The sequence below is a fragment of the Streptomyces sp. NPDC101776 genome, assembly GCF_044766845.1.
Classification (GTDB): Bacteria; Actinomycetota; Actinomycetes; order Streptomycetales; family Streptomycetaceae; genus Streptomyces.
In genome coordinates this window covers 575,765-631,806 of record NZ_JBIWMV010000001.1, presented here as the reverse complement: position 1 = coordinate 631,806, position 56,042 = coordinate 575,765, and the positions used below count along the sequence as shown (strand labels likewise).

At 71.3% G+C, this 56,042-nt stretch carries 49 protein-coding genes and 3 tRNA genes (1 of these 52 cut by a window edge); 27 read left to right on the top strand and 25 right to left on the bottom strand.

Annotation, left to right across the window (positions count from 1 at the left end; genetic code table 11):
* The first annotated feature begins 164 nt into the window (after positions 1 to 164).
* The 3 genes from ACIRRY_RS02735 (at position 165) to ACIRRY_RS02725 (ending at position 4,318) form a co-directional block, all read left to right on the top strand.
* Positions 165 to 908 carry an enoyl-CoA hydratase/isomerase family protein gene (locus ACIRRY_RS02735; RefSeq protein ID WP_403967145.1) on the top strand — a complete coding sequence of 248 codons (744 nt, stop codon included), beginning with the start codon at positions 165 to 167 and terminating at the stop codon, positions 906 to 908.
* Positions 909 to 961: 53 nt separating this feature from the next.
* Positions 962 to 1,831 carry a hypothetical protein gene (locus ACIRRY_RS02730; protein WP_403967141.1) on the top strand — a complete coding sequence of 290 codons (870 nt, stop codon included), beginning with the start codon at positions 962 to 964 and terminating at the stop codon, positions 1,829 to 1,831.
* Between the two features lie 93 nt (positions 1,832 to 1,924).
* Positions 1,925 to 4,318, top strand: a complete 2,394-nt coding sequence (locus tag ACIRRY_RS02725) for a Tex family protein (protein ID WP_403967138.1) — start codon at positions 1,925 to 1,927, stop codon at positions 4,316 to 4,318.
* A gap of 204 nt (positions 4,319 to 4,522) precedes the next feature.
* Here ACIRRY_RS02725 and ACIRRY_RS02720 read toward each other — a convergent pair whose 3' ends face one another.
* Positions 4,523 to 6,166 carry an ABC-F family ATP-binding cassette domain-containing protein gene (locus ACIRRY_RS02720; protein ID WP_403967135.1) on the bottom strand — a complete coding sequence of 548 codons (1,644 nt, stop codon included), beginning with the start codon at positions 6,164 to 6,166 and terminating at the stop codon, positions 4,523 to 4,525.
* A gap of 48 nt (positions 6,167 to 6,214) precedes the next feature.
* A complete protein-coding gene (locus ACIRRY_RS02715; RefSeq protein ID WP_403968322.1) occupies positions 6,215 to 7,240 on the bottom strand; it encodes an oxidoreductase in 1,026 nt (341 codons plus the stop codon).
* Positions 7,241 to 7,324: 84 nt separating this feature from the next.
* On the opposite strand from ACIRRY_RS02715, the gene ACIRRY_RS02710 reads away from it, so the two are divergent.
* Positions 7,325 to 8,284 carry an FAD-dependent oxidoreductase gene (locus ACIRRY_RS02710; RefSeq protein WP_403967132.1) on the top strand — a complete coding sequence of 320 codons (960 nt, stop codon included), beginning with the start codon at positions 7,325 to 7,327 and terminating at the stop codon, positions 8,282 to 8,284.
* A 248-nt stretch (positions 8,285 to 8,532) separates the two neighbouring features.
* Here the strand turns inward: ACIRRY_RS02710 and ACIRRY_RS02705 are convergent, their stop codons facing one another.
* On the bottom strand, positions 8,533 to 10,488 hold the full coding sequence (locus ACIRRY_RS02705; RefSeq protein WP_403967129.1) for a Xaa-Pro dipeptidyl-peptidase: 1,956 nt from the start codon (positions 10,486 to 10,488) through the stop codon (positions 8,533 to 8,535).
* A gap of 280 nt (positions 10,489 to 10,768) precedes the next feature.
* Between ACIRRY_RS02705 and ACIRRY_RS02700 the strand changes: the two genes are divergently transcribed.
* A complete protein-coding gene (locus ACIRRY_RS02700) occupies positions 10,769 to 12,238 on the top strand; it encodes a M1 family metallopeptidase (RefSeq protein ID WP_403967126.1) in 1,470 nt (489 codons plus the stop codon).
* Positions 12,239 to 12,333: 95 nt separating this feature from the next.
* Here the strand turns inward: ACIRRY_RS02700 and ACIRRY_RS02695 are convergent, their stop codons facing one another.
* Positions 12,334 to 13,245, bottom strand: coding sequence for a PfkB family carbohydrate kinase (locus ACIRRY_RS02695; protein ID WP_403967123.1), 912 nt, complete (start codon positions 13,243 to 13,245; stop codon positions 12,334 to 12,336).
* A 371-nt stretch (positions 13,246 to 13,616) separates the two neighbouring features.
* Here ACIRRY_RS02695 and ACIRRY_RS02690 point away from each other — a divergent pair, with 371 nt between their 5' ends.
* Entirely contained in the window at positions 13,617 to 14,330 is a 714-nt protein-coding gene (locus ACIRRY_RS02690; protein ID WP_403967121.1) for a MerR family transcriptional regulator, read from the top strand.
* Here ACIRRY_RS02690 and ACIRRY_RS02685 read toward each other — a convergent pair.
* Complete coding sequence (locus tag ACIRRY_RS02685; RefSeq protein ID WP_403967118.1) at positions 14,307 to 15,032, bottom strand: SDR family NAD(P)-dependent oxidoreductase; 726 nt, start codon at positions 15,030 to 15,032, stop codon at positions 14,307 to 14,309. The two genes, ACIRRY_RS02690 and ACIRRY_RS02685, sit on opposite strands and share 24 nt — an antisense overlap.
* 135 nt (positions 15,033 to 15,167) lie before the next feature.
* Between ACIRRY_RS02685 and ACIRRY_RS02680 the strand changes: the two genes are divergently transcribed.
* From ACIRRY_RS02680 to ACIRRY_RS02670, 3 genes are all read left to right on the top strand, one after another.
* On the top strand, positions 15,168 to 16,205 hold the full coding sequence (locus ACIRRY_RS02680) for an ABC transporter permease (protein WP_403967115.1): 1,038 nt from the start codon (positions 15,168 to 15,170) through the stop codon (positions 16,203 to 16,205).
* Positions 16,206 to 16,337: 132 nt separating this feature from the next.
* On the top strand, positions 16,338 to 17,405 hold the full coding sequence (locus tag ACIRRY_RS02675; protein ID WP_403967112.1) for a sugar ABC transporter substrate-binding protein: 1,068 nt from the start codon (positions 16,338 to 16,340) through the stop codon (positions 17,403 to 17,405).
* Position 17,406: 1 nt separating this feature from the next.
* Positions 17,407 to 18,903, top strand: a complete 1,497-nt coding sequence (locus ACIRRY_RS02670) for a sugar ABC transporter ATP-binding protein (protein ID WP_403967109.1) — start codon at positions 17,407 to 17,409, stop codon at positions 18,901 to 18,903.
* Here the strand turns inward: ACIRRY_RS02670 and ACIRRY_RS02665 are convergent.
* The 6 genes from ACIRRY_RS02665 to ACIRRY_RS02640 all read right to left on the bottom strand — a co-directional run bounded on the left by ACIRRY_RS02665 (position 18,895) and on the right by ACIRRY_RS02640 (position 26,592).
* On the bottom strand, positions 18,895 to 19,635 hold the full coding sequence (locus ACIRRY_RS02665) for an IclR family transcriptional regulator (RefSeq protein ID WP_403967106.1): 741 nt from the start codon (positions 19,633 to 19,635) through the stop codon (positions 18,895 to 18,897). The genes ACIRRY_RS02670 and ACIRRY_RS02665 overlap by 9 nt on opposite strands.
* Before the next feature lie 80 nt (positions 19,636 to 19,715).
* The gene (locus ACIRRY_RS02660; protein ID WP_403967103.1) at positions 19,716 to 21,347 is read right to left on the bottom strand and encodes a thiamine pyrophosphate-binding protein; all 1,632 of its coding nucleotides are present in this window, start codon (positions 21,345 to 21,347) and stop codon (positions 19,716 to 19,718) included.
* 98 nt (positions 21,348 to 21,445) lie between these two features.
* Entirely contained in the window at positions 21,446 to 23,638 is a 2,193-nt protein-coding gene (locus ACIRRY_RS02655; RefSeq protein ID WP_403967100.1) for a 3-hydroxyacyl-CoA dehydrogenase NAD-binding domain-containing protein, read from the bottom strand.
* A gap of 40 nt (positions 23,639 to 23,678) precedes the next feature.
* The gene (locus ACIRRY_RS02650; protein WP_403967098.1) at positions 23,679 to 24,893 is read right to left on the bottom strand and encodes an acetyl-CoA C-acetyltransferase; all 1,215 of its coding nucleotides are present in this window, start codon (positions 24,891 to 24,893) and stop codon (positions 23,679 to 23,681) included.
* Between the two features lie 24 nt (positions 24,894 to 24,917).
* The gene (locus tag ACIRRY_RS02645; RefSeq protein ID WP_403967095.1) at positions 24,918 to 26,087 is read right to left on the bottom strand and encodes a CaiB/BaiF CoA transferase family protein; all 1,170 of its coding nucleotides are present in this window, start codon (positions 26,085 to 26,087) and stop codon (positions 24,918 to 24,920) included.
* Positions 26,088 to 26,202: 115 nt separating this feature from the next.
* Positions 26,203 to 26,592, bottom strand: a complete 390-nt coding sequence (locus tag ACIRRY_RS02640) for an MmcQ/YjbR family DNA-binding protein (RefSeq protein WP_403967092.1) — start codon at positions 26,590 to 26,592, stop codon at positions 26,203 to 26,205.
* 91 nt (positions 26,593 to 26,683) lie between these two features.
* On the opposite strand from ACIRRY_RS02640, the gene ACIRRY_RS02635 reads away from it, so the two are divergent.
* Complete coding sequence (locus tag ACIRRY_RS02635; protein ID WP_403967089.1) at positions 26,684 to 27,862, top strand: saccharopine dehydrogenase family protein; 1,179 nt, start codon at positions 26,684 to 26,686, stop codon at positions 27,860 to 27,862.
* A gap of 219 nt (positions 27,863 to 28,081) precedes the next feature.
* On the opposite strand, the gene mmpA is transcribed toward ACIRRY_RS02635, so the two are convergent.
* The 3 genes from mmpA to ACIRRY_RS02620 form a co-directional block, all read right to left on the bottom strand.
* Complete coding sequence (gene mmpA / locus ACIRRY_RS02630; RefSeq protein ID WP_200690033.1) at positions 28,082 to 28,219, bottom strand: morphogenic membrane protein MmpA; 138 nt, start codon at positions 28,217 to 28,219, stop codon at positions 28,082 to 28,084.
* Between the two features lie 87 nt (positions 28,220 to 28,306).
* Positions 28,307 to 28,996, bottom strand: a complete 690-nt coding sequence (locus ACIRRY_RS02625; protein WP_403967085.1) for an endonuclease V — start codon at positions 28,994 to 28,996, stop codon at positions 28,307 to 28,309.
* A 113-nt stretch (positions 28,997 to 29,109) separates the two neighbouring features.
* Positions 29,110 to 30,204 (bottom strand): WD40/YVTN/BNR-like repeat-containing protein, encoded by a 1,095-nt coding sequence (locus ACIRRY_RS02620; RefSeq protein ID WP_403967082.1) that lies wholly within the window; start codon positions 30,202 to 30,204, stop codon positions 29,110 to 29,112.
* A 240-nt stretch (positions 30,205 to 30,444) separates the two neighbouring features.
* Here ACIRRY_RS02620 and ACIRRY_RS02615 point away from each other — a divergent pair, with 240 nt between their 5' ends.
* Positions 30,445 to 30,861 carry an SsgA family sporulation/cell division regulator gene (locus ACIRRY_RS02615; RefSeq protein ID WP_403967079.1) on the top strand — a complete coding sequence of 139 codons (417 nt, stop codon included), beginning with the start codon at positions 30,445 to 30,447 and terminating at the stop codon, positions 30,859 to 30,861.
* 1 nt (position 30,862) lies between these two features.
* Here ACIRRY_RS02615 and ACIRRY_RS02610 read toward each other — a convergent pair whose 3' ends face one another.
* Positions 30,863 to 31,696, bottom strand: coding sequence for an isocitrate lyase/phosphoenolpyruvate mutase family protein (locus ACIRRY_RS02610; protein ID WP_403967076.1), 834 nt, complete (start codon positions 31,694 to 31,696; stop codon positions 30,863 to 30,865).
* Between the two features lie 336 nt (positions 31,697 to 32,032).
* Between ACIRRY_RS02610 and ACIRRY_RS02605 the strand changes: the two genes are divergently transcribed.
* The 4 genes from ACIRRY_RS02605 (at position 32,033) to ACIRRY_RS02590 (ending at position 36,683) form a co-directional block, all read left to right on the top strand.
* Entirely contained in the window at positions 32,033 to 33,655 is a 1,623-nt protein-coding gene (locus ACIRRY_RS02605) for an ABC-F family ATP-binding cassette domain-containing protein (protein WP_403967073.1), read from the top strand.
* Positions 33,656 to 33,790: 135 nt separating this feature from the next.
* The gene (gene ddaH, locus ACIRRY_RS02600; RefSeq protein ID WP_403967070.1) at positions 33,791 to 34,567 is read left to right on the top strand and encodes a dimethylargininase; all 777 of its coding nucleotides are present in this window, start codon (positions 33,791 to 33,793) and stop codon (positions 34,565 to 34,567) included.
* A 215-nt stretch (positions 34,568 to 34,782) separates the two neighbouring features.
* Positions 34,783 to 35,757 (top strand): acyl-ACP desaturase, encoded by a 975-nt coding sequence (locus ACIRRY_RS02595; RefSeq protein WP_403967067.1) that lies wholly within the window; start codon positions 34,783 to 34,785, stop codon positions 35,755 to 35,757.
* 74 nt (positions 35,758 to 35,831) lie between these two features.
* Positions 35,832 to 36,683 (top strand): hypothetical protein, encoded by an 852-nt coding sequence (locus ACIRRY_RS02590; RefSeq protein ID WP_403967064.1) that lies wholly within the window; start codon positions 35,832 to 35,834, stop codon positions 36,681 to 36,683.
* 24 nt (positions 36,684 to 36,707) lie between these two features.
* On the opposite strand, the gene ACIRRY_RS02585 is transcribed toward ACIRRY_RS02590, so the two are convergent.
* Positions 36,708 to 36,783: transfer RNA gene (locus tag ACIRRY_RS02585), tRNA-Trp, on the bottom strand.
* A gap of 91 nt (positions 36,784 to 36,874) precedes the next feature.
* Here ACIRRY_RS02585 and ACIRRY_RS02580 point away from each other — a divergent pair.
* Both ACIRRY_RS02580 and ACIRRY_RS02575 read left to right on the top strand, forming a co-directional pair.
* Positions 36,875 to 38,278, top strand: coding sequence for a hypothetical protein (locus tag ACIRRY_RS02580; protein ID WP_403967061.1), 1,404 nt, complete (start codon positions 36,875 to 36,877; stop codon positions 38,276 to 38,278).
* A complete protein-coding gene (locus tag ACIRRY_RS02575) occupies positions 38,279 to 40,099 on the top strand; it encodes an AAA family ATPase (protein WP_403967058.1) in 1,821 nt (606 codons plus the stop codon).
* Here ACIRRY_RS02575 and ACIRRY_RS02570 read toward each other — a convergent pair.
* From ACIRRY_RS02570 to ACIRRY_RS02550, 5 genes are all read right to left on the bottom strand, one after another.
* A complete protein-coding gene (locus tag ACIRRY_RS02570) occupies positions 40,077 to 41,300 on the bottom strand; it encodes a ribonuclease inhibitor (RefSeq protein WP_403967056.1) in 1,224 nt (407 codons plus the stop codon). The genes ACIRRY_RS02575 and ACIRRY_RS02570 overlap by 23 nt on opposite strands.
* A gap of 59 nt (positions 41,301 to 41,359) precedes the next feature.
* Positions 41,360 to 42,712, bottom strand: coding sequence for an SDR family NAD(P)-dependent oxidoreductase (locus ACIRRY_RS02565; protein WP_403967053.1), 1,353 nt, complete (start codon positions 42,710 to 42,712; stop codon positions 41,360 to 41,362).
* A 30-nt stretch (positions 42,713 to 42,742) separates the two neighbouring features.
* Positions 42,743 to 42,814 (bottom strand) — tRNA-Asp (locus ACIRRY_RS02560).
* A 10-nt stretch (positions 42,815 to 42,824) separates the two neighbouring features.
* Positions 42,825 to 42,897, bottom strand: a tRNA-Val gene (locus tag ACIRRY_RS02555).
* Between the two features lie 85 nt (positions 42,898 to 42,982).
* On the bottom strand, positions 42,983 to 43,228 hold the full coding sequence (locus tag ACIRRY_RS02550) for a WhiB family transcriptional regulator (RefSeq protein ID WP_403967050.1): 246 nt from the start codon (positions 43,226 to 43,228) through the stop codon (positions 42,983 to 42,985).
* 272 nt (positions 43,229 to 43,500) lie between these two features.
* On the opposite strand from ACIRRY_RS02550, the gene ACIRRY_RS02545 reads away from it, so the two are divergent.
* Entirely contained in the window at positions 43,501 to 44,292 is a 792-nt protein-coding gene (locus ACIRRY_RS02545; protein WP_403967047.1) for a VOC family protein, read from the top strand.
* Positions 44,293 to 44,521: 229 nt separating this feature from the next.
* Here ACIRRY_RS02545 and ACIRRY_RS02540 read toward each other — a convergent pair whose 3' ends face one another.
* The 3 genes from ACIRRY_RS02540 to ligD form a co-directional block, all read right to left on the bottom strand.
* Positions 44,522 to 45,568, bottom strand: a complete 1,047-nt coding sequence (locus tag ACIRRY_RS02540) for a LacI family DNA-binding transcriptional regulator (RefSeq protein WP_403967044.1) — start codon at positions 45,566 to 45,568, stop codon at positions 44,522 to 44,524.
* An 87-nt stretch (positions 45,569 to 45,655) separates the two neighbouring features.
* Entirely contained in the window at positions 45,656 to 46,573 is a 918-nt protein-coding gene (locus ACIRRY_RS02535; protein WP_403967041.1) for an ornithine cyclodeaminase family protein, read from the bottom strand.
* A 4-nt stretch (positions 46,574 to 46,577) separates the two neighbouring features.
* On the bottom strand, positions 46,578 to 47,600 hold the full coding sequence (gene ligD, locus ACIRRY_RS02530; RefSeq protein ID WP_403967038.1) for a non-homologous end-joining DNA ligase: 1,023 nt from the start codon (positions 47,598 to 47,600) through the stop codon (positions 46,578 to 46,580).
* A gap of 75 nt (positions 47,601 to 47,675) precedes the next feature.
* Here ligD and ACIRRY_RS02525 point away from each other — a divergent pair, with 75 nt between their 5' ends.
* The 3 genes from ACIRRY_RS02525 (at position 47,676) to ACIRRY_RS02515 (ending at position 50,815) form a co-directional block, all read left to right on the top strand.
* Positions 47,676 to 48,755, top strand: coding sequence for an ATP-dependent DNA ligase (locus tag ACIRRY_RS02525; protein WP_403967035.1), 1,080 nt, complete (start codon positions 47,676 to 47,678; stop codon positions 48,753 to 48,755).
* 126 nt (positions 48,756 to 48,881) lie between these two features.
* Positions 48,882 to 49,886: a DUF3048 domain-containing protein gene (locus ACIRRY_RS02520; RefSeq protein WP_403967032.1), complete on the top strand. Its 1,005-nt coding sequence runs from the start codon at positions 48,882 to 48,884 to the stop codon at positions 49,884 to 49,886.
* An 80-nt stretch (positions 49,887 to 49,966) separates the two neighbouring features.
* Entirely contained in the window at positions 49,967 to 50,815 is an 849-nt protein-coding gene (locus tag ACIRRY_RS02515) for a tetratricopeptide repeat protein (protein WP_403967029.1), read from the top strand.
* 31 nt (positions 50,816 to 50,846) lie between these two features.
* Here the strand turns inward: ACIRRY_RS02515 and ACIRRY_RS02510 are convergent, their stop codons facing one another.
* The gene (locus ACIRRY_RS02510; RefSeq protein WP_403967026.1) at positions 50,847 to 51,311 is read right to left on the bottom strand and encodes a MarR family winged helix-turn-helix transcriptional regulator; all 465 of its coding nucleotides are present in this window, start codon (positions 51,309 to 51,311) and stop codon (positions 50,847 to 50,849) included.
* A 221-nt stretch (positions 51,312 to 51,532) separates the two neighbouring features.
* Here ACIRRY_RS02510 and ACIRRY_RS02505 point away from each other — a divergent pair, with 221 nt between their 5' ends.
* The 6 genes in view from ACIRRY_RS02505 to pcaB are tightly spaced (at most 9 nt apart) and all read left to right on the top strand, a layout consistent with a single transcriptional unit that may run on beyond the window.
* The gene (locus ACIRRY_RS02505; RefSeq protein ID WP_403967023.1) at positions 51,533 to 52,294 is read left to right on the top strand and encodes a CoA transferase subunit A; all 762 of its coding nucleotides are present in this window, start codon (positions 51,533 to 51,535) and stop codon (positions 52,292 to 52,294) included.
* Positions 52,294 to 52,938, top strand: a complete 645-nt coding sequence (locus tag ACIRRY_RS02500; RefSeq protein WP_403967020.1) for a CoA transferase subunit B — start codon at positions 52,294 to 52,296, stop codon at positions 52,936 to 52,938. The genes ACIRRY_RS02505 and ACIRRY_RS02500 overlap by 1 nt, the downstream gene beginning before the upstream one ends.
* Positions 52,935 to 54,137, top strand: a complete 1,203-nt coding sequence (locus tag ACIRRY_RS02495) for a thiolase family protein (protein ID WP_403967017.1) — start codon at positions 52,935 to 52,937, stop codon at positions 54,135 to 54,137. Before ACIRRY_RS02500 ends, ACIRRY_RS02495 begins: the two co-directional genes overlap by 4 nt.
* 9 nt (positions 54,138 to 54,146) lie before the next feature.
* Positions 54,147 to 54,920, top strand: coding sequence for a protocatechuate 3,4-dioxygenase subunit beta (gene pcaH / locus ACIRRY_RS02490; RefSeq protein WP_403967015.1), 774 nt, complete (start codon positions 54,147 to 54,149; stop codon positions 54,918 to 54,920).
* Positions 54,921 to 54,926: 6 nt separating this feature from the next.
* Positions 54,927 to 55,532, top strand: coding sequence for a protocatechuate 3,4-dioxygenase subunit alpha (pcaG, locus tag ACIRRY_RS02485; protein WP_403967012.1), 606 nt, complete (start codon positions 54,927 to 54,929; stop codon positions 55,530 to 55,532).
* Positions 55,529 to 56,042, top strand: the 5' portion of a protein-coding gene (pcaB, locus tag ACIRRY_RS02480) for a 3-carboxy-cis,cis-muconate cycloisomerase (RefSeq protein WP_403967009.1). The gene runs 821 nt beyond the window's last position; only the first 514 of its 1,335 coding nucleotides appear in the window; the start codon lies at positions 55,529 to 55,531; its stop codon lies off the right edge, out of view. Before pcaG ends, pcaB begins: the two co-directional genes overlap by 4 nt.

Sequence of the window (56,042 nt, the reverse complement as noted above, 5' to 3'; positions counted from 1 at the left end):
CGAGTGTTGGCAACGACCCGCTCCGCCCCCTAGGACTGAACAGAAGTCAGCAGTTATCGGGTGTATTACGACCGCTTCCGCCCGCCCCGGTCGCGTGTCGGACCGCTCGTGATCCGATCGTGCCGACTTCGCGAACTCTTCGGCTTGTACGTAGCATCCGGCGCATGGAGCCCCGCCTGCTGCACGACGTCACCGACTCGGTGGCCACCGTCGTCGTCCACCATCCCGGCAAACGCAACGCGATGACCACGGAGATGTGGCGGTCGCTGCCGCCGCTGCTCGACTCCCTGGCCGGCGATCCGGCCGTACGGGCGCTCGTGCTCACCGGTGAGGGCGGGACGTTCTGCGCCGGGGCCGACATCTCGACGCTGCGGGGGTCGGCCGGTGAGGCGCAGGGGCTCGCAGTGCTCGCGGAGGAGGCCCTGGCCGCGTTCCCGAAGCCGACGCTGGCCGCGATCCGGGGTCATTGTGTGGGCGGCGGGGCGCAGTTGGCGGGGGCCTGCGATCTGCGGTTCGCGGAGCAGGGGGCGCTGTTCGGGGTGACTCCGGCGAAGCTCGGGATCGTGTATCCGGCGTCCTCCACACGGCGGTTGGTGTCGCTGGTGGGTCCGGGGGCCGCCAAGTACCTGTTGTTCTCGGGCGAGTTGATCGACGCGGAGCGGGCGCTGCGCACCGGCTTCGTCGACGAGCTGCTGCCCGAGGGCGAACTGGCCAAGCGGGTCGCGGAGTTCACCCGGGTGCTGGTCTCCCGTTCGCGGTTGACGCAGGCCGCGGCCAAGGAGTTCGCCGACGGCCGTACGGACCGGGACGCCCACTGGGCGGAGCAGGCGCGCGGCAGCGGCGACACCGCGGAGGGCGTCGCCGCGTTCCTGGAGCGCCGCGAGCCGCGCTTCACCTGGACCGCGTGAGGACGGGTGTCCCACCTATCGCGTCGTACCGACCAGTCGGTAACGTGCGGGGCATGACTACTGCCGCCGCCGATCCCCGTGCCGGACGCCGCTGCCACAACGCGCTCAACTCCCTGCACGCCACGCTCTACTTCTCGCCCGACCTGGGGCGGGAGATGACGGCCCTCGGGGTCAAGGACTCGCAGGCCGTCAACTTCGCCGTACGGGCGGCGGCGATGGGGGCGGTCGGGCCGGGCACGGTGACGGCGACCTTCTACAACTACAAGTACGACCTCGTGGCCCGGCACGTGCCCGCCGTATGGGAGATCGTCTCCCCGGAGCAGGCCCTGCACGCACGCGCGCGTGCCGTCGACGCGACCCTGCGCCGGCTGCTGGACGACGACGTGGTGGAGTCGCAGGAGATGGCGGAGGCGGCACGGCTGGCCCTGCGGGCGGCCGAGGCGTGCACGCGCCCCGCCCGGCCCCTGTACGCCGCCCACGCGGATCTGCCGGTCCCCGAAGAGCCGCACCTGGCGTACTTCCACGCCGCCACACTGCTGCGCGAACACCGCGGCGACGGTCACCTCACCGCCCTGCTGTCCGCCGGACTCGACGGTCTGGAGGCCCTGGTCACCCACACCGCGACCGGCCGGGGCATGACCCCGAAGTGGGTGTTCGGCACACGCGGCTGGAACCAGGAGGAGTGGGACGCCGCCTCGGTACGGCTGCGCGAGCGCGGACTGCTCGACGCGGACGGCGAGTTGACCGAGGCGGGCACCGCCCTGCGTGCCGAGATCGAGACGGAGACGGACCGGCTGGACCGGGCGCCGTACGAGCACCTGGGCGCCGAGGGTGTCGTACGTCTGACCGAACTGGCGACCGGGTTCGCGCGGCGCGCGCTCGCGGCCGGGGCGTTTCCGCGGGATCTGACCGGCAAGCGCTAGGCATCGGACCCGCAGGAAAGCGCCCTGATCCCCGGTTGTCGGTGTCACCTGCCACAATTGCCGCGCAACCTCAGTGGAGAAGGCGGTACGGGCGTGACGACACCCCTCGTAGGGTCCATCGAAGGCAGGATCGCCGAGGAGCTCGGCGTACGGGAGCGGCAGGTGAGGGCTGCCGTCGAGCTGCTCGACGGCGGTTCGACGGTGCCCTTCATCGCCCGCTACCGCAAGGAAGCGACCGAGATGCTCGACGACGCGCAGTTGCGCACGCTCGAGGAGCGGCTGCGCTATCTGCGGGAGCTGGAGGAGCGGCGGACCGCGATCCTCGAATCGGTGCGCGAGCAGGGCAAGCTCACCGAGGAGCTGGAGGCGCAGATCCGCGCGGCGGACACGAAGGCGCGCCTGGAGGACATCTACCTCCCCTACAAGCCCAAGCGGCGCACCAAGGCGCAGATCGCGCGCGAGGCGGGCCTTGAGCCGCTCGCGGAGGGCCTGTTGGGCGACCCGTCCGTGGAACCGCTGGCCGCGGCCGCCGCGTTCGTCGACGCCGACAAGGGTGTCGCCGATCCGCAGGCCGCCCTGGACGGCGCCCGGGCGATCCTCACCGAGCGGTTCTCGGAGGACGCCGACCTGATCGGCGACCTGCGCGAGCGCATGTGGGGCCGCGGGCGCCTCGCCGCGAAGGTGCGGGACGGCAAGGAGGAGGCGGGCGCCAAGTTCGCCGACTACTTCGACTTCTCGGAGCCGTTCACCGCGCTGCCCTCGCACCGCATCCTCGCGATGCTGCGCGGCGAGAAGGAGGACGTCCTCGATCTCGTCCTGGAGCCCGAGGAGGCCACCGAGGGGCCTTCTTCCTACGAGGGGATGGTCGCCCACCGCTTCCAGGTCCTCGACCGGGGCCGTCCCGGCGACAAGTGGCTTCAGGACACGGTCCGTTGGGCCTGGCGCACCCGCATTCTCGTGCACCTCGGCATCGATCTGCGGCTGCGGCTGCGCACGGCTGCCGAGGACGAGGCGGTCAACGTCTTCGCCTCGAACCTGCGGGACCTGCTGCTCGCGGCCCCGGCCGGCACCCGCTCGACGCTCGGCCTGGACCCCGGTTTCCGTACGGGCGTGAAGGTGGCCGTCGTCGACGCGACCGGCAAGGTCGTGGCCACGGACGTGATCTACCCGCACGTCCCGGCCAACAAGTGGGACGACGCCCTCGCCAAGCTGGCCCGCCTCTCCGCGCAGCACTCGGTCGAGCTGATCGCGATCGGCAACGGCACGGCGTCCCGCGAGACCGACAAGCTCGCCGGTGAACTCATCACCAAGCACCCGGAGTTGAACGTCACCAAGGTGATGGTGTCCGAGGCCGGCGCGTCCGTGTACTCGGCGTCCGCGTTCGCCTCGCAGGAACTGCCCGACATGGACGTGTCGTTGCGCGGCGCCGTCTCCATCGCGCGCCGACTCCAGGACCCGCTCGCCGAGTTGGTGAAGATCGACCCCAAGTCGATCGGGGTCGGCCAGTACCAGCACGACCTGTCCGAGGTGAAGCTGTCGCGTTCGCTGGACGCGGTGGTCGAGGACTGTGTGAACGGCGTCGGCGTGGACGTCAACACGGCCTCCGCGCGGCTGCTTTCGCGCGTCTCCGGCATCACCTCCGGCCTCGCCGAGAACATCGTGTCGCACCGCGACGCCAACGGCCCCTTCAAGTCGCGCACCCAGCTGAAGAACGTGGCACGGCTCGGCCCGAAGGCGTACGAGCAGTGCGCGGGCTTCCTGCGCATCCAGGGCGGCGACGACCCGCTCGACTCGTCCAGCGTGCACCCCGAGGCGTATCCGGTGGTGCGGCGGATGGTGAAGACGGCGGGCAGCGAGGTCGCCTCGCTGATCGGCAACACGTCGGTGCTGCGCTCGCTGAAGCCGACCGAGTTCGTGGACGAGACGTTCGGTCTGCCGACGGTGACCGACATCCTCAAGGAGCTGGAGAAGCCGGGGCGCGACCCGCGGCCCGCGTTCAAGACGGCCACGTTCAAGGACGGCGTCGAGAAGATCTCCGACCTGGCGCCCGGGATGGTCCTGGAGGGGGTCGTCACCAACGTCGCAGCGTTCGGGGCGTTCATCGACGTCGGCGTCCATCAGGACGGTCTCGCCCATGTCTCCGCCCTGTCCAAGACGTTCGTCAAGGACCCGCGGGACGTGGTGAAGCCGGGTGACATCGTCAAGGTGAAGGTCCTCGACGTGGACATCCCGCGCAAGCGGATCTCGTTGACGCTGCGGCTGGACGACGAGGCGGATGCCTCCGGCGGTGAGCGGCGACAGCAGGGTGGCGGTGGCGAGCGTCGGCAGCAGGGCGGTGGGCGTCCGCCGCAGCAACGTCAGCAGCAGCGGCAGGGTGGCCAGGGCGGTGGATCGCGACAGGCGGCTCCGCCTCCGGGCAACAGCGCCATGGCCGATGCTCTGCGGAAGGCGGGGTTGCTCGACCCCGGAAAGAAGGGCAAGCGCTGACGGCCTCGCCGGTCAGATTGTGGGGAGCTGCGGGCCGGTGGGGGCTGGTCGCGCAGTTCCCGGCGCCCCTGGGGTGTGGACGCCGGTCGGCGAAAAGTGGTGGACGTCGATTCGACGGGCCGAAGAAGCCGAGCGTCCCTCAAGGCGCGCGGGGAACTGCGCGACCAGCCACGACGAGCCTGCGGTCAACAAAACCACAGGACCTCACCGCTGCTCAGTCACCTTCCCGTCCGCCACCACCAACCGCCGGGTCACCTGAACCGCATCCAACATCCGGCGATCATGAGTGACCAACAACAGCGTGCCCTCATAGGCGTCCAGGGCCGATTCCAGTTGCTCGATGGCCGGCAGATCGAGGTGGTTGGTCGGTTCGTCCAGGACCAGGAGGTTCACGCCCCGACCCTGGAGAAGCGCGAGCGCGGACCGGGTCCGCTCACCCGGTGACAGGGTCCCCGCCGGACGCATCACGTGATGCGCCTTGAGCCCGAACTTGGCCAGCAGCGTGCGGACTTCGGCGGGCTCCGTGTCCGGCACCGCAGCGCAGAACGCGTCGAGCAGGGACTCCGTACCGTGGAACAACTGCCGCGCCTGGTCGACCTCGCCCACCAGAAGACCCGACCCGAGCGAAGCCTGTCCCGAGTCCAGCGGAATACGGCCGAGCAGGGCGCCGAGCAGCGTCGACTTGCCCGCGCCGTTCGCACCGGTCACCGCGACCCGGTCCGCCCAGTCGATCTGGAGGGACACCGGCCCGAAGCTGAAGTCCCCGCGCCGTACCTCCGCGTCCCGCAAGGTCGCGACGACCGAGCCGGAGCGGGGCGCGGACGCGATCTCCATGCGCAGCTCCCACTCCTTGCGGGGCTCGTCGACGACATCGAGGCGTTCGATCATGCGCTGGGTCTGCCGGGCCTTCGCCGCCTGCTTCTCGCTCGCCTCGCTGCGGAACTTGCGGCCGATCTTGTCGTTGTCGTTGTTCGCCTTGCGCCGGGCGTTCTTGACGCCCTTGTCCATCCAGCCGCGCTGCATCTGCGCCCGGTCCTGGAGCGCGGAGCGCTTGTCGGCGTACTCCTCGAAGTCGTCGCGGGCGTGCCGGCGGGCCACGTCCCGCTCCTCCAGGTAGGCCTCGTAGCCGCCGCCGTAGAGGTTGATCTGGTTCTGGGCCAGGTCGAGTTCGAGGACCTTGGTGACCGTGCGGGTGAGGAACTCGCGGTCGTGCGACACGACGACCGTGCCGGCGCGCAGGCCGGAGACGAAGCGTTCGAGGCGCTCCAGGCCGTCGAGGTCCAGGTCGTTGGTGGGCTCGTCGAGGAGGAAGACGTCGTAGCGGGAGAGAAGGAGGGAGGCCAGACCCGCGCGGGCCGCCTGGCCGCCGGACAGGGAGGTCATCGGCTGGTCGAGGCCGATGGTGAGGCCGAGCGAGTCGGCGATCTCCTCGGCCCGCTCGTCCAGGTCGGCGCCGCCGAGGTCGAGCCAGCGCTCCAGGCTCACCGAGTACGCGTCGTCGGCGCCGGGTGCGCCGTCCACCAGTGCCTGGGTGGCCTCGTCCATCGTGCGCTGGGCCTCGGCGACGCCGGTGCGGCGCGCGAGGAACTCCCGCACGCTCTCGCCCGGCCGCCGGTCCGGCTCCTGCGGGAGATGGCCTACGGTCGCTGTCGGCGGGGAGAGGCGCAGCTCGCCCTCCTCCGGTGCGAGCAGGCCGGCGAGCAGCCTGAGCAGGGTGGACTTGCCCGCGCCGTTGGCACCGACAAGGCCGATCACATCGCCGGGGGCGACGACGAGGTCGAGCCCGGCGAAGAGGGCGCGGTCGCCGTGTCCGGCGGCGAGATTCTTGGCGACGAGAGTGGCAGTCATCAGACCGCCGATCCTAATCGGTCCCCTTCGCCGCCCGCGCCGCCGTTCTCACCGCGCCATCGCCTCCACCAGCACGCTCCCCGTGGTGCGGGCCACCACGAAGGACTCGCCCTTCACCGCCTTCGCGTCCAGGGGGATCCGGTGGCGGCCGGGTTCGAGGACGCCGTCGAAGACGTCGTGGGTGCGGCCGCGGTGGAGGCGGCCGAGACGGTACGCCGTGACGCGCACCCGGCACGGTGAGGTGACCTCGATGTCCGCCTCGCCGTCGGCCGCGGTCAGGTGGGTGAGGCGGTGCTGCTCGGCCGGGCGGCGGTCCAGCGCGTGTTCGATCTGCGCGACGAGGAGCGGGACGACGGGCGCGAGGCCGTCGACGTACGCCACGTCGACCCCGGCGCGGTCGAACGCGGCCTGTACGGCGGCCCGTTGCTCCGGGGTGACGTCCCGGCCGAAGAACACGGCGCCGTAGCCGCGCAGTTCGTCGGCCGGGACGTGGGTCGCGTCGCCGGTGATGTCGGCACCGATGCCGATGGCGCGCAGGGCGGCGGCGAGCCGGGCGAGGATCGCGACGCGGGCGCCGATCAGCAGGACACGGCGTCGGGCGGCCGGGGGCTCGGTGCCGTCGATCAGGGAGTCGAGGGCCGCGCGGTACTCGGCCCCGGCGAAGCGGAACGGCCCCAGGCCGTGGTAGCCGTTGCGCTCCAGGTCGGGGTGTTCGTCGGTCTGCCAGGCGAAGTCGCGCCAGATGTAGTCGGCGCCGTCCCGCTGGATGACGGCGGTGACGGCGCCGCAGGCCAGGTCCGCGCACTCGGGGCAGCCGTAGATGATGTGGCGTCCGTCCTCCAGCGGTGGGTCCGTCTCCAGGAGGAGGCTGCGGACCTGGGCGGTGAAGATCGCGGGCGGCACGTCGGAGGCGAGCGGGGAGACGGCGTCCAGGTCGGTGAGCCGGAACAGCAGCGGGCGGCCGTCGACGATGAAGTCGACGAAGTCGCGGTGGACCTGGTAGCCGCCGTCCGCGAGGACGTCACCGGCACGCATCGCCGGTGCCAGGCCGAAGGCCGCGTACGCGGCGGACAGCGGGTGTTCGGCAGACATGCTGTGAGTATCCCCAGCGCGCCGGGGAGGTGCGCACGGCATGGGGTATTCCGCTACCGTCCGCGCATGGACAGCGGTGTGAATGGCGATGTGATCGTGGTCGGCGGCGGTGTCATCGGACTGACGACGGCCGTCGTGCTGGCGGAGCGCGGTGCCCGGGTGCGGGTGTGGACGCGGGACCCCGTCGAGCTGACGACCTCGGCGGTCGCGGGCGCGCTGTGGTGGCCGTACCGGATCGAGCCGGAGGTGCTCGTCGGTGAGTGGGCGCTCCAATCGCTCGTCGTGTACGAGGAGTTGGCGGCGCGGCCCGAGGAGACGGGCGTACGCATGGTCGAGGGTGTACAGGGTGGCACGCGGCTGGACAAGCTGGGGCCTTGGGCGGCCCGGGTGCCGGGGCTGCGGGAGGCCCGGGCCGAGGAGTACGCGGGCGGCGGGCTGTGGGCGCGGCTGCCGCTGATCGACATGTCGGCCCATCTGCCGTGGCTGCGGGGGCGGTTCCTGGAGCTGGGCGGCACCGTCGAGGAGCACTCGGTCACAGATCTCGCCGAGGTGCCGGCGGCCGTCGTGGTCAACTGCACGGGGCTGGACTCGCTGGACCTCGTGCCCGATCCTTCGATGCGGCCGGTGCGCGGTCAGTTGGTCGTCGTGGAGAACCCGGGGATCACGACCTGGCTGACGTCCGTCGACCACTCCGCGGACACGTCCACGTACTTCTTCCCGCAGCCGGGCGGGCTGATCCTCGGCGGTACGGCCGAGGAGGACGCCTGGTCGATGACGCCCGACCCCGCGGTGGCCGAGGCGATCGTCGCCCGCTGCGCGGCGATCCGCCCGGAGATCGCCGAGGCACGCGTACTGGAACACCGGGTGGGGTTGCGACCGTCCCGGCCCTCGGTCCGGCTGGAGCGTCAAGTACTGCGGGACGGCCGGATGTTGGTGCACAACTACGGCCATGGCGGGGCGGGGATCACCGTGGCGTGGGGGTGCGCGCGGGAGGCGGCGGGGTTGGCCGGGGTGGCGGCGGAGTAGCGGAGCGGGATGCGCGGGGCGGGGCGCGGGGCGGGACGCTCGCCCGGGGGGAGATGCGCGGCGTGCGGCGGGACGCTCAGCGCGCGGGGCCGGGAGGAACGCCCGGGCGCGAGGCGCGAAAGCAGAACGCCCGGGCGCGAGCCCACCCACCGATCTGTGCCCCGAAATCAGCGGGACCAGCCGACGGGGCGGCGGAACCCACTCGCTCCGCCGCCCCAGCCGACCAGTGCACCGACCTGAACTGACGATCAGTTGCCCGGTACCCGCTGCGCGTTGCGCGGCACGCGTACTCCGTCGAGGGTCGTGGTCGTGGCCGTGGGTGTCCTGGAACCGGTGACCGCCGTGGCCTTCGCGAACGCCGACGCGCCGCCGACGAGCGGGAGTTGGGCCGCGGTGCGGGACAGGTTCAGGGTGAGGGTCGGGGTGGTGGACGGCGGGTCGATGAGGTCCTTGTCCGTGCCCGCGACGATCAGGGCGAGGCGGTGTCCGGCCGGGACGACGTGGTCGGTCGCCGCCAGGTCGAGGGTGATGGTGTACGCCTTGCCCGGGGTGAGCGGTACGCCCTTCGTGGCGGAGGCGTGGTTGCCGAGGTCGGCCCAGCCACGGCTGAGGACGGTGTAGTCAACCGCCGTCTTCTTGGCCTGGGTTGCCAGGAAGCAGGCGCTGTCGCCCGCCGTGCTCTCGCCCCAGCAGGTGCGGTCGGTGAGCGTGGTGATGCCCTCGGCGGAGTCGGCGTAGTCACGGATGGTGTCGGGGCCGACATCGACAAGGACCGCCGACAGATGGGCCGTCGACGTGGTGGGCGTCGCGGTGACGGTCACCTTCGAGGAGCCCGACAGACGCAGGTCCTTCGTGAGCGGCCCGGTGACGAAACCGGCCTTGTCCGCCGTCGAGTTGTCGATCGCGGCGGCCCAATCGGTCTCACTCTCCCGCGGGTTGTCGGTGAAGGTCTCGGTACCCGTGCCCGTGTGCAGGCCGAGGGTGCCGACGCCGGCCTGTGTGCCCCGCGCCGGGTGGAGGGTGGTGGTCGCGGTACCGCTCGGCGGCCAGACCTTCGACGTGACCCACTGGTCGGGGTGGCGTTCGACGTCGGCCATCGGCTGCCGGTCGATCCCGTTGTCGTAGCCGAGGAGTTCGTGGTCGAACCAGCGGTGCAGGGTGTCCACGAAGTCGGCGCGGCGGTAGTCGAAGGGGTCGACGTGGCCGGTCTGGGAGAGCCAGATCTTGCGCTCGACACCGTTCTTGGCGAGGGCGTCCCACCACTGACCGAAGTTCTTGGTGCGGACGTTGAGGTCCTGGAGTCCGTGCACCAGGAACACGCTGGCCTTGACCTTGCTCGCGTCCTTCACGTAGTCGCGTTCGGTCCAGAACGGCGTCCAGTCACCGGTGCGCGGAGCCCCGTCGACGATCTTCTGCTGGACGGCGGCGCACTTGGCCTGCGCGTCGGGGCTGTCGACGTAGCCGGAGAGCCAGTCGGGGCCGGAGTCGTAGAGCGGGGCGCCCTTGGCGAAGTAGTAGTCGTACCAGGAGGAGATGGCGCTGATCGGGACGATCGTCTTCAGGCCTTTCACGCCGGTGGCGGCGACGCCGTTGGCGATGGTGCCGTCCCAGCTCTTGCCGATCATTCCGGTCTTGCCGTTGGTCCAACTCGCTTTCGCACCAACGGTTCCGGTGCGTGTCGTGTACGCCTTGGCGCGTCCGTTGAGCCAGTCGACGACGGCCTTCGCGGACTGGATGTCGGAGCGGCCGCCGACGTCGACGCAGCCGTCGGAGCGGTTGGTGCCGGCGAGGTCGACACCGACGAAGGCGTAGCCGCGGGGCACGAAGTAGTTGTCGTAGAAGAGCGGCATCTGGACAACGTTGCCGCCTGCGTCGTAGGTCTTCAGCTGCCCCTCGTTGCCGCGTCCGCAGCAGGAGTAGTAGGGGCTGGCATCCATGATGACGGGGACTTTGCGGCCCTGTCGGGCGGGTTCGCTCGGGCGGACGATGTCGACGGCGACCCGGTCGGTCTTTCCGTCGCCGTCGCCGTCGAGTCCGGTGTCCACCCAGACCGCCTCGCGGACGGCGTTGGCGTAGGAGTAGACCGGTCGGCTCTCCTGCGGGGCGCTCTGGGCCGCTGTCTGGGTGAGGAAGGCGGCCAGGAGGGCGGCGGTCGCCGCCGTCGCGAGCGATCTCCAGATCGTGAAGCGCGTGCGTTTCGGCATGCGCGGACGGTACATCGGTCAACTCCCGTGCTGGAAGAGGCACTCGGGGCCATGACGGCCGAATGGCGATCGTGTGACAGGAGGGGCCGTGGACAGGCGCGGTGCCACAGGGAGTGAATAGCCTTCGAACAGACTTGGCGGACCGACCCCTACGACTCTTCGATCCCGATCCCTACGGCTCTTCGCTCCCTGCCGATCTTCGACCCCCTACGGCTCTTCGACCTTCGTGGACCCCCATGGCTCTCCGGCTTTTCGTGGAGCCCTACGACTTGGAGTTCTCGTGCACCGCAGAATCATCGCGCCGGGCGCCCTCGCGGCGGCCTCCCTCATGCTGGCGATCCCGGCATCGGCGGCAAGCTACTCCCCCGGCGCTCCGGGCATCGGCGACCCCTACTACCCGGCCTACGGCAACGGCGGATACGACGTCTCGCACTACGACCTGAGGCTTCAATACCAGCCCGCCACCGACGAGTTGGCGGGCACGGCGACGATCCTCGCCAGGACGACTCAGGATCTGTCGCGCTTCGATCTGGACTTCCTGCTGAACGTGAGCGAGGTGCGGGTCAACGGCGCCGCGGCGACCTTCGCGACCTCCGGTCAGCACGAACTGGAGATCACTCCGAAGACCCCGCTGCCCAGCGGTACGCCGATCACCGTCGTGGTCCGCTACAGCGGGGTGCCGTCCACGAAGAGCGCGTACGGGTTCACCACCTGGCACCGCACCCCGGACGGCGCGGTCGCGGCCGACGAGCCCGAGTCGGCGTGGTGGTGGTTCCCGAGCAACGACCACCCCAGCGACAAGGCGACCTACGACGTGTCCGTCGCCGTGCCGAACGGCACCCAGGCGATCTCCAACGGCACGCTCCAGTCGACGAGTTCACAGCTCGGCTGGACCCGCTACAACTGGCGCCAGAACAAGCCGCAGGCCACCTACCTGGCCACGCTCGCCCTCGGCAGGTTCGACATCACGACCAGCACCTCGGAGGGCGGGGTCCCGGTCATCAACGCCTACAGCAAGGACCTCGGGGACAACGACGGATCCGCGCGGGCGAGTGTGGAGCGCACCGGCGAGATCGTCGACTGGCTCAGCGGCTACTTCGGCAAGTACCCGTTCAGCAGTGCCGGCGGCTACGTGCCCAACACGACCACCGGGTACGCGCTGGAGACCCAGACCCGCGTCTACTACAGCCCGAGGCAGTTCGCGAACGGCGCCAACACCTCTGTCGTCGTGCACGAGTTGGCCCACCAGTGGTACGGCGACGACGTGTCGCTGAAGGGCTGGAAGGACATCTGGATCAACGAGGGCTTCGCGCGGTACGCGCAGTGGCTGTGGTCCGAGCACGAGGGTGAGGGCACGACGCAGCAACTCGCCGACTACGTCTACGCCTTGCACCCGGCGGACGACGCGTTCTGGACGATCGCGCCGGGGGATCCCGGTCCGGAGGACCAGTTCGAGCTTCCGGTGTACGACCGGGGGGCGTTGGCCATTCAGGCGTTGCGGAACGCGATCGGTGACGAGGCGTTCTTCGCCGTTCTGAAGGGGTGGCCGACGGAGCACGCGTACGGGAACGCGTCCGTCGCGGACTTCCAGGCCTATGCCGAGCAGGTGTCCGGGAAGTCGTTGTCGGCGCTCTTCGACACGTGGCTGTTCCAACCGACCAAGCCGGCCGTGCCGGCGGCGAAAGCGGTTGTGGCTCCCGTTCAGCCAAAGTCGTGGAAGAAGATCGAGGCTACGAACGGCGTGCACTGAGCGTCTGCCGGGTTCGGTAGTACGGGGGCTGCGGGCCGGTTTGTGGCTGGTCGCGCCCACGCGGCAGAGCCGCAAATCGATACAGCCCCGCGCCCCTAAAGGGGCGCTGCCCCCGCCCGGGTCAAGAGGTCGCTGCGGCTGATCACTCCCGCCTCCGTCGAAGGGACCGTGCACGCATGCGCCCCCGCGATCGAGCCGTACAGGGCGGCACGTTGGGGTGTTTCCCGGTTGAGCCAGCCGTAGAGAAAGGCGGCTGCGAAGGCGTCGCCCGCGCCGTTCGAGTCGGTCGGTGGGGAGGGCGGGGTGACCGGTGGGATGTGGGTCACCTCGTCGTCGGCCAGCAGATACGCGCCCTGAGCTCCGGCCGTGGCGACGACCAGGTGGGCACGGCCGTGCTCGGCGATGGCGCGCATGGTGCGCTCGGGGGCGCGGGTCAGGGCGGTGGTGGACAGGAAGACGATGTCCGCCGCGTGGGCGAACTCCGCCTGGTACGGGTTCTCGCCGTCCCAGTTGTGCAGGTCCGTCGAGATCGTCGCGCCGGCCTCGCGCACGATCGGCAGGGCGTGGGCGCAGGGCTGGGTGATGGAGACGTGGACGTGCCGGCTCGCCTCGGCGAGGGCGCGGACCGTGGGCTCCGGCAGGCGGTCGTCGGGGTGGGCGCGGGTCGAGTCGTAGAGGGAGAGACGCCGGCCCTCGGGGCCCACGAGGTTGACCGCGCGCTTGGTGCCGGCGGGCTGCGGGACTTCGGTGAGCGGGATGCCGCGGTCGCGGTGCAGCGCGCGGACCAGGTCGCCCTCGGGGTCGGCGCCGAGCATGTCGAGGTGGTGGGTGCGCAGACCCAGCGCGCTCAGACCGAGGGCCACGAAATCGCCGGTCTGGCCGGCGCGGGTGGTGATGCCGGGGTCGATCATGTAGCTGTCGGCGTACGGAAGCGGCAGTTGGGGGACGTGGACGATGGTGTCGACGCCGGCGCCGCCGAGGACGAGGACGTCGATGTCACGGCTCATGGTTCACGGCCCTCCCTGTAGTTGCGCAGGATTCTGCAACTCCTTTCACCCGAGGGCAAGTTGGTTCCGCGGCTCAGTCCCCGTGGTCGTACACCGTCACCGCGATCCCCCACCGCACCAGCGTTCCGCGCACGAGGCCGCACCCGATGCGGGGCATGCGGACGGAGGCGTCCAGTTCGGCGGCATCGTCAGTTGTCCCGCCTGGTACTTCCTCTCCGGGTCCGGCCAGAGATACAGGACACCTGGCGCGAACCCTCCCGAGCTCCGGCAAACGCTGCTGTCACCCTGTCGCCCCGAATCTTGAAGCCACCTGATCGTCGTCACAGCCCCAGATGCTTCACCGCACCGGTGAGACAGCGATACTGCTGCGCATGACGACCGACGCCGAGGAGCCGACGCTCACGATCGACGAGTTGGCCGCGCGGGCCGGTACGACGGTGCGCACGGTGCGGTTCTACGGCACCAAGGGGCTGTTGCCGCCGCCGGTGATCGGGGCGCGGCGGGTCGGGCACTACGGGCCGGCGCATCTGGCGCGGCTCGCGCTCATCGAGGAGTTGCAGCAGCAGGGCATGACGCTGGCGGCGATCGAGCGGTATGTGGAGCAGTTGCCGCCGGACCTGTCCGAGCACGACCTGGCCGTCCACCGGGCCGTGGTGGCGTCCTGGGCGCCGGACACCGAAGAGACCCTGACCCGGGAGGAGTTGGGGCGCCGGGCGGGGCGGGCGCTGGACGAGGACGACATCGAGCGGCTCGCCGCCATGAACGTGATCCGGCCGGAGAAGGGCGCGTTCCGGGTCGACCTGGGTCTGTTGCGGCTCGGGGTGCGACTCCTCGACGTACCGCTGTCCCACGACGCGATCCTCGCCGCGCGGGAGGTCCTCGTCGCGCACTCGCGGGCCGCGGCGCGCGAACTGTCGGAGCTGTTCAGGGGCGAGGTGGCCGAACGGGACGCGCAGGACGTGAAGTTCCTGTCCGCGCACATGCATCCACTGGTGGTGCAGGCCCTGCTGACGACCTTTCAGCGGTCGTTGAAGGAGGAGCTCCAGCAGTGGCTCGGCGCCTCACAAGTAGGCGGATCCTCCTGACACGTTGAGCGTCTGCCCGGTCAGGAAGCCGCTGCCCTCGTCGACCACGTACAACAGTGTCGAGACCAGGTCGGCCGGTTGCTGGATGCGCGGCACCACCTGTTGGTCGCGGACGTGCTCGAAGCCGCCGTCCGCCCCGACCGTCCGCTCCGCCGTCGCGGTGCGGACCATGCTGGGCGCGATCGCGTTCACGGTGATGTCGTACGGCCCGAGCGCCGCCGCGAGCGAGCGCGTGAAGCCGATGAGGCCCATCTTCGAGGCGACGTACGGGACCATCGTGGGCGGCGCGGTGAGGACGGCCGCCGAGACGATGTTGACGATACGGCCCCGGCCGGCGGCCTTCAGATACGGCAGGGCCGCGCGGGTCAGCAGGAACGGCGCCTCCAGGTTGACGCGCATGATCCGGCGCCATTCCTCGGGCGTGGTCTCCTCGAAGGGGCGGGACGGGTAGACGCCCGCGTTGTTCACCAGGACGTGCAAGGTGCCGAATCGGTCGATGAGGCTGTCCAACGCCCGCTGGATCTGGGCCTCGTCGGTGACGTCGCCGATCAACTCCACGTAGTCCAGGACCCTTTCGGCGGTCTCCGGCTGTGCGACGAGGTCGAGTCCGGCGACCCGGTAGCCGCGCCCGGCGAGCGCGACGGCGAACTCCTGCCCGAGGCCCTGTGCCGCTCCGGTCACCAGGGCGGTCCGCATCTCCATGCGGCGAGTGTGATGACCCGTCAGGCGTCCGGCAAGAGCACATTCCACTCGCTGAAACGCCCTGGTTGCCGCGCACGCCCGCTGGGCCCACGCTGCGTGACGACCCCAGCACCAGCCGTACGGGAGCCGTGCCCGATGACCGAGACCGAGCGTGCCGTGGACGACGCGGACGACGCCGAGCGCGCCCGCGAACAGGGCGGCGGGCTGGGCCGGTCGACCCCGGTTCGGCGGCGGTGGGTCCGGGACGAGTTCGGTGTACTGCTCGTGCTGGGGCTGCTGATCGCCGGGATCGGTATCCCCTACCCGGACTTCCTGGGCACGAACAACCTGCTCTCCACCGCCCACAACTCCGTCTACATCTCGCTGATGGCGTGCGGCATGGTCTTCGCGCTGTCGATGCGCGAGGTCGATCTGTCGGTGGGCGGGACCTACGCGATGTGCCTGGTCGTCGGGGCGCTGCTGATCCGGGACGGCACCGCGCCCTGGCTGGCGGTGCCGGTGATGCTGGTCACCGGGATCGCGCTGGGGGTGTTCAACGCGCTGGTGACGACGTTGCTGGCGCTGCCGTCGTTCATCGTCACGCTGGGCACGCTGATGCTCTTCCGGGGTGTGGGGCTGGCCCTGGCCGACGGCAGGCAGATCACCGATCTCCCGCTGGACGACTCGTTCTTCACGTTCGCGGGCGGTGATCCGGGCGGGGTGCCGTTCGCGCTGTGGGTGCTGCTCGCGGTGATCGTCGTGCTGGCGGTCGTGCTGTCCCGGACGCGCTTCGGGGCCCGGGTGCGGGCGATCGGGTCCAACCCCGACGCCGCCGCGTTCAGCGGCATCCCGGTCGTCCGCACCCGTATCCAGGCACTGGCCCTCTCCGGCCTGACCACCGCGTGCGCCGCCACGCTCGCGCTCGCCTTCTACGGCGCCGGGGATCCGACTCTGGGCCAGGGCTACGAGTTGCAGGCGATCGCCGCGTGCATCATCGGCGGCACCCCGCTGGCCGGGGGCCGCGGTTCGGTGGTCGGCGCGGTGGCCGGGGCGATGATCCTGTCGGTCGTCGCCTCCGGCCTGGTGTTCTTCGAAGTACCCATCAACTGGACGTCGTTCGCGACCGGCGGAGTGATCCTCGTCGCCGTCGCGGCCGACAGCGCGCTGCGCCGCACCGGGCGCCGCCGCAGATGACGTCCCCCGCGATCCACCAAGTCCTCCTGGCCCAAGCCTCGCCGGCCCAAGCCCCGCTGTGGTTCAAGCCTCTCCGCGATCCGAGTCCCCCGCGATCAAGTCCCCTTGTGGTCCAGCCTTTTGGAGGCCGTGATGCACTCCCGTTCGCGTACCTGGTCCGCGGCGCTCGGCGCCCTGGTCCTGCTGGCCACCGCAGGCTGCGGCAGCGGCGGCGGCTCCGGTGGCAGTGGCGGCAGACTGAAGATGGGGATCTCGGTCGCCAACATCTCCCTCAACTTCGCCCACGAGATGGTGCTGGGCGCGCGGAGCGCCGCGAGCCACGCGGGCAAGGTCGACTTCAAGGCCGTAGGACCGCCGAACACGGACGGGCCCGCCGAGGTGCAGTTGTTCCAGAACCTCACCGCGATCGCCAAGGACGGCATCGTCCTGGAGAACCTGGACCCGCCGATCTTCACCCGGCCCGCCGCGCGCGCCGTCGACCAGGGCATCCCGATCGTCGCCCTGGACACCTCCCCCACCGACGGCAGCAAGGTGAACTTCTATGTGGGGAACGACAATTACGCGCTCGGGGAGCTGATGGCGAAGGAGGCGCTGAAGCGCCTCGGCAGCAGCCCGAAGGGGCAGATCGTGATCGGTGTGCCCAACCCGGGGACGCCGGTGCTCGACAACCGCGCGAAGGGCATCTCCGACACGTTCAAGAAGGAGGCGCCCGGCGTCAAGGTCCTCGGTCCCTTCCAGACGTACAGCGACCCGGGCCAGAACTACAGCGCCTGGTCCGCGCAGGTCAACGCACACCCGGACGCGCTCGCCTTCCTCGGCGTCGGCGACGCGGACAGCTACAACCTCGCCAAGATCAAGAAGGCGGAGAGCGGCACATGGCTGACGGCCGGTTTCGACGTCGACCCGAAGACGCTGGACGCGGTGAAGGACGGCTCGAACTTCGTCACCATCGACCCGCAGCACTTCCTGAAGGGCTATCTGTCCACGGCGATGCTGATCGAGGCCGTGCGCGACAAGAAGGGCAAGCTGCCGGACGGTTGGTTCCTGTCGCCCGGCGGGGTCGTCGACTCGTCGAACATCGACGAGATCATCGCCCGGCAGAAGTCGGCGAAGGCCGCCTACGACTGGTACAAGCCGACGATCGACAAGCTGCTCGGCGACCAGAGCGCCGGCCTGAAGCCGTTGAAGGACGCGCGCTGACATGGCCCACGGTGACATCCTCGTGGCGGAGGAGCTGGTCAAGTCCTATGGCGGCGTACGGGCGTTGGACGGCTCGTCGATCCGGCTGAGCGGTGGTGAGGTGCACGCCCTGGTCGGTGAGAACGGCGCCGGGAAGTCGACGCTCGTGCGCATCCTCTCGGGGACGCTGGGCGCGGACGGCGGGACGGTGCGGTCGGCGAAGGACGCCCGGATCGCCGTCGTCTCCCAGGAGTTGAGCCTCTTCCCCGACCTCACCGTCCGCGAGAACCTCTTCCCGCTCCACCCGCCCCTGCGCATGGGCCTGTTGGACCGGTCCGCCATGGACCGGGCGGCCCGCCCGGTCCTCGCCGAACTCGGCCTGGACGTGGACCCGCGCACGGAGCTGGGCGAACTCCCGCTCGCGGACCAGCAGTTGACGGAGATCGCCCGGGCGCTGCTACGACGCCCCCGCCTGCTGATCCTCGACGAACCCACCTCCGCGCTCCCGGCCGCCGCCGTCGACCGCCTCGAACGCGTCCTGCGCACGCTGACCGACCGGGGCATCGCCGTCCTGTACGTCACCCACTTCCTGGACGAGGTGATGCGCTTCGCGCAGCGCGTGACGGTGCTGCGGGACGGGCGGGTCGCGCTGGCCGGCGCGGAACGGTCCGAGGTCGGCGTGCCGGAGCTGGTGTCGGCGATGCTGGGCGGCCGGCCGGAGCAACCGCCGCGCCGGGCAAGGATGTCGGCCGACGACCGCCCGCCGCCCGTGGTGCTGTCCCAGGTCGCCGTGGACGGACGACTGACCGATGTGACCTTCACCGTGCGGGCGGGTGAGGTGGTCGGGGTCGCGGGGCTGCAAGGGGCGGGCCATCTCGACGCGTTGGGGGTGGTGTGCGGGCGTACGGCGGTCTCCGGGGGCCGGGTGGACGTCGGTGGCCGGGGTCTGCCGCGCTCGTTGCGGGACGCCGTGCGCGCGGGCGTCGCCTTCGTGCCGAGCGACCGTAAACGGTACGGGCTGATGGTGGACCGGACGGTGTGGGAGAACACCACAGCCGTCAGCTGGCTCGCGCTCGGCCGGGGCGGGATCGTCCCCGCCCGCTCCGAACTCGTCCGCCGCACGGCCGAGTTGACCGAGCGGCTGCGGCTGCGCGGCGGGCCGTACGACCTGGTGGCCCGGTTGTCCGGCGGCAACCAGCAGAAGGTCGTCTTCGCCAAGTGGCTCGCGACCGACCCGAAGATCGTCGTCCTGGACGATCCGACCCGGGGCGTCGACGTCGGCGTACGCGCCGAAATGCACCGTATCGTCGGCGAGTTGGCGGCGGGCGGCGCGGCCGTCCTGATCGCCTCGACCGACCTCGCGGAGCTGACGGAGGTGTGCGACCGGGTGCTGGTGTTCGTGCGCGGACGGGTCACCGAGGAGGTGCGCGGGGAGCGGTTGACCGAGCATGGACTGGCGGTGGCGATGCAGCGGCCGGAGGTGACTTCGTCGGAGGCGGAGGTGCCGGCGTCAGACTGACAGGCTCCGCGTGATCGCCCGTGCCGCTGCGCACAGTCGTGCCCCGATGCGGTCCACGTCCAGGTGGCGGGTGCCGCCGGTGACCGAGATCGCGGCGATCGGGCGGGAGCCGCGGTCGTGGGCGTAGACGGGGGCCGCGACCGCCGAGATGCCGATCTCGGCCTCCTCCAGGTTGACGCCGTAGCCACGGGCCCGGGTGAGGGCGAGGTCGCGGGCGAGCTGGCCGGGGAGGACCATGGTGCGCGGGGTGAGGCGGGGCAGGGTGCGGTGCGGTGGGCGGGGGTCCTGGGCGAGGAAGACCTTGCCGGTGGCGGTGCAGTGGGCGGGCAGCCGGCCGCCGGTGCGGGAGACGATCGGGGTGGCGCGGCGGCCGGTGATCTTCTCCAGGAAGAGGGTGTCGGTGCCGTCCGGGACGGCCAGGTGCACGTTCTCGTGGGTCGCCTCGTGCAGATCGCCCAGGTAGGGCAGTGCCACGTCGCGCAACTCCCGTACGGACGGGGAGGATTGCCCGATGACGAAGAGGGCGAGCCCGATGCGGTAGCTGCCTTCGGGTGTGCGGTCCACCAGGCCGAGCCGGACCAGTTCGCCGATCAACCGGTGTGCGGTCGGTTTGGGGAGCCCGGTGCGCAGGGCCAGTTCGGCGAGGGAGAGCGCTGTCTCGGCGTCGCCGCAGGCGCGGAGCAGCAACACCCCGCGTGCGAGTACCGACTTCGGAAGCGGCCCGTCCGTCATGGACCGATGGTGGTCGCTTCCGCGCACGGGTGACAAGGCGTGCGTCACGGTGAGTCGCGACCGCAATCGAAGCGGTATCTCTACGGGGTCCGCAGCGGTACGTCGACGAGCATCGGGCGGGTCAACTCACCGACCCCGGCGACCAGTTCACGCAGGTGGTCCGCGCTGTCCGCCCGTACCGCGTCGACCCCGAAGAAGCGCGCGGCCCGGGTGAAGTCCAGGGCGCCCAGTTCGGTGCCGGGGCAACTGCCCTGGCCGCCCATCGCCTTGTAGGTGTCCTGGAGGGTGCGGTAGCCGCCGTTGCCCATCACCACGAACAGCACCGGGACTTGCTGCCGGGCCGCGCTCCACAGCCCCTGGAGTCCGAAGAGCGCGCAGCCGTCCCCGAGGACCGAGACGACCGGCCGCCCGGGCTCGGCGAGCGAGCGGCCGACGGCGGCGCCGATGCCCCAGCCGAGGCCGCCACCGACGGTGTGGGTGTAGCTGCCGGGCCGGTCGAGCCGTAACAGCCGACGGAGCAACAGGCCGACGGTGATGGCCTCTTCGACCACCACGGCGTCCGTCGGCAGACCGTGTGCCACCGCGTGGGCGGCGGCCCAGGGGGCGAGGGGCGCCGTCGAGTAGGCGGCGCGGGCGGCGGACTCGGCACGGGCCCGTTCGGCGGTGTGCCGTTCGCCCGCGCGCAGGACGCGGGCCTTCGCGATGTGGTCCGGGACCTGCTCGCGCAGCAGCTCGGCCAGCCGGTGCAGCGAGGGCGCGAGCGCGCCCACCAGCCCCGCGTCGGCGGGGAAGTTACGGCCGATCTCGTCGGCGTCCGAGTCGAGTTGGACGACGGTGATGCCGGGCGGCAGGGCGGGCCCGGGGCTGTAGTGGTGGGGCGTGAAGGCGTGGGCGCCGACGATCAGGACGGCGTCGTACGGCGCGAGGGCGGCCCGGATCGCGTCGTGGCGGGGTGGCAGCATCCCGGCGTAAAGCGGGTGTGTGCCAGGGAAGTTGAGGCAGTCCGCCATCGGCTGGTGGTGGACGGTCGCCCCACAGGCCTCGGCCGTACGGACGAGCGCGGCCACCGCGTCCTCGCGGCCCACTCCGTCCCCGGCGACGATCGCGGGGCGGGCGGCGCCGCCGAGCAGCACGGCGGCCCGGTCGAGTCCGGCGGCGGGACCCGGCAGGGGCGGCGCGGTGCGGGCGGGGACCTCGACCTCGGTGTCCTCGGCGAGCAGGTCCATGGGCAGGGACAGGAACACCGGCCCGGCGGGCGGCAGTTGGGCCTGGGCGAAGGCGCGGCGCAGGGCGAGGGGCAGGTCGCGGGCGTGCTGGATGTCGTACGTCGCCTTCACCGCGGGCCGTGCGAGGCCGAGGAGGTCGCCGGAGAGCATCGGGTCCTGCTGGAGGTGGCGGCGGTCCTGCTGGCCTGCCGTGACGACCAGCGGGGTGCGCGAACGGCGGGCGTTGAGCAGGCCGATGAGGCCGTTGGCGAGTCCGGCGGCGATGTGCAGGCTGACGAACGCGGGGCGGCCGGTGCCGCGCGCGTAACCGTCGGCCATGGAGACGACGGCGCCCTCGTGGACGCCGAGGACGTACTCGGGGGCGTCCTCCGTCTCCGACAGGGCGGCGAGGAGAGGGAGTTCGGTGGTGCCCGGGTTGCCGAAGATCCGGTCCACGCCCTCGCCGCGCAGGATGTCGAGGAAGGCGAGGGCGGGACGGTGACCCATGGGGGCTCCTCGGGGGACGGGACCGCTGACCGGTTCGCCGGTCAGCGTCGGGGTCCCGTCCCCACGAGGGCAAGCTCAGCGTGTCGCTCAGCGACACGTCAGCGCGCGTCGCTGAACCGCTCCCCCTTCTCGGCCTTCTCCACGAGCAGCGCGGGCGGCGTGAACCGCTCCCCGTATCGCTCGGCGAGCACACGCGCGCGTGCCACGAAGCCGGGCAGACTGCCCTCGTAGCCGTTGATGTACTGGAGGACACCGCCGGTCCAACCGGGGAAGCCAATACCGAAGATGGACCCGATGTTGGCGTCCGCGACGGACGTCAGGACGCCCTCCTCAAGGAGCTTGACCGTGTCGAGCGCCTCGGAGAACAGCATGCGTTCCTGCATGTCTTTGAAAGGCACCGTCTCGAAGGGGATCTCGGCGCCCTCCCGCGTGAAGTGCTCGCGCAGGCCCGGCCAGAGCCCGGCGCGCTTGCCGTCGTCGCCGTAGTCGTAGAAGCCCGCGCCGCCGTTGCGGCCGGTGCGGCCGAACTCGTCGACCATGCGGTCGATGACGGCCTCGGCGGGGTGGCCGGGCCAGGTGCCGCCCGCTTCCTCGACGGCCCGCTTGGACTCGTTGCGGATCTTGCGCGGGAGGGTGAGCGTCAACTCGTCCATGAGGGAGAGGACCTTGGCCGGGTAGCCGGCCTGTGCGGCGGCCTGCTCGATGGACGCGGGCTCGATGCCCTCGCCGACCATCGCGACACCCTCGTTGATGAACTGGCCGATCACCCGTGAAGTGAAGAAGCCGCGCGAGTCGTTGACGACGATCGGTGTCTTCTTGATCTGCCGGACCAGGTCGAAGGCGCGCGCGAGAGCCTCTTCGCCGGTGCGCTCGCCCTTGATGATCTCGACGAGGGGCATCTTGTCGACCGGTGAGAAGAAGTGCAGCCCGATGAAGTCGACTTGACGCTCCACGCCTTCGGCGAGGGCGGTGATCGGGAGCGTGGACGTGTTGGAACAGAGCAGCGCGTCGGGCTCGACGATGTGCTGGATCTCCTGGAACACCTTGTGCTTGAGCGAGGTGTCCTCGAAGACGGCCTCGACCACCGCGTCGCAGCCCGCGAGTTGCTGCGGGTCGGCGGTGGGAGTGATGCGGGCGAGCAGCGCGTCCGCCTTCTCCTGCGTCGTACGACCGCGCGAGACGGCCTTGGCGCAGACCTTCTCGGAGTAGGCCTTGCCCTTGGCCGCCGCCTCCGGAGTCACGTCCTTCAGGACGACGTCGATGCCCGCGCGTGCGCACGAGTAGGCGATGCCGGCGCCCATCATCCCGGCACCGAGGACGGCGACCTTGCGGACCGGGCGGGACGCGATGCCCTGGGGGCGGTTGGCGCCGGAGTTGACGGCCTGGAGGTCGAAGAAGAACGCCTGGATCATGTTCTTCGAGGTCTGCCCGGCGGCCAGTTCGACGAAGTAGCGGGCCTCGATGACCTGGGCGGTCTCGAAGTCGACCTGGGCACCCTCGACGGCGGCGGCGAGGATGTTGCGCGGGGCCGGGTAGGGGGCGCCGTTGGTCTGCTTGCGCAGGCTGGCGGGGAAGGCGGGCAGGTTGGCCGCGAACTTCGGGTTGGCCGGGGTGCCGCCCGGGATGCGGTAGCCGGGCTTGTCCCAGGGCTGCTGCGACCGCGGGTTGGCGTCGATGAAGGCGCGGGCCTTGGCGATCAACTCGTCGGGCGTGGCGGCCACTTCGTGGATCAGGCCGTTGTCGAGGGCGCGCTGCGGGCTGTACTGGGTGCCCTGGAGGAGCACCTTCAGCAGGGCGTCGGCGATGCCCAACAGCCGTACCGTACGGACGACTCCGCCGCCTCCGGGGAGCAGGCCGAGGGTGACCTCCGGGCAGCCGATCTTCGAGCCGGGCGCGTCGAGGGCGATGCGGTGGTGGCAGGCGAGGGCGATCTCGTAACCGCCGCCCAGGGCCGCGCCGTTGAGCGCGGCGACGACCGGCTTGCCGAGGGTCTCGATGCGGCGCAGGTTCCGCTTGATGGCGAGACCGCCGTCGAGCAGCTCCTGCGCGGTGTCCGGGGTGACACGGATCAGGTCGCGCAGGTCGCCGCCCGCGAAGAAGGTCTTCTTGGCGGAGGTGACGATGATGCCGCGGATGGACTCCTGCTCGGCTTCGAGGCGGTCGGTGATCGCGGCGAGGGAGTCGCGGAAGGCCGCGTTCATGGTGTTCGCGGACTGGTTGGGGTCGTCGAGGACGAGGGTGACGACGCCGGTGTCGTCCTGTTCCCAGCGGATGGTGGTGCTCTCGGTCATGAGGGGTTCTCCGTAGAAGTCTCTGCTGCCGCTGGGGAGTTCAGACGCGCTCGACGATGGTGGCGATGCCCATGCCGCCGCCGACGCACAGGGTGGCGAGGCCGTAGCGCTTGTCCTGGCGCTCCAGTTCGTCGACGAGCGTGCCGAGGATGATCGCGCCGGTGGCGCCGAGCGGGTGGCCGAGCGCGATGGCGCCGCCGTTGACGTTGACCTTGTCCAGGGACAGGTCCATGTCCCGCACGAAGCGCAGGACGACCGCCGCGAAGGCCTCGTTGATCTCGACGAGGTCGATGTCGTCGATGGTCAGCCCGGCCTTGGCGAGGGCCTTGCGGGTGGCCGGGGCGGGCCCGGTGAGCATGATGGTCGGCTCGGAGCCGGAGACGGCGGCGGAGACGATCCGCGCGCGCGGGGTGAGGCCGTAGCGCTCGCCGACCTCCTCCGAGCCGATGGCGACGAGGGAGGCGCCGTCGACGATGCCGGAGGAGTTGCCCGCGTGGTGGACGTGGTCGATCTTCTCGACCCAGTGGTACTTCTGCAGGGCCACGGCGTCGAAGCCGCCGAGTTCGCCGATGTCCGCGAAGGACGGCTTGAGCCGGGCCAGGGAGTCGGCGGTGGTGCCCGGGCGCAGGTGCTCGTCGTGGTCGAGGACGACCAGGCCGCTGCGGTCCTTCACCGGCACCACGGACCGCTCGAAGCGGCCCTCCTTCCAGGCGGTGGCCGCCCGCTCCTGCGAGAGCGCCGCGTACTCGTCCACGTCGCGCCGGGAGAATCCCTCGATCGTGGCGATCAGGTCGGCGCCGATGCCCTGGGGCACGAAGTTGACGGCGAGGTTCGTCATCGGGTCGTTGAACCAGGCACCGCCGTCCGAGGCCATCGGCACCCGGGACATCGACTCGACGCCACCGGCGAGGACGAGGTCCTCCCAGCCCGAACGCACCTTGGCGGCGGCCATGTTGACGGCTTCGAGACCCGAGGCACAGAAGCGGTTCTCCTGCACTCCGGCCACCGAGTCCGGGAGTCCGGCGGCCACGGCGGCGATCCGGGCGATGTCGGAGCCCTGGTCGCCGACCGGTCCGACGACGCCGAGCACGATGTCGTCGATCGCGGCCGGGTCCAGGTCCGGGAAGCGGTCACGGATCTCGTGGATGAGTCCGACGACCAGGTCGATGGGCTTCGTGCCGTGCAGGGATCCGTTCGCCTTGCCGCGCCCGCGCGGGGTGCGGATCGCGTCGTAGACATACGCTTCGGTGCTCACTGCCAAGCCTTTCGATGAGGGTGTTCAAGGACTCGCCGAGGGGTTTCCCCGCTGAGGGTCGTCGACGGCGTCGAGAAGTGCGGGGACCTCCCAGTCCCGGGCCACGTCGGGCGTGTCCGCGCCCGGCAGGGCGGGCCCGCCGCGGACCGAGGTGGGGGTCGCGGAGAACCGGGGTGCGGGGGCGGGCTGGGTGATCCCGCCGTGCTCGGTGAAGGTGCCGCGGGCGGCGAGGTGCGGATGGTGCGGGGCCTCGCGCAGCGACAGCACGGGCGCCACGCACGCGTCCGTGCCCGCGAAGACACCGGTCCATTCGTCTCTCGTACGGCTGCGGAAGCGGACCGCGACCGCCTCGCGCAGCTCGCCCCAACGCGCCCAGTCCCGGCGGGCGTCGGCGAAGTCGGCGAGGTCGAGCAGGCGCGTGAACTCGTCGTAGAACCGCGGCTCCAGGGCGCCGACCGCCATGTGCTTGCCGTCGGCGGTCTCGTAGGTGCCGTAGTACGGGCAGCCGCCGTCTAGGAGGTTGGCGGCGCGCCGGTCCTGCCAGCCGCCGGCGGAGAGCATGCCGTGGATCATCGCGGAGAGGTGGGCGGTGCCGTCGACGATGGCCGCGTCGACGACCTGCCCGATGCCCGTCACGCGCGCGTGGTGCAGCGCGGCGAGGACGCCGACGACGAGGTAGAGCGAGCCGCCCGCGTAGTCGCCGAGCAGGTTGGCGGGGGCGGGCGGGGGCTCCCCCGGGCTGCCGATCATGCCCAGGGTGCCGGTGAGCGCGATGTACGTGATGTCGTGCCCGGCGCGCTCGGCGAGGGGGCCGTCCTGGCCCCAGCCGGTCATGCGGCCGTAGACGAGCCGGGGGTTGCGGGCGTGGCAGGGCTCGGGGCCGACACCGAGGCGCTCGGTGACGCCCGGGCGGTTGCCCTCGATCAGGATGTCGGCGCGTCCGACCAGGTCGAGCACGCGCGCGGGGCCCTCGGGCGCCTTCAGATCGACGAGCACGGAGCGCTTGTTGCGGTTGGTGACGTCGTGCTCGGGGGCGATGCCGAGTCCGGGGCCGCCGGGCCGGTCGACGCGGACGACGTCGGCGCCCAGGTCGGCGAGAAGCATGGCCGCGAAGGGGCCGGGGCCGATCCCGGCCAGCTCGACCACGCGCACGCCGGAGAGCGGACCGTGCCCGGGCGTCGTCGCCGCTGTCATCCAGCCCCCAGCTATGACACAACTGATGTAACACCGATGATGTTAAGAACGCGTTCCACTCGACACAAGACCTGAGCGAGCAAGCGCTTAGTCAAAGTACCGCCGCCGGCCGCTCCTAGCCACGGCCGTCCGCGTCCAGCTCGGCTGTCAGGCGCTTCGGTGCGATCGCGCGGTAGCTCTCCTCCACCCAGTCGCACAGCAGCTCGGCGGCCGGGGCGCCCGGCTCGGCGAGCGGGACGCGCACCCAGCCGGCCTTGCCGAGGCCGTAGCCGGCCGGCTCGGCGCCGGGCGAGGTCAGCGCGTGGGCGTGAGCCGCCTCGTCCCTCAGCTTGACCGTGAGGGCGAGCGGGTAACTGCCGTCGTCGACGCCGAGGAAGACGAACACCTTCTTGTTGACCTTGGCGACCGACTCGCCCCAAGGGAACTCTTCGACGGCACCCGGCAGCCCGAGGGCGAACTCGCGTACTTTCACCCACTTCTTGAGGGCGTTCCTGGGCACGGCCACCTGATACCTCCGGGCTCGTCGTCGGGCTCCGCACTCTTCACGCTAGCCTCAGCCACCGACAGCGGCGCGGGCTGCGGGACCCAGGAGTGTCATGAGCAGGCTGAACAGGACGGACCGTCCCTACGACATCGTGCTCTTCGGAGCCACGGGCTTCGTCGGGGTGCTCACCGCGGAGTATCTCGCCGCGCACGCGCCCGAGGGCCTGCGCTGGGCGATCGCCGGCCGGGACGAGCTGAAACTGAAGCGGCTGCGCGAACGCCTGCCCGGCGGCAGCTCGGTGGGCGTCCTGCGGGCCGACGTCTCCGACCCGTCCTCGGTGCGCGAACTCGCCGAGCACGCGCGCGTGGTGGCCACGACGGTCGGCCCCTACGTGACCTACGGCGAGGATCTCGTCGCCGCCTGCGCGGACACCGGCACCGACTATCTCGACCTCAGCGGCGAGCCGGAGTTCGTCGACCTGACGTACGTCCGCCACGACGCACGCGCGCGTGAGACCGGCGCACGGCTGGTGCACTGCGCCGGATTCGACTCGATCCCGCACGACCTGGGGGCGTACTTCACGGTCCGGCAACTGCCGGAAGGGGTGCCCTTGACCGTGGACGGCTTCGTGACCGCCGACGCGATGTTCTCCGGCGGCACGTTCGCCACGGCGCTGACCCAACTCGGGCGCGGCAGGCAGGTGTTGGCCGCCGCCCGGGACCGGCGCCGCCATGAACCGCGGCTGGTGGGCCGCCGGGCCGGCGCACCCATGGGGGCACCTCGGTTCGCCGGGGAGATCGGCTCCTGGGCGGTGCCGCTGCCGACCATCGACCCGCAGGTCGTCCAACGGTCCGCGAAGGCCCTGGACCGCTACGGCCCGGACTTCCGCTACCGCCACTACGCGGCCGTACGGCACCTTCCCGTGGCGCTGGGCGGTGTCACGGCGATCGGCGCACTGGCCACGGCCGCCCAACTCCCGCCCGCCCGCCGCTGGTTGTCCGACCGCCTCAAGCCGGGTGACGGACCGAGCCCGGAGCGGCGCGCGAAGAGCTGGTTCTCCGTGAAGTTCGTGGGCGAGGGCGGCGGTCGCCGGGTCTTCACGGAGGTCGCGGGCGGCGACCCCGGCTACGACGAGACGGCGAAGATGTTCGCCGAGTCGGCCCTCTCCCTGGCCCTCGACGAACTCCCGCCCACAGCAGGGCAGGTGACGACGGCGGTGGCGATGGGCGACGCCCTGATCGAACGGCTCCGCGCGGCCGGAATCACGTTCCGGGTGGCGGCCAGCCGGTGAGCGGGCGGGATCTGACACTCACTCCGATGGGCTATAGTTGATCACGAGCCGCTCACCGGAACACCCGGAGTCCGGTCGCGCGTCGGTGGTCCAAGGAAAGACGCCCCGCTTCCTGCGGGGAAATGCAGGTGCAAGGCCTGCCCGGCGCTCAACTCCGAGCCCCATGCCGCTGGTTGCGGCGTGGGGCTCGTCTGTTTCGCGCACCGGATTCACCTCGCGTCACGGCCACAGCGTGTAGATCATCCCGCCGATCCAGGCGAGACCCGCCGCCACCGACAGGACGAGCGCGATCACCACGGCCCGCTCGACGGGCTGGCTCGGGTGGGCAACGGGCTTCGGGGAACGGTGCGTTGTCATGCGGAACAGCCTGCCGATCACCCGGGCGCGGCCACATCCGTACAGGTACTCAGATCAGGTACTCAGAGCCCGTCGCGCCGCCGCCGCTCAGGCGGTCGCCTCGCGCAGCGCCCGCCGGCACAGCGCGTCCGCCCTGCGGGTCGTCTCCGGGAGGCGGAACTCCGTTGTCAGCGCGAGGACTTGGGCGCAGGCGTTGTCGAGGGTGACCCGGTGACCGACGGACACGAAGACCGGCTTCACGCCCTCGCGGGTGCGCAGCGCGCGGCCGACCTCCTCGGCGTCCGCACGGAGCGGGGACGCGGAGCCGCGCGGGATGCCCGGGTCGTCGTAGGCGAAGGTGAAGGGGTTCTTGGCGACGCCGATCGTGGGCAGGCCGGTGAGGACGCCGAGGTGGCTCGCGAGGCCGAAGCGGCGGGGGTGTGCGAGGCCGTAGCCGTCGCACACGACCAGGCCGGGCGGGCAGGGCAGCGCCTCCAACGCGGCCAGCACCGTGGGGATTTCACGGAAGGCGAGCAGGCCCGGCACGTACGGGAAGGAGACGCGGCCGACGGCCGTGGCCTCGGCGACGACGGTGAGGTCCGCCGCGTCCAGCACGACGGCGGCGGCCACCACCACGTCCCGCTCGTCGTCGTAGGCGACGTCGACTCCCGTGATCTGCCCGGTCCTTGGCGGCGGTCCCGGTTCGTCGGTCACCACCAGCTCCCGCAACTCGTCCTGGACTGCGCGGGCCTGCTCCTCGGTCGCGGGCCAGCCCGCGGGAATGCGTACGGTCGTCATGGTGGTGCCGAGCGTACGGGGATCCGGGGCGGCGGCGCGGCGACGGGGGCCGGGCCCCGGCCCGGCGACTCCCCCGCCCGGCCCGAACCCGACGACACCCCCGCCCCGGCTCCTCAGTCCTCCAGCCGCGCCACGCGGCCCTTCTCCCCCGCCGCCCAGCAGCCCAGGTCGGCCGCGCAGTCCACGGTGTCGTACGAGCCGGTGTCGACCGTCTTCCAGGTGCGGCCCGCGTCGGTCGTGACGTCCGTGCCCGTGGGGCCGACCGCGAGGGCCGTGCCGCGGCTGCGCGGCAGCCAGGCGGCGCCCGAGCGGTAGGCGGGCGGCGGGGTCGTGGCGGGACGCCAGGTGCGGCCGCCGTCGCCGGTGACGGCCGCCGCCAGCGGTGAGGGCTGGTCGGCGTTGTAGTCGCCGCCGACCGCCAGGCCGTGCGTACGGTCGCGGAAGGCGAGCGCGAACACCCCGCGCGCGGGGTCACCGGCCGGGATCGGCGTGTCGGTCGCCGTCCAGGTGAGGCCCCGGTCCGCGGAGTGCAGGACACGCGCGCGTGCACCCCCGCCGGTGGCCAGCCAGACGTCCCTCGGCCCGGAACTCACCAGGCACTGGCCGCTCGCGGCGAAGCCCGCCTCGCCGTCGAGCGCGGCCGGCATCCCGGCGCTGGGCAGCACCGTCCAGGAACGGCCGCCGTCGCCGGTCGACAGAATGCGGAACTTCCCGTCCACCGGGTCGCTCATCGCGAGACCGTGCCGGCTGTCGAAGAAGGTCATGCAGTCGTAGAAGGCATGCGCGTCGGTGTTGCGGAAGGACTCCGTCCAGGTTGCTCCGGCGTCCTCGGTGCGGTACACGCGGGACGCCTCCCCCTCGCCGATCGCCAGGACCACCGCGCGCCGCGCGTCGAACGCCTCGATGTCCCGGAACTGGAGGTCGGCGGTTCCGGGCGGCGAGACGTTCCGCCAGTTCGCCCCGCCGTCGGTGGTGCGCAGCACCGTGCCCGCCGTCCCGGCCACCCACGCGGTGTTCCGGCTGACCGCCGACAGTCCCCGGAAGCGCACATCGGCGGCCCCGCTGTCCTTGAGTTCCCAGTGCGGAGCCCGGTGCGCCGTGTCCCGCGCCTGCGCCGGTACGGCGGTGAGCGCGGTCAGCGCCGCCCCGCACACCACGGCCGCCGCCATGCTCCGGTACGTACGTCCCACCCGTCGCGTCTTCCCCATGCGCCTCATGGCGGGCGAAGCTAGCCCACTCCCCGGAGACCGTCCAGATGCCCTCGCCCGCCTTGGGCGCATATGGGCGGCGGTGACAGAAGTCACTCGAAATTCGTGTGCACGGAAGGGCCTGTTCCGGCGTCTCTTCCAGTGCGGACCAATCCGATCGGGGGTCCGTTCCGGAATCTTTTCAGGAGTCCGTCCGGTCTTCACCGCAGTAGCACCGCCGTCACACAAGGGAGCAAGGCGTTGTCCATCGTCATCGAGCAGCCCGTAGAGGCCCGTCTCGTCGCCGCCGCACCGCGGATGCCGAGCATTCCCGCCACCCTGCACTACGACCGGCGGGACCCCTTCGCCGTCCGGATGACCTTCCCGGCACCGGCCACCCTGGAGGGCGTCGAGGTCTGCTGGACCTTCGCCCGTGAGCTCCTCGCGGCCGGTCTGCACGGCGCCGAGGGCCATGGCGACGTCCGGGTGCGGCCCTACGGCTACGACCGCACCGTCCTGGAGTTCCACGCGCCCGAGGGCACCGCCGTCGTGCATGTCCACTCGGCCGAGGTGCGCCGTTTCCTGACGGCCACCGGCGAGCTGGTGCCCGCCGGTCTGGAACACCTCCAGCTCGACCTGGACCACGACCTCGCCGAGCTGATGCGGGACGCCTGCTGACCTAACTCTCCCGCGTCAGCAGTGAGTTGAGCTCGCCGTAGTCGAGCCCTCCCGTCTGCGTGTCGTAGGTGCCCGTGTCCAGCAGCTCCCGCGCGGCACGGCGGACCACGGCGTACGCGGCCAGCGCGACGCTGGAGCCCGCGCTCACGCGGGCGACGCCCAGCGCGGCCAGTTCGGCGACCGGCGGTGCCCCGGGGCCGACCAGCACATTCAGCGGTGCGTCGATCCCGTCGACGAGTTCCTTGACCGTTCCCGGTTCGACGGCCCCGGGGACGAAGATCCCGTCGGCGCCCGCGGCCCGGAACGCGGCGGCCCGCTCCAGGGTCGCGTCCACTCCCCCGGCGCCCCGCAGATATGTGTCGGTCCGCGCGTTGACGAACAGCGGCACGCCCTCCGCGTCGGCGGCCTCGCGGGCGGCGGCGATGCGCTCGGCCTGCTCGGCGACGGGCCGCAGGACGCCCGCACCGCCGTAGAGCGCGTCCTCGATGTTCACCCCCACCGCACCCGCCGCGAGCACCGCGCGGACCGTGTCCGCGACGCCCTCCGCGTCCGGCGCGAAGCCGCTCTCGATGTCGGCGCTCACCGGCACGGCGACGGACGCGGTGATCCGCGCGACCGCTTCCAGAGCCCGCTCCCGGTCCAGCCGGTCGCCGTCCGGGACCCCGAGGGCCCACGCGAGGCCCGCGCTGGTGGTCGCCACGGCCGCCGCGCCCGCGTCCTCGACGATGCGGGCGCTCGCGGCGTCCCAGGCGTTCGGGAGGACCAGCGGACGTCCCGGCACATGCAGCGCGCGGAAGGCCAGAGCCCGGTCACGGAGGGTGTTCTGGTTCGTCATACGTCCCACTCAAGCAGGCGCGGGCGCGCCCTGGCTGGCAGGAATCCGACAGACAGGTGAAGGTCGCGGGCTCCCGTTTAATGCGTTGACAGCCCTGCGGCGCCGTTCGTAGCGTTGCCCTCGGTTCTGTTGCCGTCGATAGGAGTAGGACGTTGCTCGTCTGAGGTTCTGAGACACCGCGTACACACCCCTGAGGTGTGTTTCGTCGTGTACGACCTCGGCGTCCGAGCCGTCCTCCGGAACAGGGCCTTCCGCTCTGCCCCGGGACCAGCCTCCAGCCTCGCGGTGTCTCGCTACGCGTCCGCCCTGACCGTGTCGAGCAACCGCGAGGCTCTCATGCATACCTCTGTCACCTGTACGTCCCTCTCCTTCGCCTGGCCCGACGGCAGTTCCGTCTTCGAGGACCTGGACGCCGCGTTCGGACCCGGCAGAACCGGGCTCGTCGGCGTCAACGGCTCAGGAAAATCAACCCTGTTGAAGCTGATCGCCGGGCAACTCGCCCCGGCGGACGGCACCCTGCGGGTCGCGGGCGAGGTCGGCTACCTCCCGCAGAACGTCACGCTCGACACCGCCCTGCGCGTCGACGAGACGCTCGGCATCGCCGCGCGCCGGGCCGCCCTTCACGCCATCGAGGCCGGTGACGCGGCCGAGGAGCACTTCGAGACGCTCGGCGACGACTGGGACGTGGAGGAGCGCGCGCTCGCCACCCTCGGCGAACTCGGCCTGGGGCACATCGACTTGGACCGAACGATCGGCGAGGTGTCGGGCGGCGAGTCGGTGCTGCTGCGGCTGGCGGCGCTGCTGCTGAGCCGGCCGGACGTCCTGCTCCTCGACGAACCGACCAACAACCTCGACCTGTACGCCCGCAGGCGGCTTTACTCGGCCGTCGCCTCCTGGCCCGGGGTGATGATCCTGGTCAGCCACGACCGTGAACTCCTCGACCTCGTCGACCAGATCGCCGATCTGCGCTCCGGCGAGATCACCTGGTACGGCGGCACCTACTCCGCCTACGAGGAGGCCCTCACCACCGAACAGGACGCCGCGACCCGGATGGTGCGCGTCGCCGAGGCGGACTTCCGCAAGCAGAAACGCGAACTGTCCGACGCCCAGGTCAAGTTGGCCCGCCGCAAGAAGTACGGACAGAAGATGTTCGAGCAGCGGCGCGAGCCGAAGATCGTCATGGGCGCCCGCAGGCGGTCCGCCCAGGAGTCGGCCGGCAAGCACCGCATCATGCACGAGGAGCGGCTCGCCGAGGCGAAGGAACGGCTCGACGAGGCGGTGGAGGCCGTACGGGACGACGACGAGATCCGCGTCGACCTGCCGTACACGGCTGTACCGCCGGGTCGTACGGTCCTCACCCTCCTGGACCTCCAACTCGCCTACGGCGCACGGGTGGCGGGCGGGCTCGATCTGCGGGGGCCGGAGCGGATCGCGCTGATCGGCCGCAACGGCGCGGGCAAGACGACCCTGCTGCGCACGATCGCCGGGGAGCTGGCGCCGGTGTCGGGCGAGGCGGTGACGCATGTCCCGCTGCGTTTCCTGCCGCAGCGGCTCGACGTCCTCGACGACGAGCTGACGGTGGCGGAGAACGTGGCCCGGTTCGCGCCGGGCGCCACCAACAACCGGGTCCGGGCCCGGCTGGCCCGCTTCCTGTTCCGGGGTGCCCGCGCCGACCAGCAGGCGGCGACCCTGTCCGGCGGCGAACGCTTCCGGGCGGCGCTGGCCGCGCTGATGCTGGCGGAGCCGGCCCCGCAACTGCTGATGCTGGACGAGCCGACGAACAACCTCGACATGGCGAGTGTGCGGCAGCTCACTTCGGCGCTGGAGTCGTACGAAGGGGCGTTGATCGTGGCCAGTCACGACCTGCCGTTCCTGGAGTCGATCGGCATCACACGCTGGCTGTTGCTGGACGGGGAACTGCGGACGATCACCCCGGAGGAGGTGGAACACCCGGCATAGAGCGCCTCGGGCTCATCTCAGGAGGGCCACAGCCTCACGGCAGGGGTTTTGTCGGCGCGGACCGGTGACGCATGATGGCCAACCGGTGCCGCGCCGACGGCGCCGAAACGATCCCGCCGATACGGAGTCCCGCTCGTGCCCAGCAAGAAGGCGCTCGTCCGCCGCCCCAGCCCGCGCCTGGCCGAAGGGCTGGTCACGCACATCGAGCGGGAGAAGGTCGATGTCGAGCAGGCCTTCGAGCAGTGGGAGGCGTACACGCAGACGCTGCGGGTGCACGGCTGGGAGACCGTCGAGGTGGACCCGGCCGACGACTGCCCCGACTCCGTGTTCGTCGAGGACGCGGTGGTCATGTACAAGAACGTGGCGCTGATCGCCCGGCCCGGCGCCGAGTCCCGGCGCGAGGAGACCGGCGGGGTCGAGGAGGCGGCGGCCCGGCTCGGCTGCTCGGTGAACTGGGTCTGGGAGCCGGGCACCCTGGAGGGCGGTGACGTGCTCAAGGTCGACGACACGATCTACGTCGGCCGGGGCGGCCGGACGAACGCGGCCGGCGTGCAGCAGTTGCGGGCCGTGTTCGAGCCGCTCGGGGCGCGGGTGGTCACCGTGCCCGTGAGCAAGGTGCTGCATCTGAAGTCGGCGGTCACCGCGCTGCCCGACGGGACGGTGCTCGGGCACATCCCGATGGTGGACCGGCCCTCGCTCTTCCCGCGCTTCCTGTCGGTGCCCGAGGAGTCCGGGGCGCATGTGGTGCTGCTCGGCGGCGACAAGCTGCTGATGGCGGCGAGCGCGCCCAAGACGGCCGATCTGCTGGCCGACCTCGGTCACGAGCCGGTCGTGGTGGACATCAGCGAATTCGAGAAACTCGAAGGGTGTGTGACGTGCCTCTCGGTGCGGCTCCGGGATCTGTACGCCTGACCGGGTGACGGAAGCGTCCGTCCGGTGCCGGGACCTGCGGCCCAGGCGGTGCGCGGATCTCCCGGGAACGCGGCCTGAACAGCGGATCTTTACAGCATGCTTAACCTACGGTCTCGTAACCTACGGTTTCGTAGCCTACGATTCCGTAAGTTCCACAGCTTCCGGCACCGCTCGCCGGTTTGTTCGGTTTTGCACCACGTCCCCCTGGAGTCCCCGTGACGATCGCTTCCCCGCACCTCGGCAGCCCCGCAGTCTGGACCGACGCCAAGCTGCTGTACGCGTTGGAGGAAGTCGTCGAGACGGAACTCAACCGGCACCTCAAGGTCACCAAGGACTGGATGCCGCACGAGTACGTGCCGTGGAGCGACGCCCGCAACTTCCCGGGCTTCTTCGAGGACGGCGAGGCCTGGGGCAAGGAGCAGTCCAAGGTCACCGAGATCGGCCGGATCGCCCTCGTCGTGAACCTCCTCACCGAGGACAACCTCCCCAGCTACCACCACGAGATCGCCTCCCTGTTCGGCCGCGACGGCGCCTGGGGCACCTGGGTGCACCGCTGGACGGCGGAGGAGGGCCGGCACGGCATCGTCATGCGGGACTACCTGCTCGCCTCCCGCGCGGTGGACCCGGACAAGCTGGAAGCGTTCCGGATGCAGCACATGAGCGAGGGCTTCGAGTCGGACAACCGGCACTCGATGCTGCACTCCGTGGCGTACGTCGCCTTCCAGGAACTGGCCACGCGTGTCTCGCACCGCAACACCGGCCACCAGTCGGGCGACCCGGTCTGCGACCGCATGCTGGCCCGCATCGCGACCGACGAGAACCTCCACATGGTCTTCTACCGCAACCTCCTGAAGGCCGCGTTCGAGCTCGCCCCCGACCTCACCATGCAGGCCGTGCGCGACGTTCTCGTCCAGTTCCGGATGCCCGGTCACGGCATGCCCGGCTTCGAGCGGTTCGCCGCCCGGATGGCCATCGGCGAGGTCTACAACCTGCGCATCCACCACGACGACGTCATCCAGCCCGTGCTGCGCTTCCTGAAGGTCATGGACATCGACGGCCTGGGCCCGGAGGGACAGCAGGCGCAGGAGGAGATCGCCCTCTACATGGGCGGCCTGGACTCCGAGGCCTCCAAGTTCGACGAGAAGCTGGCGACCCGCAAGGCCCGCATGGCGGCCCGCGCGAGCGCCTGACCCGACCGGCCGCGGACCGCCCGCCGACGGATTCACCGGTGCGGGCGGCCACCCGGCTGCGGCATCATGCCGCCATGCGCGACAACAGCACGTCAGGGCCGGCGGTCGGCTTTCTGCTGAACCTGATCGACAGCGGGGACGCCCAGCGGATACGGCGACGGATCGGGCTGCCGAAGCCGGCCGGCACAGAGGCGACTCCCGACACCCGGCACAGCACCCGGCTCTGGTCCTGGGCGAGGACGGCGGTGCCGTCCTCCGTGCTGCTGTGGGTTCTGGAGGAGGACGACCCGGAACGGAACCAGTGGGTCTGGCGGCACGTCTCCGCGGACAACGCGATGCGGCGCGCCATCGCGCGCGGTGTGCCGTTCGGCCCCGCGCGCAAGGCCCCGTTGAGCGTCGCCGAGAGCGTGCGACGGGAGGACGAACCGCAGGTCCCCGAGAACTTCACCCGCTTCGGCCTTCTGGGCGCCCTCCGCGAGGGCACCTCCATGCAGACCGCGCGGACGGCCGCGTCGATGGTGCTGGAGCGCTCCGACTGGCAGGCGGTCACCGAGGCGGACCAGGACCACCCGCTGCCCGGCTACGCGCGCTGGGCACTGGCGATACGACCCGACTGCCCGCCCGCGCTGCGCGCGCAGTTCGGCACCCACCGCAAGTTCACCCACCGGGTCGAGCAAGCCGGCGTACTGGGCGGCCCCGCCGACTACGCGACCGCATGGGGCCCCGCGTCCCACGTCCTGAACGTGCTGTCCACAGGGCACATGATGTTCCCCGCGCGCGTGGCCGAGGCCGAGGACGCCCTACGGCCGCTCGTGCGCAAGCACCTGTCCGACCACGAGGACGCCTGGGCGGTCCTGGCCCAACTGATCGACACCTTCCACGGGAACGCGGTGGAACTGGTGCTGACGGCGGGCGCGATCGCCTGAGCGAGGCCCTGAGGCTCCGAGGGGGGCGGGGCGGCTGGATTCGAACCAGCGTGCCCCAGTTCTGGAGACCGGTGCGCCTGCCTCTGCGCTACGACCCCGCCCTTGGGGCCAGAGCGTAATGCCTTGGCCCGTTGTCAGTGCGGCCTGGTACCAATGAGCCGACGGGGGAACTGCGGCGCGGGGGACGGGACATGGCGTACGGGGAGCGGGGTCGGCGTACCCCTGTGGTCGATCTGTCCGACCGCAGGGCGCTGGAGCGGTACCGGCCGGCGGATCCGGCGACGGTCGCGGAGGCACGGCGGCTGAAGGAGGCCGCACTGCTGGACTTCGGGCTGACCGAGTCGGCGGTGGCGTCCTGGCTGTACGCGAAATGCCATCACCAGATCCCGACGACAGCGGTGGACACGGCGGCCGTGGTCGCCTCCGGCGACGGCTCCTGCCTGCTGCTCTACAACCCGGACTTCTTCGTCGGACTCGGCCTGGACGGCGTGAAGTTCGTGCTCTTCCACGAGGCACGGCACCTGGTGCAGCGCCATCTGTTCGCCGACCTCGCCCTGCGCGACGACCCGGTCTTCGAGCTGGCCGCCGAGGTCTCCATCAACCATGTCGCCCTGGTCCGCCTCGCCCGCCCCGAACTGCCGCTGCTGAACGGCCGGCCGACGGGCATCGACCCCCGGAAGATCCACACCCTGTACCGCGAGGACCTTTCCGCGCACGGCCTGGAGCCCGTCCCGTACGACGAGTTCGTCGCGACCGACCTGAAGGTCTACGGCGAGCTGAAGCGGATGCGGCACCCTCCGGTCCCGGAGCGGCACCTGTGCGTGCACCTGGTGGACGGGTGGGTACCGGCCGACCAGGAGACGGTGGACACGGTGACGTCGTCCGCGCTGCTCAACTCCCTGCTGGCGGCCCGGCGCGGACACGCGGGCGCGGAGCGGGAGTTGCTCGACCTGATGGGCCGCACCGAGGACGGCTCCGCGCGGGCGGGCCGGATCTGGGGGAACCTCGGCGCGGGCGTCCTGCGCGGCGAGACGGCACGCACGCGTACGGTCCACTGGTGGCAGCGCTGGCTGGTCGACGTCCTCGGCTCGAAACTGCGCGACGGCGAGCGGCTGGTGTACCCGAAGAAGCGCGGCGCACTGCTCGCGGCCCTCGGCCAGGACCCGATGCTCGCGCGCCGCGGCCCGGTCCGCGACAAGGTCCTGGTCATCGCCTACGACACCTCGGGCTCGATGCCGCACCAGGTGATCACCTGGCTCACCGAACTCGTCGGCCGCATCGACGGAGTCGAGGCGCACTGGCTGTCCTTCGACGCCGTGGTCATGCCGTTCAAGCCGGGCGAGCGCGTCTACGGCGGGGGCGGCACGAGTTTCCAGGTGGTCGCGGACTACGTGGAGGGGCGTACGGAGGTGAACGGCCGGCGGTTCGACGTCACCCCGGACGCGGTCGTGATGCTCACCGACGGGTACGCGCCGCCGATCACGCCCGCCGAGCCGGACAAGTGGATCTGGCTGATCACCGAGGGCGGCAGCGAGTGGCCCGAGACGCACACCCCGGCGATGGACTGCCATCGCGTCACGACAGGATCGCGGTAAATGAGCACGGGAACAGAGCAGTTGACGGGTGCCGAGCACGACCGGCGTGAGGTGTCGCGCCTGGAGTCCTTCATCGACGCGATGATCGACATCGGGCAGACCGGGCAGATCTTCGGCGAGCACGGCATCGGCAAGACGGCGACGTTCTTCACCCACATCGGCCGCGCCCACCCGGGCACCGCGCTGGTGTACGTCCCGGCGGCGAATCTGACGCCGGACGACCTGTTGATCAACGCGCCGGTGCGGGACCCGGGCACCGGTGAACTCGTGCTGCGGCAGCTCGTGATGAGCCAGTTGAAGCCGGGCACGCCGTTCGTGCTGCTCATCGACGACTCGCTCCAGGCGGGCGACACGATCCAGTCGCAGCTGATGCAGATCGCCTGCAACTGGACGCTGGGCGAGCACGATCTGCGGGCGCTCGGCTGCGTCGGGGTCTTCCTCACCGACAACGAGTCGCTGTCCGAGACCTCGGCCCGGCGCGGCGACCTCGCGCTGCTCGACCGCATGGTCACGATGCGGATCACGGCGAACGACACGTCCTGGCGTCGGCATCTCGCCGTCAAGTACCGCCCCTGGGACCTGAATCCGGTGTTCGCCGTGTGGGCGTCGCTCTCCCCCGCGCTGCGCGAGCTGCTGTCCCCGCGCACGCTGGACCACGTCCTGGCCAACGCGAAGGAGGGCTTCCCGCTCCGCTGGGGCCTGCCCCTGATCGACGGCGAGCGGCTCCGGCTGGCCGAGCCGGGCCCCGACGGCAAACCCGGGCAGAACCGCACGGCGGAGATCCTGGACCGTCTCGCCGAGGCCCTCGGCGTGCCCAACCCGACGACGGTCCCGGACCCGGTACGGCAGGTGGTGCGGGCCGCGCTGCGCAACCGCTGGACGGTGCTGCTGCAAGGCCCGCCCGGATGCGGCAAGACGGAGCTGGTCCGGGAGACGGTCCGCGCGGGCCTGGGCCGGGAGCCGCTGTACTTCTCGCTGCCGGTGACGAACGTCGAGGACCTGTGCGCGCCGATCCCGTCCCCGGACGGCACCCTGGACAACCTGCTGGCGGCGAACTTCACCGGGTCCGCGCCCAAGGCGATCGTGTGGGACGAGTACAACCGCCCCAAGGACAGGGCCGCGTTCGCCAAGCTGATGGAGATCACCCAGGAGTGGTCGCTGGCCGGCCGCCGGATCGAGAACCTGCGGGCGCAGATCGCCGTCCAGAACCCGCCGTACCATCTGGGCCGCAAGCTGCTGGTGTCGCGGAACAACATCGCCCAGGCGACCCGGTTCACGGCCTCGTTGACGGTGGAGCCGGAGGACATCCCCGCCAACGAGTGGCTGCTCGCGCGCTACGGCTCGGACGCGGAGACGGTGCTGGAGTGGTGGAAGCACGACATCGACGACGACGGCCGCGCCTGGATCACCAAGCGCACCCTGGAGCGGCTCATCAAGCTGCACCGCAAGGGGCTGCCGCTGGAGATGGCGACGGTCTACCTCGGCGACGGCGAGTACGCGCCCGTGCCGCTCACCGCCCTGATCGACCGCTTCAAGGGCCGCCCGGTCACCGGGCTGCGCGAGTTGGCCCGTGACGCGGACCTCTGGGAGGCCCGGCTGCGGCGCGCCGCCGAGCACACCGACGAGGGCGGCGACGACAGCGACGTGGTCCACCAGATCCTCGCCAACGCGGAGTTGTCCCAACTGAAGAAGCACCGCGCGGTGGTGGCCCGCATGGTGGCGCTGCTGCCCGCCAAGCTCCGGGCGACGTATCTGGTGGGGGCGTCGGACCGGCAGCAGCGGTTCTGGACGGACATCTTCACGGGGATGGCGCGTCGCTGACCCCGTCCCCGGCCTCTCCCGGCCGCGCCGTGCGGTGCACGCTGCGTACGGCGGCCACGTCGGGGGCGAGCGCGGGTGCGGGGAGGTGGGCGGTGAGGGACTCCAGACGGCGTTTGATGCTGGCGGCGACTCCCTGCCCGAGGACGAAGCGGGTGGGGGTGAGCGCGCGGGGTGCCGTGTCGAGGAGTCGGTGGGCCTCGCGGCTGCGCATTCCCGTGTGGGACAGGACGAGGTGGGTGAGGCGGTGTTCAGCGGCCACGAGGACTCCCGCGATGGTCTCGGCGGCACGCAGATCGACGTGGTTGTCGACCGCGCCCAGCACGGCCGCCGCCTTCACCCGGCCGAGGTCCAGCAACCCGACCCCGGCGCCGGTGGCCGCCGTCACCAGCCGCGCCGCGGCCTGCGGACCGATGCCGTTGCTGGCGACGGACAGCCGCGCGAGCCGTCCGTACGGCGCGCGCTCCAGGGCGTCGGCCAGGAGGAGGGCGCCCGGGTCTCCCAACCGGGCGGCGGACACGTACAGTTCGTCGATCGCGCCCGCCGCGACGACGGCGGCGAGGGGCACGGCGCCGTCCGCGCCGAGCGGATTGCCGCCGACGAAGAGACGCTCGATACGGCGCCCGTTGCCGGCGGCGGCGAGCAGCGCGTCGGCGAGGACGGTCGCGCCCGCCGGGTCGAGCCCGGTCTGTACGAGGTCGAGCGTGCGCAACGACCGCGCGGACTCGATGAGTTCGGCCGCCGCCCGTCCTCCGCCGCTGCCCAGCGGGTTGCGCTTGAGCCACACCCCGGTGACGACCTGCGGCGAGGCACGCAACTGGTCGGCGATCCGACAGGCGCCGCCTGCCGTGATGCCGTTGCACCCGAGATAGAGCGTCTCGACCTCACCGCTCCCGCCGGCGACGACCTCGGCACCCTCGTCCCCGAGCCCGTCGGTACCGAGCAGCAAATGCCGTACAGGGGAGGGCCCTTGCCCCAAGGCCTCGGCGACCAGTGCGGCGCCCTCCACCCCCAACTCCTGCTTGCACAGGTCGAGTCGACCGTCGGGCAACGCCGTACCGACGGCGAAGTCCAGCCGTTCCCCGGCCGGCCGCCCCGCCCTCAACCAGTCGAGCAGCGGGCCGAGTTCGGTGACCGGACGGGGCACGACGGACGGCACCCCGGCGAAGCCCGACGCCGCCGTCACACCTCCCGTGTCCTCCACGCTCTCCCCGTCCCCCGAACCCGCCGCAGCAGCGCCTCCCGTGCCCCTCGTGTCCCCGCTCACCACGCCGCCTCTCGATAGTCCTTGAGGAACACGCCGGACACCGGGTCCCCCGACTCGCCGCGCACGATCGGGTCGTAGACGCGGGCCGCGCCGTCGACGATGTCGAGCGGTGTGCGGAAGCCGGCCTCGGCCATGCGGCCCTTCTTGGGGGCGGGGTTCTCGTCCGTGATCCAGCCGGTGTCGACGGCGCACATGTGGACGCCCTGGTCGGCGAGTTCGGCGGCGCTGGTGCGGGTGAGCATGTTGAGCGCGGCCTTGGCCATGTTGGTGTGGGGGTGGCCTGCCGTCTTGTTGCGGACCGCGAACCGGCCTTCTACGGCGGTGACGTTGATGACGTACCTGCGGGGGCGCGGCGAGGCGAGCAGCAGGGGCAGCAGCCGGTCGCAGAGGAGAACGGGGGCGAGGGCGTTGACGAGTTGGGTCTCCAGGACCTCGGCCGGGTCGAGGGCGCCGAGCCGTGCCGACCAGGAGTTCTCCGGGGACGGGTCGGGCAGCAGTCCGGCCTCGTCGGCCTCGCGCAGGACGACGGGCAGCGCCGAGGCCCCACCCCCGAGCATCCGCATCGGCGTGAAACCGGGCGCTTGCCGGGCCCCCTCGGGCAGCGCGTCGCGCTCGCTCGCGGCCAGCAGCGCGTACGACTGCGGAGGGCGTCGTACGGTCTGCGCGGCGTTGTTGACGAGGATGTCCAGCGGTTCGCCCGCCTGCCGCAACTCCTCGCAGAGGCCCAGCACTTGACGCGGATCACGCAGGTCCACGGCGAGCACGGTCAGCCGGTCCAGCCACTTCCCGCTGCCGGGCTCGGCGCGGAACCGGCGCACGGTGTCGTGCGGGAACCGCGAGGTGACCAGCACCTCCGCGCCGTCCCGCAGCATCATCAGCGCCAACTGGAAACCGATCTTCACCCGCCCGCCGGTGAGCAGCGCCCGGCGCCCACTCAGATCCGTACGCAGCGCCCGGCGCGCGGAGTTGTCGGCGGCGCAGTCGGGACACAGCCGGTGGTAGAAGGAATCCACCTGTCGATAGGGCGACTTGCAGACATAGCAACCACGCGGCTTGCGGTACACGCCCCCGGCGTCCACCTGAGCGAGCTCGCCCGCCGAACCCAGCGGAGCGTCCTCGCGCCGGTCCGCCGCCCCTGTCGCGGTCGCCGCCATCGTCGCCGCGTCGGCCGCGGTCACGTCGGCGCCGCGGGCCTTGCGGCGGCGCAGCCGACCGTCCCGCGCGAAGGACGCGGCGACCTGTTCCGCGCGCAGGCGCACCGGATCGTCGACGGGCAACTCCCGCAGCCTGCCCACCACTTGGTGGAAGGCCGCCAGTTCCGCCTCGGTGATCCCGCCCTCGTCCGTCATCGATTCCCGCCCCGGCCGTGCCGTGAAGTGGGGCCCCGGCCGGATTCGAACCGGCGTATCCGCCCTGACAAGGCGGCGAGTCTGCCTCTGCTCTACGGGGCCCCCGAACGCAGCCCGGGGATCGGATTCGAACCGATGTGCTTCGTCAGAGCACGACGTGCGCCTGCCTCTGCGCTACGCCCGGGTGCGCCCCCGGATCCTAGCCGCACTCCCCCGCGCGAACCGCACCGATAAACGCCCCGTTCAGCGGGCCTCGTTCAACGCGCCCGGTCAACGCGAGCCGCGTCGGATCTCCAGGCGTTCCTTCTCCGACAGTCCGCCCCACACACCGAAGCGTTCGTCGTTGTCGAGGGCGAACTCCAGACAGGTGGAGCGGATCGGGCACATGCCGCAGATCCGCTTGGCCTCCCTGACGGAGCTGCCCGGCTCGGGGAAGAAGAAGTCCGCCCCGGTCTGCGCGCACAACGCCTCCTGCTGCCAGGCCAGGTCGGGCGAGGTGATCGTGTCGATGTGCATGGCCACATCGTGCCGTCCGGCGAAAAACGTTCGATCAACGCGGGATCAACGCCGCGCTCCGAGGCCTCCGGCCGCCCCGATGATGGCCCCCGCGACCGCACCGGCGCACGGCGGCGCGCGGAACCATATGAAAACACGGAGAACTTCAGCGGTCACCGAGGGTAATCATGGCCGTGTCCCCGAACCGCTGCCGCACTCCGGCAGCGATTGTCAGTGGGCGGTGCAAGACTCGGCAGTGCAGAGAACGGGACCCTTCAATGAGGAGGGCAACAATGCTCACCACCCGTTTCGTCAACGGCGCTCCCAACTGGCTGGACGTCGGCTCGCCCGACATCGACAGCGCCATCTCCTTCTACGGCGGTCTCTTCGGCTGGGAGTTCCAGTCGGCGGGGCCCGAGGCCGGCGGGTACGGCTTCTTCCAACTGGACGGAAAGACCGTCGCCGGCGGCATGCCGCTGCCCCCGGAGCATGACGCGTCGGCCTGGACGGTGTACTTCCAGAGCCCGGACGCGGAGGCCACGGCCAAGACGGTGGAGCAGGCGCACGGCGCGGTGCTGTTCCAGCCGATGGACGTGATGGGCGAGGGACACATGGCGATCCTCAGGGATCCGGCGGGCGCGGCGTTCGGCATCTGGCAGCCGGGCCGGACCAAGGGCGTCGACGTGGCGGGCGATCCCGGTTCGCTGACCTGGGTCGAGTTGTACACGCCGGACATCGCCGCGGCGGCGGCGTTCTACTACGCCTCGTTCGGTATGGAGACCTCGGCCGCGCCCATGGCGGGCGTCGACTACACCTGTGTCAACCCGGCCGGCCTCGGTGAGGACGCGATGTTCGGCGGCATCGTCCCGCTCGACTTCGACCCGTCCGGCGCGGCCTCGGGGGCGTACTGGCTGGCGTACTTCGAGGTCGACGACGTGGACGCCACCGTGGCCAAGGCCCTGGAGTCGGGCGGCAAGATCGCCGTTCCGGCCACCACCATGGAGGGCGTGGGCCGCATGGCCCAACTCACCGACCCGCACGGAGCCCGCTTCGCGATCATCACGAGCGAGCAGTCGCAAGGCTGACGGTGCCGGGCCCGCGCAGGGGGCATGACCTGCGCGGGGTACCGGTCACGGGGGCATCGGTTGCACAGCGGCGCGATCCAGGTGAGGAAAAGACTCACGCGGAGGCGCGGCCCGCCCTGGGGTGAGCCCACCCCGGGTGCGACTCACTCAGGTTGCAGGGGGCGCCCTGCCCGGCGGAACCACCCGGGCCCCGGCAGCTCAGCACCCCGCAGCACCGCAGGGCCGTCGCTCACGCGGAGGCGCGGTGGACCAGGGTGGTCGGGAGGATCACGCTGGACGGTGCGCCGCCGATGCCGTCGCGGACGCCGCGGCGGTCGAGGCCGCGCAGCAGCAGGCGGGCCATCAAGCGGCCCATCTCCTCTATGTCCTGACGGACCGTCGTGAGCGGCGGCTCGGTCTGTTCGGCGACCGGCAGCATGTCGTCGAAGCCGATCACCGCCACGTCCTCGGGCACCCGCAGCCCCTCCTCCCGCAGCACCTTCAGCGCGCCGTACGCGGTGAGGTCGTTCGCGGCGAACACGGCGTCCACGTCGGGGCAGCGGTCCAGGAGTTCCCGCATCGCGCGCTCACCGCCGCCCGGTGTGAAGTCGCTCTCGACGATCAGCCGCGGATCGACGTCGACCATGACGTCCCGGAACCCGTCGAGTCGGTCCACCGCGGACGTCTGGTCGAGCGCGCCGGTGATGTGCGCGATCCGGGTGCGGCCGAGCCCGACGAGATGCCGTACGGCCTCGCGGGCGCCGCCCCGGTTGTCGCAGTCGACGTACACCGTGGGGCCGAAGGCGCGTGTCCCCTCGCTCCAGGAGGGCCGGCCGCCGAACACCGTGGGGACACCGGCCCGTTGGATCAGTCCGGGCAGCGGGTCGTCGAGGTGCAGGGAGAAGACGAGCGCGCCGTCCACATGGCCGCCGGCGAGATAGCGGCCGACGCGGGCGTGGTCGGCGCGGCCTTCCGTGAGGAGCAGCACGAGTTGGGAGTCGTGGGCGGTCAACTCCTTGCTGATGCCCCTGAGTTGCATGGCGAAGAAGGGGTCGGCGAAGACCCGGGTCTCCGGTTCGGCGATCACCACGGCGATGGCGTCGTGCCGCTTGGTGACCAGGCTCCGGGCCGCCTGGTTGGGGACGTATCCGAGTTCGTCCACGGCCTGCCGGACCCGTTCGACGAGTGATTCCCGCACCCCGTCGCCGCCGTTGACCACTCGGGAAACGGTGGCCCGCGACACCCCCGCCCGCGCGGCCACGGCTTCCAGCGTGGGGCGCGGTGCTGTCTCGGTCACTTCTGGACCCCTCCTCGATGATGCGGATCAGGATAGCCGCGGCGGAACCCGATGGTGAGAGCGCTCCCAACTCGGCGGACCCCTTGCTCACCCCGGCAGATTCACCCGCCGCCCCACCCCGTCCCGCTCCGCCCGCTCGTACGCCAGCCGGGCGAGCGCCAGATCCTGCCAGGGCGGCCCGACGGGAGCGTAGACGGAACGGGCGGTGGGATCGGTGCGGCCCGGATGGTCGCCGCGCAGGACGTCACCGAGTGTCGTATCGATGTCGGCACGCGCCAACGCGCCTGCGGAAGCGGCCAGTTGACGGTCGTCGACAGCGACCAGTGCCGCGTCCAGCAGACCGGCGGCGAGTTCCCGCCCGCCCCGCCCGGCCGCGCCCAGGGTCGTGAAGTGCTGTCCCTCCCGGGTGTCCGTGAGGGACAACAGCGGGACGCGGGACCGGGTCGCCAGCAGGACGATGTCCGCGACCGAGGCGATCTCCGTCGCCGACCCCAGCACACGGCCGCCATGCCGTACGGCGAACTCGGTCGCGCGGTCCACGTCCGCGTCGTGGACGACGAGTCGACCGTACGGCCGCAGGACGCCAAGCCCTCGGAGCGTCAACTCGGCCTGCGTACCGGCGCCGATCACCCCCACGACCGCGTCCCGCGCCGGGACCGCCAGCGCGTGGGTGCCCAGTGCCGCCGCCAGTCCGGTGCGCCACGCGGTCACCGTCGCCGAGTCCAGCAGGGCGAGCAACTCCCCGTCCACACCGCTGCGCAGGCACAGCACGCCCCTCGACCCGGTTCCCGCGTCGGGGGACTTGTCGTAGACCGTCACCGTGCAGGCCTCGATGCCGGGGATGAGCGCGGTGGCCGTACCGGTGAACGGCGGGTCGGGGCGCACCCGTTGGCCCGGGACCGCTGTCGCGGCGCCCGTCGCGAGGAAGCCGTCGCGCAGCGCGGCGAGGCAGGCCGAGGGTTCCAACAGGGCGCCGAGGTCGCCGCGTGTCAGGAGGCGGGTCATCCGCTCAGGTTCCCTCGGGGTCCTTCTTCGCCCTGCTCGGCTGCACCCTCTTCGGCTCCCCCGGCATCTTCGGGTACTCCGGCGGATACGGCAGATCGCCCAGCCCGTGGTCGTGTTCGTCGCGGCGGGCCAGTTCGAGCAGGGCGTCCAGGGAGAAGCGGTGGTCGTCCATGTCGGCGTGCACGTCGCCGAGTTCGGCGAACCGCCCCGGCATCGTCGCGAGGTCGAAGTCCCGGGGGTGCGCCACGGGGACCTCGTCCCAGCGCAGGGGCGCCGAGACGGGGGCGTGCGGGCGGGGTCGTACGGAGTAGGCGGAGGCGATGGTGCGGTCGCGGGCGGTCTGGTTGTAGTCGACGAAGATGCGCTCGCCGCGCTCCTCCTTCCACCACTTGATCGTCACCTGGTCGGGCATCCGGCGCTCCAGCTCCCGGCCGACCGCGATGGCCGCGCGGCGGACCTGGGTGAAGGTCCAGCGCGGTTCGATGGGCACGAAGACATGCAGGCCGCGTCCGCCGGAGGTCTTGGGGAAACCCTTCAGGCCGCCGAACTCCTCGAGTACGGCGCGGAGTTCATGGGCGGCACGGACCGCGTCGTCGTAGTCGGTGCCGGGCTGCGGGTCCAGGTCGATGCGGAGTTCGTCGGGGCTGTCGACGTCGTCACGGCGTACCGGCCAGGGGTGGAAGGTGAGCGTGCCGTACTGGGCGGCCCACAGGACGGCGGCCTCTTCGGTGGGGCACATCTCGTCGGCGCTGCGTCCGCTGGGGAAGGTGATGTGGGCGGTCGGGATCCAGTCCGGCATGTTCTTGGGCGCCCGCTTCTGGAAGAAGTTCTCGCCCTCGACCCCGTCCGGATAGCGCTCCAGGGTGGTGGGGCGGTTCCGCAGGGCGCGCAGGATCCCGGGGCCGACCGCGATGTAGTACCGGGCGAGGTCCAGCTTGGTGAAGCCGCGCTCCGGGAAGAAGATCTTGCCGGGACTGGACAGCCGTACGGTCCGGCCGCCCGCCTCCAGTTCCACCGCTTCGCCCATGCGAGCCACCGTAGGCCTCCCGCGCACAGCTCGCACACCGGGCGGCGAGCGGCGTACGAGCGCAGAATCGGAAGCATGGATCTGCCGGTGATGCCTCCCGTGAAGCCCATGCTCGCCAAGTCGGTCGCGCGGATTCCGCCGGACTTGCACTACGAGGCGAAGTGGGACGGCTTCCGGGCGATCGTGTTCCGTGACGGTGCGGAGGTCGAGCTGGGCAGCCGTACCGGAAAGCCGCTGACCAGGTATTTTCCCGAGCTGGTCGAGGCGCTGAAGGAGCGGGTGCCGCAGCGGTGCGTGCTGGACGGGGAGATCGTGATCGCCCGGGACGGGCGGCTCGACTTCGACGCGCTGACCGAGCGCATCCACCCGGCCGACTCGCGGGTGCGGACGCTGGCCGAGCGGACCCCGGCCTCCTTCGTCGCCTTCGACCTGCTGGCGCTGGCCGACGAGTCGCTGCTCGACGTCCCGCTCGGCGACCGGCGGGCGCTGCTCGCCCGAGCGCTGTCGGCCGCGACCGCGCCGGTGCATCTGGCGCCCGCGACCACCGACATCGAGGTGGCGCGGCGGTGGTTCGAGCAGTACGAGGGCGCCGGGCTCGACGGGGTCGTGGCGAAGCCGCTCGCCCTGGGCTATCGCCAGGACGAGCGCGCCATGTTCAAGATCAAGCACGAGCGGACGGCGGACGTCGTCGTCGCCGGCTACCGCCTGCACAAGAGCGGGCCCGTCGTGGGGTCCCTCCTTCTCGGCCTGTACGACGATCACGGCACCCTCCAACACGTGGGTGTGTCCGCCGCGTTCACCATGAAGCGGCGGGCCGAGCTGATCGAGGAACTGGCGCCGCTGCGCATGGACGACCCGACGGGACATCCGTGGGCGGCCTGGGCTCAGGAGGCCGCGCACGAGTCGGCCCGGCTGCCGGGCGCGCCGAGCCGCTGGTCGGGCAAGAAGGACCTGTCGTGGGTGCCGCTCGGACCGGAGCGGGTGGCCGAGGTGGCGTACGACCACATGGAGAACGGCGCGCGCTTCCGGCACACGGCGCGCTTCCGCCGCTGGCGCCCTGACCGCACGCCCGAAAGCTGCACCTACGCACAACTGGAGGAGCCGGTCCGCTACGACCTCTCGGAGATCCTCGGCCCGCGGGACGTGACGGACTGACCCGTTCCGTATTTCCCCTGGTCCGATCGGCCCAATCAGCGCGCACAAACACAACCGAGCGGGTATGGCCACCAATGAACTTATAAGCGCACAATCGAAAACACGGATGTGGTGGCAACGGTGGGCATGGGACACAGGACGCCTCGGCGGCACGGCGCGAGAAGAGCGGCGCTGCTGGCCGCCACGATGACGGCCTCGCTCGCGGTGGGCTGCACCGCACATCACGGCGCGTCCGTCGACGACGGACGCGGAAAGACCCGGTCCCCCACGCAGAGCCCGGCCCAGAGCCCGAGCGCCGGCGGCACGGTCGCCCCCGCCGCCGGTCCGGTACTCGCGGTGAAGATCGACAACGTGCCCGCGGCCCGCCCGCAGACGGGTCTGGACTCGGCGGACATCGTCTACGCCGAGCAGGTCGAGGGCGGGCTGAGCCGACTGATGGCGGTGTTCGCCACCAAGCTGCCCAAGTCCGTCGGACCGGTGCGCAGCGCCCGCGTGTCCGACCTGGAGCTGCTGCGCCAGTTCCACGAGCCGACGCTCGCCTTCTCGGGGGCGCAGCACAAGCTGCTGCCGCTGATCGCCAAGGCGCCGCTGCGGTCCGCGTCGCCGGAGGAGGTGGCGAGCGCCTACTACCGGGGGGTCACCAAAGCCGCCCCGCACAACCTCTATCTGCGTCCGGACAAGCTGCTCTCCTCGGCGCCGGGCGCGGCGGCCCTGACGACCGGTTTCCGCTACGGCACGGCCCCTGAGGGCGGCAAGGCCACCACCTCCCGCACCGTGCGCTATCCGGCGGCCCGCTTCACCTTCACCTGGTCCGGGAGCAAGCACCGCTGGCTGGTCACCGAGGACGGCACGCCCACCGTGACGACCGACGGCAAGCGGGTGGCTCCGGCGACCGTCGTCGTGCAGTACGTGAAGATCCGCAAGTCCGCGTACCACGACGTCCTCGGCAACAACACGCCGTACACCGAGTCGGTCGGCTCCGGGAAGGCGGACGTCCTGCGGGACGGCCGTACCTTCAGCGTCGACTGGAAGCGGCAGAAGGCCACCGACGGAACGGAGTTCACCACGGCGGACGGTACGCCGGTGAACTTCGCGAAGGGCCAGGTCTGGGTGGTCTTCGCGAAGGCCTGACCGCCTGGCGCTCTTTCGCGTTTTCGCACGCTTGTGCCACTCTGTCGTCCTTGATCCATGGGGCCGGGGCGGGGGAAGTCGTGAGCGGACGCGGTTGGTTCAGTGGCCGGAAGTGGTTCAAGCGGGGGGTCGCTCTCGCCGGGCAGGGACGGCTGGAAGAGGCGCGCGACGCGTACCTCCGCGCGGCCGAGTCGGGCAGCGTCAACGCCCAGTACAACCTCGCGCTCGTCTACGGCGATCTCGGCGACCGCGCCAACGCGATCCGGTGGTTCCGCCGGGCCGCCGACGCGGGAGACGCCGGTGCCATGCACAGTCTCGCGCTGCAACTCGCCGACGGGGACCGGAAGGAGGCCGCCGAGGCGCTGCACTGGTACGCCTCGGCGGCCTTGCGCGGTCACGCGCCCTCGCAGCACAACCTGGGTCTCCACTACCAGGCGACGGGTGAACTCGCCCTCGCCGAGCGCCACTTCGAACAGGCGGCGAAGCAGGGGGACCTCGCCGCGGAGGTGTCCCTGGCCGGGCTGTGGTTCGGCCGGGGCCGCCTGCGGGAGGCCGAGGAGCTCCTGCGCCGGGCAGCGGACAAGGAGCATCCCGGGGCACTCGACTTCATGGGCAAACTGGCCGAGGAGCACGGTGACACCGAGCGGGCCGCCGGGTTCTACGCCCGCTCCCACGCGGCGGGGTTCAGCGGTGCGGCGGTGAATCTGGGACTGCTGCACAAGGGGCGGGGGCGCACGGCGGAAGCCGAGGAATGGTTCCGCAAGGCGGCCGACGCCGGGAACGCCGGCGGTATGTACGCCTTGGGCCAGCTCCTCGACGGCCGGGACCGGACGGACGAGGCCCTTCCCTGGTTCCGCACGGCAGCCGACCTCGGTGACCCGCAGGCGCAGCACGCACTACGGGTCATCGCCGCGCGCCAAGGGGAGTAGCTCCGCACGAGGCACACCCCTCCGACTCCGGCTAACGCTGGGCGGCGAGAGACTCCCCCGGATTGCGCAGCCCCTCCGCCGCGTCCGCGACCCGTTGGATGAGGTCGAAGAAGACGGTCTGCTCCTCGGTGGAGAGCGGGGCGAGGAAGAGCTGGTTCATCCGGGCCGTGCGCACGATCAGCTTGCGGTGGACGCGCGTGCCGTCGTCGGTGAGGCGGAGCAGGAAACGGCGGCCGTCCTGCGGATCGCGCACCTTGTCGAGCAGCCCGCGCCTGATCAGCCGGCTGATCACCTCGGCGATGGTCGACCGGTCCAGGCCCACCCGCTCCCCCGCCGTGCGCTGATCGAGCCCGGGCTCGTCGACGAGCGCGTTGAGCACCGCGAACTGTGGCGAGGTGATCTCCTCGGAGACCATCGTGTTCCACAGCAGATAGTGCGCCTGCTGCAGTCGCCGGGCGAGGTGCCCGGGGTGGGTGGTGAGGTCCACCGCGACCATGTGCCCTCCCGAAGTCATATCCATCCGTGTACTGAACGATACCGGGATGCTCCACGGAGGAGTCCAGCCCTGCGCAGGGATCTGAACTGGCGCTTCTCCCGGACCTTGACGGGAAGCCCCCGCAGTGGCAGCGTGAAGGAAACTTCACCGAAATGCTCAGTGCCCTGACCAATTGCCGGCCACGTGCCGACCGGGCGCTCGAACGGGACGGAGCTTCACGGATGGACAAGGTGGTCGCCACGGCGGACGAGGCCGTGGCCGATGTGCCGGACGGAGCGACGCTCGCGGTCGGCGGCTTCGGACTGAGCGGTGTACCCAACGTACTCATCCAGGCCCTCTACGAGCGCGGTGTCGGCGCGCTGGGCGTGGTCTCCAACAACTGCGGGGCGATGGAGTCCGGCCTCGCCGTCCTCCTCTCCGCCGGGCGCATCGCCCGGGTGACCGGCTCCTACATCGGCGCCAACAAGGAGTTCGCCCGCCAGTACCTCGCCGGGGAACTGGAGGTCGAGATGATCCCCCAGGGCACCCTCGCCGAACGCCTGCGCGCCGGTGGGGCGGGCATCCCCGCCTTCTACACCCCGGCCGGGGTCGGCACCCAGGTCGCCGAGGGCGGACTGCCCTGGCGCTACGACGGCTCGGGCGGCGTCACGCTCGCCTCGCCGCCGAAGGAGGTGCGGGAGTTCGACGGCACCGAGTACGTCCTGGAGCGCGGCATCCGCACCGACTTCGCCCTGGTCCGCGCCGCGAAGGGCGACCGGCACGGCAATCTCGTCTTCAACAGGTCCACCCGGAACTTCAACCCGCTCGCGGCGATGGCCGGCAAGGTCACGATCGCCGAGGTCGAGGAGCTGGTCGAGCCCGGCGAGATCGACCCGGACGCGGTGCACCTGCCCGGGATCTTCGTGCAGCGGGTGGTGGCCCTCACCCCCGAGCAGGCCGCCGACAAGCGGATCGAGCAGCGAACGGTGACGGTGAGCGGCTGATGGCCTGGACACGTGAGGAGATGGCCGCCCGGGCCGCGCGCGAACTTCAGGACGGGCAGTACGTCAATCTCGGCATCGGTCTGCCGACCCTGATCCCCAACTACCTCCCGCCGGGCGTCGAGGTGATCCTCGAATCCGAGAACGGCATCCTGGGCACCGGTCCGTACCCGACCGAGGACCAGGTCGACCCGGATCTGATCAACGCCGGCAAGGAGACCGTGACGGTCCTGCCGGGGGCGTCCTTCTTCGACTCCGCGCTCTCCTTCGGGATGATCCGGGGCGGTCACATCGATGTCGCCGTGCTGGGCGCGATGCAGGTGTCGGCCGGGGGCGATCTGGCGAACTGGGCGATCCCCGGCAAGATGATCACCGGGATCGGCGGGGCGATGGACCTCGTGCACGGCGCCCGGACGGTCATCGTGGTCATGACCCACACCGCCAAGGACGGTTCGCCGAAGATCCTCACGGAGTGCGCGCTGCCGCTCACAGGCAGAGCATGTGTGAACCGAGTCATCACCGATCTCGGCGTGATCGACGTGTCACCCGAAGGTCTGGTGTTGACCGAGACCGCACCCGGTGTGGGAGTCGAGGAGATCGTCGCCAAGACCGACGTGAAACTCATCATCACGGAAGGCCTGCTGTGAACCCGGTTTACATCGTCGACGCCGTCCGCACCCCCATCGGCAGGTACAGCGGAGGGCTCGCGTCCGTCCGCCCCGACGACCTCGCCGCGCACGCGATCCGTGAACTCCTCGCCCGCACCCCGGACCTGGACCCCGCCCGCATCGAGGACGTCTACCTCGGCAACGCCAACGGCGCCGGAGAGGAGAACCGCAACGTCGGCCGTATGGCCGCCCTCCTCGCCGGCCTGCCCACCTCCGTGCCGGGCGTGACCGTGAACCGGCTGTGCGCGTCCGGCCTCGAAGCGGTCATCCAGGCGGCCCGCGCCATCGCGGCCGGGGACGCCTCCATCGCCGTGGCGGGCGGTGTGGAGTCGATGACCCGCGCACCGTACGTCCTGCCCAAGTCGGACCGGCCCTTCCCGGCCGGGCACACCGAGCTGTACTCGACCACCCTCGGCTGGCGCATGACCAACCCGGCCATGAACCCGGAGTGGACCATCCCGCTCGGCGAGAGCGCGGAGTTGATCGCCGACAAGCACAAGATCAGCCGCGAGCAGCAGGACGAGTTCGCACTCGCCAGCCACCACAAGGCGGCCGAGGCGCAGGCCGCCGGGCTCTTCGACGGGGAGATCGCGCCCGTGCCGATCCCCCAGCGCAAGGGCGACCCGATCGCCCTCGCCGCCGACGAGTCCGTACGACCGGACGCGTCCCTCGCCGCGATGGCCAAGCTGAAGCCGTCCTTCCGCACGGAGAACGGCACGGTGACGGCGGGCAACGCCTCACCGCTCAACGACGGTGCCGCAGCCCTCCTCCTGGTCGACGAGGAAGGGCTCAAGGCCACCGGCCGCCAGCCGCTCGCCCGTATCTCCGCCACCGGCGTGAACGCGCTCGATCCGCAGTACTTCGGACTCGCCCCCGTCGAAGCGGTGAACCGCGCACTCACCAAGGCGGGCAAGGTATTTGACGACCTGTCGGTCCTCGAACTGAACGAGGCCTTCGCCGCCCAGGTGCTCGGATGCGTCGCCGAATGGCCCGAGTTCGACCCGGCGATCCTCAACCCCCGGGGCGGAGCCATCGCCCTCGGTCACCCGCTCGGCGCCTCCGGTGCCCGGCTCGCCGGTACCGTCGCCCACCAACTCGCCCGCAAGGGAACAGGAGTTGGTGTCGCGACCCTCTGCATCGGCGTGGGCCAGGGCCTCGCCCTCGTCCTCGAACGGTAGGAACCCCCCATGACGCTCACCCAGCACGACATCGACCTCGAAATAGCGGCCGAGCACGCGACGTACGAGAAGCGGGTCGCCGACGGCGCGCCGGTCGAGCACCACCCGCGCCGCGACTACGCCCCCTACCGCTCCTCTCTCCTGCGTCACCCGAAACAGCCGCCGGTCACCATCGACGTCGCCAAGGACCCGGAGCTGGTGGAGCTTGCCTCCCCCGCTTTCGGCGAGCGGGACATCACGGAGATCGACAACGACCTCACCCGGCAGCACAACGGCGAGCCGATCGGTGAGCGGATCACCGTCTCCGGGCGGCTGTTGGACCGCGACGGGCGGCCGGTCCGGGGTCAGTTGGTGGAGATCTGGCAGGCGAACTCGGCCGGCCGTTACGCGCACCAGCGCGAGCAGCACGACGCCCCGCTGGACCCCAACTTCACCGGTGTGGGGCGCACGTTGACCGACGACGAGGGCAACTACCGCTTCACGACGGTCCAGCCGGGCCCCTACCCCTGGCGCAACCACGTCAACGCCTGGCGCCCGGCACACATCCACTTCTCGATGTTCGGCACGGCGTTCACCCAACGGCTCGTGACGCAGATGTACTTCCCCAGCGACCCGCTCTTCCCCTACGACCCGATCATCCAGTCGGTGACGGACGACGCGGCCCGGCAGCGCCTCGTCGCGACCTACGACCACAGCCTGTCGGTACCCGAGTTCTCGATGGGCTACCACTGGGACATCGTGCTCGACGGCCCGCACGCCACCTGGATCGAAGAAGGACGCTGACCCGCCATGACGAAGATCGACACGAGCCGTCCGGAGTCCGTACTGCCGACCCCGTCACACACGGTCGGGCCCTTCTACGGCTACGCGCTGCCGTTCCCCGGCGGCGGCGACATCGCACCGGTCGGGCACCCGGACACGATCACCGTCCAGGGGTACGTGTACGACGGCGAGGGCAATCCGCTGCCGGACGCCTTCGTCGAGCTGTGGGGTGCGGACCCCGACGGCAATCTGTCCACGACGGACGGTTCGATCCGGCGCGACCCGGCGAGCGGCGGCTATCTCGGCCGCAACGGCGTGGAGTTCACCGGCTGGGGCCGCATCCAGACCGACGCCAACGGCCACTGGTACGCACGGACACTGCGACCGGGCGCGCGCGGGCTCAGCGCCCCGTACCTGAGCGCGTGCGTGTTCGCGCGCGGGCTGCTGGTGCACCTCTTCACCCGGATCTACCTCCCGGGCGACGAGGCCGCGCTCGCCGCCGACCCGCTGCTGTCCGGGCTGGACCCGGCGCGGCGCGACACGCTGATCGCGCAGGACGACGGCAGGGGCACCTACCGTTTCGACATCCGCCTTCAGGGCGAAGGCGAAACGGTCTTCCTGGAGTTCCAGTGACTTCTTCCGACCCGTCGGACACCGGCCTGCTCGCCCCCGGGTGGGCCGGTTCCCCCGCCGCCTCCACGACGGGCGACACCGCGTATCTACGGGCGCTGCTCGACGCGGAGGCCGCCCTCACCCGCGCCCAGGCCGCCCTGGGTCTCGCGCCCGCCGAGGCGGCGACAGCGGTGACGGTCGCGGCGGACATGGACCGCTTCGACGTACGGTCCCTCGCGGAACGCGCGCGCGGCGGCGGGAATCCGGTGATCCCGCTGGTCGCGGATCTGACGAAGGCGGTCGGCGGTGAGTACGGCCCGTACGTCCACCGGGGCGCGACCAGCCAGGACATCATGGACACGGCGACGATGCTGGTCGCCGCCCGCACCCTGGATCTGGTCCTGGCCGACCTCACGCGTACGGAGCTCGCGCTGACCCGGCTGGCCACCGCCCACCGCGACACCGCGATGCCGGGCCGGACGCTCACCCAGCACGCCGTACCGACGACCTTCGGGCTGAAGGCGGCCGGGT

Coding starts and splice junctions, on each gene's coding strand:
- pcaH (WP_403967015.1), top strand. CDS start 54,147: ATGACGCTCACCCAGCACGACATCGACCTCGAAATAGCGGCCGAGCAC.
- ACIRRY_RS02580 (WP_403967061.1), top strand. CDS start 36,875: ATGGCGTACGGGGAGCGGGGTCGGCGTACCCCTGTGGTCGATCTGTCC.
- ACIRRY_RS02575 (WP_403967058.1), top strand. CDS start 38,279: ATGAGCACGGGAACAGAGCAGTTGACGGGTGCCGAGCACGACCGGCGT.
- ACIRRY_RS02635 (WP_403967089.1), top strand. CDS start 26,684: ATGAGCAGGCTGAACAGGACGGACCGTCCCTACGACATCGTGCTCTTC.
- ACIRRY_RS02695 (WP_403967123.1), bottom strand. CDS start 13,245: ATGAGCCGTGACATCGACGTCCTCGTCCTCGGCGGCGCCGGCGTCGAC.
- ACIRRY_RS02680 (WP_403967115.1), top strand. CDS start 15,168: ATGACCGAGACCGAGCGTGCCGTGGACGACGCGGACGACGCCGAGCGC.
- ACIRRY_RS02665 (WP_403967106.1), bottom strand. CDS start 19,635: ATGACGGACGGGCCGCTTCCGAAGTCGGTACTCGCACGCGGGGTGTTG.
- ACIRRY_RS02550 (WP_403967050.1), bottom strand. CDS start 43,228: ATGCACATCGACACGATCACCTCGCCCGACCTGGCCTGGCAGCAGGAG.
- ACIRRY_RS02655 (WP_403967100.1), bottom strand. CDS start 23,638: ATGACCGAGAGCACCACCATCCGCTGGGAACAGGACGACACCGGCGTC.
- ligD (WP_403967038.1), bottom strand. CDS start 47,600: ATGGGCGAAGCGGTGGAACTGGAGGCGGGCGGCCGGACCGTACGGCTG.
- ACIRRY_RS02620 (WP_403967082.1), bottom strand. CDS start 30,204: ATGGGGAAGACGCGACGGGTGGGACGTACGTACCGGAGCATGGCGGCG.
- ACIRRY_RS02545 (WP_403967047.1), top strand. CDS start 43,501: ATGCTCACCACCCGTTTCGTCAACGGCGCTCCCAACTGGCTGGACGTC.
- ACIRRY_RS02735 (WP_403967145.1), top strand. CDS start 165: ATGGAGCCCCGCCTGCTGCACGACGTCACCGACTCGGTGGCCACCGTC.
- ACIRRY_RS02500 (WP_403967020.1), top strand. CDS start 52,294: ATGGCCTGGACACGTGAGGAGATGGCCGCCCGGGCCGCGCGCGAACTT.
- ACIRRY_RS02645 (WP_403967095.1), bottom strand. CDS start 26,087: ATGACAGCGGCGACGACGCCCGGGCACGGTCCGCTCTCCGGCGTGCGC.
- pcaG (WP_403967012.1), top strand. CDS start 54,927: ATGACGAAGATCGACACGAGCCGTCCGGAGTCCGTACTGCCGACCCCG.
- ACIRRY_RS02685 (WP_403967118.1), bottom strand. CDS start 15,032: ATGGAGATGCGGACCGCCCTGGTGACCGGAGCGGCACAGGGCCTCGGG.
- ACIRRY_RS02525 (WP_403967035.1), top strand. CDS start 47,676: ATGGATCTGCCGGTGATGCCTCCCGTGAAGCCCATGCTCGCCAAGTCG.
- ACIRRY_RS02690 (WP_403967121.1), top strand. CDS start 13,617: ATGACGACCGACGCCGAGGAGCCGACGCTCACGATCGACGAGTTGGCC.
- ACIRRY_RS02705 (WP_403967129.1), bottom strand. CDS start 10,488: ATGCCGAAACGCACGCGCTTCACGATCTGGAGATCGCTCGCGACGGCG.
- ACIRRY_RS02565 (WP_403967053.1), bottom strand. CDS start 42,712: ATGACGGACGAGGGCGGGATCACCGAGGCGGAACTGGCGGCCTTCCAC.
- ACIRRY_RS02710 (WP_403967132.1), top strand. CDS start 7,325: ATGGACAGCGGTGTGAATGGCGATGTGATCGTGGTCGGCGGCGGTGTC.
- ACIRRY_RS02605 (WP_403967073.1), top strand. CDS start 32,033: ATGCATACCTCTGTCACCTGTACGTCCCTCTCCTTCGCCTGGCCCGAC.
- ACIRRY_RS02670 (WP_403967109.1), top strand. CDS start 17,407: ATGGCCCACGGTGACATCCTCGTGGCGGAGGAGCTGGTCAAGTCCTAT.
- ACIRRY_RS02720 (WP_403967135.1), bottom strand. CDS start 6,166: ATGACTGCCACTCTCGTCGCCAAGAATCTCGCCGCCGGACACGGCGAC.
- ACIRRY_RS02590 (WP_403967064.1), top strand. CDS start 35,832: ATGCGCGACAACAGCACGTCAGGGCCGGCGGTCGGCTTTCTGCTGAAC.
- ACIRRY_RS02660 (WP_403967103.1), bottom strand. CDS start 21,347: ATGGGTCACCGTCCCGCCCTCGCCTTCCTCGACATCCTGCGCGGCGAG.
- ACIRRY_RS02610 (WP_403967076.1), bottom strand. CDS start 31,696: ATGACGAACCAGAACACCCTCCGTGACCGGGCTCTGGCCTTCCGCGCG.
- ACIRRY_RS02730 (WP_403967141.1), top strand. CDS start 962: ATGACTACTGCCGCCGCCGATCCCCGTGCCGGACGCCGCTGCCACAAC.
- ACIRRY_RS02520 (WP_403967032.1), top strand. CDS start 48,882: ATGGGACACAGGACGCCTCGGCGGCACGGCGCGAGAAGAGCGGCGCTG.
- ACIRRY_RS02505 (WP_403967023.1), top strand. CDS start 51,533: ATGGACAAGGTGGTCGCCACGGCGGACGAGGCCGTGGCCGATGTGCCG.
- ACIRRY_RS02675 (WP_403967112.1), top strand. CDS start 16,338: ATGCACTCCCGTTCGCGTACCTGGTCCGCGGCGCTCGGCGCCCTGGTC.
- ACIRRY_RS02510 (WP_403967026.1), bottom strand. CDS start 51,311: ATGGTCGCGGTGGACCTCACCACCCACCCCGGGCACCTCGCCCGGCGA.
- mmpA (WP_200690033.1), bottom strand. CDS start 28,219: ATGACAACGCACCGTTCCCCGAAGCCCGTTGCCCACCCGAGCCAGCCC.
- ACIRRY_RS02535 (WP_403967041.1), bottom strand. CDS start 46,573: ATGACCCGCCTCCTGACACGCGGCGACCTCGGCGCCCTGTTGGAACCC.
- ACIRRY_RS02625 (WP_403967085.1), bottom strand. CDS start 28,996: ATGACGACCGTACGCATTCCCGCGGGCTGGCCCGCGACCGAGGAGCAG.